The sequence below is a fragment of the Methylocella sp. genome (genome assembly GCF_044226135.1).
GTDB lineage: Bacteria > Pseudomonadota > Alphaproteobacteria > Rhizobiales > Beijerinckiaceae > Methylocapsa.
Genome location: NZ_JBGAHM010000007.1, coordinates 1 through 55,134, shown reverse-complemented (window position 1 = coordinate 55,134; position 55,134 = coordinate 1). Strand labels below are relative to the sequence as shown.

Genomic DNA, 55,134 nt, shown 5'->3' with positions numbered 1-55,134 from the left:
TCGGCGAGGGTGCGCATGTCGCCCTGGTCGTCGAGCAGCGAGAGGGCGCCCGGGTCCTGCGGCCAGAGCGGCCCCGGCTGCGGCGCGTCGAGCGGGACGCGCGCCTCGAACGCGCCGTCGGCCGGCGCGGCGCAGGCCGCGGAAAGGGCGGCGGGCTCGGCCGGCGGCACATGCGGCAGGCGGCCGACGCGCGCGGCGATCGCCGGAAAGTCGGCGGCGCCGATCTGCGCGCCTTCGGCCAAAGCCGCCGCGCGATGCGTCGCCGCCTCAAGTTCGCGCACATTGCCGGGGAAGTCATAGGACTGGAGCAAATTCAGCGCTTCGGCCGAAAGCCCGCGCGAAAACCGGCCGTGCTCGGCGCTGAAGCGGACGCAGAAGCCCTGCGCCAGCGGCGCGATCTCGTCGAGGCGCCGGCGCAGCGGCGGCAGCAGGATCGGCGCGACGGCGAGACGGTAATAGAGATCCTCGCGCAGGCGGCCTTCCCTGACGCGCTCGATCAGATTGCGGCGCGTCGCGGCGACGACGCGCACGTCGACGCGCAGCGTCCGTCCGCCATGAGCGAGCTCGCCCTCGGCGACGAGGCGCAGAAGCCGCGTCTGGGCGGCGTGCGGCAGTTCGCAGACGTCGCCGAGGAACAGGGTGCCGCCCTGCGCCTCGCCGATCCGGCCCATGCGCCGCGGCTCGTCCGGCGCGCCAAACAGCAGGCCCTCGATCGCCTCGGGGGCGAGGCCCGAGCAGCGCAGGCTGACGAACGGCCGCCCGCGGCGCTCCGAGGCGTTGTGGACGGCGCGCGCCAGCGTCTCCTTGCCGACGCCGGTCTCGCCTTCGATCAGCGCCGGCAGGTCGGCGCGGGCGGCGCGCTCGGCGAGGCGCAGCGCGCGCTCCATTTCGGGCGCGGCGCCGAAGAAATCGGCGAAGGAGACGCCCTCCTGGGCGTGGCGCGCGAGACGGCGCACCTCGGTTTCGAGCAGGGCGGCGTTGAGCCCGTTGGCGAGCGCGATCTTGAGCCGTTCGGGCGAGGGCGGCCGCGTCGCGACGTCGAAGGCGCCGGCCTCGAGCGCCGCCGTCGGCGGCTCGCCCTTCGGCGCGAGCGCGACGACGGGCGGCGCGAAGCCCGTGGCGCGCAGGGCGGCGAGCGTCTCGAAGCCCTGCGCGGCGAGGTCGAGAATGACGAGGTCGATCCGGCCTTCGCGCGTCGAGCGCAGCCGCGCGAGGGCGGCGGCGCCCGAATCGAGCGTCTCGGCCGAAAAGCCGAAGCGCCGCACGCATTGCTCGACATGGAGCCGTTCGACGGGATCGGCGTCGACGATGAGAATCTTGGGGGGCATGCGGCCTCGCGCCGGCGCCGCGCCGCCGCGACGGGCGGCGCCGGCTCTTCGATGATCGGGAGACGCGGGGCGAAGCGCCCCGCCTGTGAAGATGCTCGCCGATCAGGGTAAACGCGCGCTTAACGCTGCGGCGGCGCGTAGGTCGGCAGGCTCACGCGGTAGACGAGCATCATGGAGTCGACGTCGAGCCCCGAGGCGTCGGCGTAGTCGACGCCGTTCATGCGGCCGTGCTGCGTGATGAAGTCGTTGTCGGAGGCGACGAACAGAAAATAATCGTTCGGCGCGGCGGGATCCATGACCGGGGCGAGGGCGAGGCTCTCCCATTTTTCGTAAAGGTCGTTGCGGTCGTTGGGCAGGCCGTTGTGCAGGTTGAATTTGGCCAGCTCGGCGGCCTCGTTGACGTCGAGGAATTTCTGATAGGCCGCCGGGGTGATCGCCGGGTCGAGCACGCCCTTCGGCGCGATCGAGCCGCCTTCGGCGTCATATTTCGAGCCGGCGATGTTGGTCGCGCCCGAAATGTCGACGAGGTCGACGCTGCGATAGGTCGAGGCGGGCAGGGCCGCGCCATAGCCCACGCCGCTGTCGCGCGCGAGCACCAGGAACTGATGGTCGTTCAGCGCGAACAGCTCGCTCTGGGCGGCGACGAGCAGCTTCGCCTTGGTCGAGGTCGGGTCCTGATACTGCGGCAGCTGCACCACATATTCGCCCTTGAGCTTGGGCGTGACGCCGGTCATGTCATAGGCGAGCAGGCGGGTGTTGCGCCGCGTCGTCGAGCGCTTGTCGGCGTCAAGATCCTGCATCAGCGCGCTTTGCAGCAGCGCGAACATGGTCTTGCCGTCGGGGCTGAGCGAAAGCCCTTCGAGCCCCTGGTTGTTCTGGCGCCCGACGACGGGCTGGCCCATCGCCGGATTATAGGTCTCGCCGACCGGGGGGCTGTCGGCCGAGAAGCTGTCGACGAGGGCGCCGGCCTTGTTTTTCCGCTTCGGCGCGAAGGCCTCGGGCGGGCGGATCGCCTCGATCAGCATGCCGGTGCCCGAGAAATGATAGACATAGGGGCCATATTCGTCGCTGACCCAGAAGCTGCGGTCCTTCATCAGCACGAGGCCCTCGGCGTCGACCGCGAGCCGGTCGGTCTCGCCGAGCGGGATATGCGGCAGGACGACGCCGGCCGGGTCCTTCTGGCGCGGATAATAGGCGCGCGAGGCGTCAAGCCCGGTCGTCCAGCCATAGGCCCAGAGCAGCGACTTGCGATAGGTCAGCGCGATCTGGTCCTGATTCAGCGTCGGCGCGCCCACGTGCGGCGTCAGGCGGAACTCGAAGCGCTGCGCGCGCGAGCGGTAATTGGTCGTGCCCTGCGTGTTCCAGCCGCGGTCGGGCTGCATCCACACGACGCCCGTATAGGCGCCGTCGGCGCCTTTCTTCCAGGCCGAAAGGTCGAGCGCCATGGACGAGCCGAAGCCGCCGAGCGTCTCGTTATACTGGTCGAGCGCGTTCGAGGCGACGCGGCCGACGCCGACGAGGCCCTTGTTGACGAACGTCTGGCCCTGAAAGACGACCGAGCTTCCGGCGCTGGCCGCGCCCTGAAGGGCGAGAAACAGGAAAGCCGCGCCGGCGCAGGCGCCTGCTTTCCGCTTGAACGAAGACATGGATGATTCCCCCGGGATCGCCGCCCCCCGGCGGCGAAGGGGGAGGGGTTAGCGCAAGGATATGTCGCGCGTGTTACGGGAGGCCTCGCGCCGGTTGATATCTGCGCCCATGCTCCGATATGAAACCCTGACCCCTCCCTCCGCCTCGCGCCGCAGGACGTCCATGCCCAAATCCCTTTCCGCCCCGCCCCGCAGCGCCGCCGAGCCGGCCCGGGCGTCCGGCGACGCCCTCGGCGCCCTGCCGCAATGGGATCTTCGCAGCCTCTATCCCGCGCCGGACTCCGAAGAATTCGCCGCCGACCTCGCGCGCGCCGGAACCGAGGCCAAAGCCTTCGCCGAGCTTTACCGGGGCAAGGTCGAACAGCTCGCCGAGGACCGCACGGGCGCCTCGCTCGCCGCCGCCGTGCGCCATTACGAGGCGCTCGAAGAGCTGCTCGGCCGCGTCATGTCCTACGCCGGCCTCATCTACGCGGGCGACGCCGCCGACCCGAAGAACGCCAAATTCTACGGCGACGCGCAGGAGGCGGTCACCAACGCCTCCGCCGATCTCCTGTTCTTCGAGCTGGAGCTCAACCGCCTCGACGACGGCGCGCTCGAACAGGCGCTGAAGGACGGGCCGCTGTCGCGCTACCGCCCCTGGATCGAGGACGTGCGCAAGGGCCGGCCGCACCAGCTCTCCGACGAGCTCGAAAAGCTGTTCCACGAGAAATCGACCACCTCCTATTCCGCCTGGAACCGGCTGTTCGACGAAACGATCACCGCGCTGCGCTTTGACGTCGACGGCGAGACGCTGACCATCGAACCCACGCTGAACCTGCTGCAGGACCGCGACGAGGCGACGCGCGAAAAGGCCGCGAAGGCCGTCGGCGCGACGCTTGACGAAAATCTGCGCGTCTTCACGCTCGTCACCAACACGCTCGCCAAGGACAAGGAGATCTCCGACCGCTGGCGCGGCTTCAAGGACGTCGCCGACGCGCGGCACCTGTCGAACCGGGTCGAGCGCGAAGTGGTCGACGCGCTCGTCGCCGCCGTGCGCGACGCCTATCCGCGCCTCTCGCACCGCTATTACCGGCTGAAGGCGAAATGGTTCGGCAAGCCGGCGCTGATGTTCTGGGACCGCAACGCGCCCCTGCCCGACGCGCCGCAGCAGCTCTACCGCTGGGACGAGGCGCGCGAGGCGGTGCTTTCGGCCTATGGCGATTTCTCGCCGAAAATGGCCGAGATCGCGCGGCGCTTCTTCGACGAAGGCTGGATCGACGCGCCCGTGCGCCCCGGCAAGAGCCCCGGCGCCTTCGCCCATCCGACCGTGCCCTCGGCGCACCCTTACGTGCTGCTCAATTTCCAGGGCAAGCCGCGCGACGTGATGACGCTGGCCCATGAGCTTGGCCATGGCGTGCATCAGGTGCTCGCCGCCCCGAACGGCGCGCTGATGGCGCCGACGCCGCTGACGCTCGCCGAGACGGCTTCAGTGTTCGGCGAGATGCTGACCTTCAGGGCGCTGCTCGCGCGCGCCAACACCCCGGCCGAGCGGCGCGCCATGCTCGCCGCCAAGGTCGAGGACATGCTGAACACGGTGGTGCGCCAGATCGCCTTCTACAGTTTCGAGCGGCGCGTCCACCTGGAGCGGCGCAAGGGCGAACTCACCGCCGAGCAGATCTGCGGTTTCTGGATGGACGTGCAGGGCGAAAGCCTCGGCCCGGCGATCGAGTTCACGCCGGATTACAGGCCCTACTGGGCCTATATCCCGCATTTCGTCCATTCGCCTTTCTATGTCTACGCCTACGCCTTCGGCGACTGCCTCGTGAATTCGCTCTACGGCGTCTACCAGAACGCCAGCGAGGGGTTCGCCGAGCGTTATTTCGCGCTTCTGTCGGCCGGCGGCTCAAAACCCTATGGCGCGCTTTTGAAGCCGTTCGGCCTCGACGCGCGCGATCCCGCGTTCTGGAACATCGGGCTGTCGATGATCGAGGGCATGATCGACGAGCTCGAGGCGCTCGAAGCGCAGGCCTGAAAGAGACGCGCCGCCGCAGTTGGGGGCTGCGGCGGCGCGTTCTTCAGGCGAGGCGGCGCGAATCCCGCCGCTCCGCCATGAAACTCGCCCGGGCTTGGCCCGCAGGCGTCCGCCGGTTCAGCTCCGGTCGCCCGGATATTTGAACTCGGGCGCGGCCTTGAGCTGCGCCTTGTCGGCGTCCATCACGCCTTTCGAGATCTTGCCGCCGTCATAGCTCAGCGTGATGGCCGAGGGGTCGACCGCCACATAATGCTCGCCCATGCCGAGGAAGCCGCCGACGCCGACGACGAAGGCCTCAAGCCCGTTCTTGCCGAAGACGACGTCCTTGATCTCGCCGATGTCCTCGTTCGACCGGTTGTAGATGTTCGTGCCGATGAGCCGCGAGCTCATCTCGCCGCCCGCCGGAATCGACAGGAAGGCGCCATGGGTCGCGCTGCGGCCCTCGGCCTTGTCGCCGAAAGTATAGCTCGAAACCTTGGTCATATGGTTCGGGCTGACGGCGAGCGTGACCATCGAGCCGGTCTTGTCCTTGGCCTTCACGAGCACGGCGTCATTGATGACCGTGACGTCGGAATAGCCCGCGTCATGCAGGGTCCGCGTGATGTCGGCGTGCGCGGCGGCCGGCGTCTCGGCGAAGGCGAGCGTGGGCGCGAGAAGGGCGGCGGAAGCGAGAAGCGCGAGTTTCATCAAAGCTCTCCTGATTTCATCAATCAGACGCGGGAATGCCCGCGCGCGCCTCTCGTTCCGAACCCTTCCGTAAAATTCGCCGGCGCTCCGGGAGCGGGCCCGATCAGGCCGCGGCGTGGGCCTGCGCATATTCCTCATAGGCCGCGAGCGCGTTCGCCGCATACATCAGCGACGGGCCGCCGCCCATGTAGACCGCCATGCCGAGCATCTCCTCGACCTCGATCTTGGTCGCGCCGAGCTTGACCAGCGCCTCGGCGTGGAAGCCGATGCAGGCGTCGCAGCGGGCGGCGACGCCGAGCGCGAGCGCGATCAGCTCCTTGGTCTTCTTGTCGAGCGCGCCGTCTTTGGTCGCCGCCTGGGCGAGGGCGGAGAAGCCCTTGGCGACGTCGGGCAGGTCGGCGCGGAAGGTCGCGAGGTTCTTCGAGACGCCCTGCGTCAGTTCGCGATAGGAGGAGGAATTGAGGCTCATGACGTCACCGCTTGCAGGTTGAGAAGCCGAAAATGGCGTAGGCCGGGCAATAGCGCAGGAGTCCCGTCGCGAGCGGGACCAGCCCGATCCAGCCCCAATGGCCGATTGCGCCGAAAAGAGTCGCGCCGATCAGTCCGGCGCCGACGGCGATGCGGGCCGCCCGGTCAGGCGCGCCGATATTCGGAGTCATGGCTGAAATCCCTGCTTTGCCTTGGCTTTAGGCGCCCCGCCCGATTGCATTTTGCGCGTGACGCCGCCGCCTTATGGGTATTACACTATCTGAAGACATAATATCTGTAAACATAATATCTGATGGTGAAATGAGTTTGGACGCGGAGTTTTCCGAAGGGCGCGCCCCGCGCGACGGCGCCACGCAGGACGGCGCCATACAGGACGGCGCCGTGCAGGACGGCGCCATCAACGTCGCGGCCATCAACGTCGCGGCCATGAACGTCGCGGCCATGGACATCGCGACGATGCGCGCCGCCGCGGGGCAGGCGGCGACGCTCCTGCGCGCGCTCTCGAACGAGGACCGGCTGCTGCTCATCTGCCAGCTTGTGGAAGGCGAGAAATCGGTCGGCGAGCTCGAAGCCCTGCTCGACATCCGCCAGCCGACGCTGAGCCAGCAGCTCGGCGTGCTGCGCGCGGAAGGGCTCGTCGCCACGCGGCGCGACGGCAAGCGGATTTTCTATTCCGTCGCCGATGAAAAGGCGCGGGCCGTGCTCGGCACGCTCTACGGCCTGTTCTGCCCGGCGCCCGGGACCCGGCCCTGACGCCGCAGCGCGGGCGCCGCGGCGCGCCGCCTCAGCGCACGAAGCCGAGCACGTCCTTGACCGCCTTCATGTTTTCGTCGGCGATCATGCGCGCGCGCGCCGCCCCGTCCGCCAGCACGCCGTCGATATAGCCGGGGTCCGCCGTCAGCCGCTTCATCTCGGCGCCGATCGGGCCGAGCTTGGCCACCGCCAGATCGACCAGCGCCGATTTGAACGCCGAGAACTGGCCGCCGCCAAACGTCTTCAGCACGTCGGCCTTCGTCGAGCCGGTCAGCGCCGCATAGACGCCGACGAGATTGTCGGCTTCGGGCCGCCCTTCGAGCCCGGCCGTCTCGCCGGGCAGCGGCTCGGGGTCGGTCTTGGCTTTGCGCACCTTCTGGGCGATGGCGTCGGCGTCGTCCGACAGATTGATGCGCGAATAGTCGGAAGGGTCCGACTTCGACATTTTCTTCGAGCCGTCGCGCAGGCTCATGACGCGCGTCGCCGGCCCCTGGATCAGCGGCTCGGGCAGCGGAAAGAAGGCGTCGCCGAAGCCGTTCGCCGCGATCGAGGCGGAGAAGTCGAGATTGAACTTCTGCGCCACGTCGCGGGCGAGTTCGAGATGCTGCTTCTGGTCCTCGCCGACCGGAACATGGGTGGCCTTGTAAAGCAGGATGTCGGCGGCCATCAGGCAGGGATAGGCGTAGAGCCCGACCGAGGCGTTCTCGCGGTCCTTGCCGGCTTTCTCCTTGAACTGGGTCATGCGGTTCAGCCAGCCGATGCGGGCGACGCAGTTGAACACCCAGGCGAGTTCGGCGTGGCCCGAGACCTGGCTCTGGTTGAAGATGGCGTGCGCGGCGGGATCGACGCCGCAGGCGATGAAGGCCGCCGTCACCTCGCGGATCGAGGCTTTGAGCTCCTCGGGCTTCTGCGGCACGGTGATCGCGTGCAGGTCGACGACGCAGTAAAGACATTCATGCGAGCGCTGCAGCTCGACAAATTTCACGATCGCGCCGAGATAATTGCCAAGATGCAGGTTTCCCGTCGGCTGGACGCCGGAAAAGACGCGCTCCGGGAATGTCGCCATAACGCTCGGGCTCCTGGCCGGTTGGAAGGCGTGCGCTATCGCAAGCTTTCGCGGCCAAGGCAAGGGGCGACGCGCGTCCGGCGCCGGCCGCAGCCCGCCGCCGGCCGGTCAGGGCCTTCGCTCCAGACGCCGTTTCGCCGCCCGCGCCCCGACGCCCGGGGAGCAGGCCGCGCTCGTCGCCGCCCATGGGATCGACGTCATCGGCGCGCCGCTGACGGATTGACCGCTCAACCGCCCGGCGCGCGCGGGTCGGGCTGAAGCAGCGTCTCGACCAGAAGGGCGAGCGCGTCGAGGTCGCGCGCGTCGTCCCAGCCGGCCCCCGGCGCAAGGGCGAAGCGCGCGGCGAAATAGGAAAAATGCAGGCCGAAGAACGCGCAGGCCAGCGCCTCGGGCGAGGCGGCGGCGTCGATCTCGCCCGAATCCCGCATCCGCGCCAGATGGGCGGCGAGGGGCCGCAAGGCCTGCTCCATCCATTGCGCGGCGTAGCGCGACGCGAAGTCGGGATCGCGGAACAGCTCCCGGAACAGGACGCGACAGCCGTCCGGCGCGGCCTGCGCCGCAGCAAGGCTCTCCTGCGCGAAGTCCCTGCGCCAGCGCGCGAATTCGGCGCGGGTGAACGGCGTCTCGCTGCGGACGCGGCGAAACGCCGACCCGCGCGGCGTCATGTCGGCCGAAACCGCGTCCATCACTTCCCGGAGGAGCCCGTCCTTCGAGCCGAAATGCTTGAACAGCGTGCGTTCGGTCGCGCCGGCGCGCACGGCGATCTCGCGCGTCGTCGCGGCGTCGACGCCAAGCTCGGCGAACAGCCGCGCCGCCGCCGCGATCAGCGCCCGCCGCTTTTCGGGCGAGGGCCTGCGGCCCTTGCGCCCGTTTGACACCGAGCCCGCGTCGCTCATCGAAGCGCCATATCGTCGCACCAGGCCTCGCCGCCGCCATTTTGCTTGCGTAAGGACGGCCGCTCCTTCATGCGCGACCCATCTTCGCGCGAAGTCAAGAGCCGGCGGCCGGCCGCGCGCGGCGGAGGCCTGGATGCGTTTCATCGAGACTTTCGAGATCATGCCGACGCTCGACAGCGTCGTCAGCCTCGCCGCCGCCTTCGTCTTTGGCGCGCTCATCGGCGTCGAGCGGCAATACCGCCAGCGCACGGCGGGGCTGCGCACCAATGTGCTGGTGGCGCTCGGCGCCGCCGCCTTCGTCGACCTCGCCGACCGCGTCGCGGGAGCGCAGGAGTCGGTGCGCGTGATCTCCTATGTCGTCTCCGGCATCGGCTTTCTCGGCGCCGGCGTGATCATGAAGGAGGGGGCGAACATCCACGGCCTCAACACGGCGGCGACGCTGTGGTGCTCGGCCGCGGTGGGGGCCTGCGCCGGGGCCGACATGATCTCCGAAGGCGCGCTGGTCACGGGCTTCGTCGTGGCCGCGAACACGCTGCTGCGCCCGCTCGCCGACCGCATCAACCGCATCCCGCTCGACGATCAGGCGGCCGAAGCGACCTATGAGGTGCGCGTGTCGGCAGGCGTCGACGCCGCGCCCGCCCTGCGCGACCGCGTCGTGGAGCTGCTCGAGGCGGCGAATTATCCGGTCGGGGACGTCGAGAGCGAGGAGCAGGGCGAGGATCATGTGGAGATCGTCGCGACGCTGGTCTCGACCGCGGTCGATCCGCAGGAGATCGACGCCGTGGTCGCCGAGCTCGAACAGGAGAAGGGCGTCCGCCACGCCTCCTGGGAGAGCAGCACGGCGGCCTGAGGACGCCGGGCGCGGGGATCGGGCTGGAGCGCGTTCGGACGTCGTCGAATCGCGAACGCGCTCTAACAGTTTGTTCTTACGCGTTTTCGTAACGTAAAACTCTGCGACTTTTACTGAAAACGACCTAGAGGATGAAGCGCGACAGGTCGGCGTCGCGGGCGAGGCCGCCGACATGTTTCTCGACATAGGCCGCGTCGATCTCGACCCTCTCGCCCGAGCGGTCGGTCGCGGTGAAGCTGATCTCGTCGAGCACGCGCTCCATCACCGTCTGGAGGCGGCGCGCGCCGATGTTCTCGACGCTGGCGTTGACCTCGACGGCGATGCGCGCCAGCGCCGCGACGGCGTCCTGCGTGAAGGCCAGTTCGAGCCCTTCGGTCTAGAGCATTTTCACGACTGGCGGAATCGCGTTGGGGGTTCCGGTTCAGCTTTGTTTGTGATTCGCTTTCCTCATTGATTCGATAGGGGATTGCGATGGGCAGAGCTTACTCTCAGGATCTGCGTGAGCGGGTCATGGCGGCGGTTGAATCAGGGATTGGCGCATATGCGGCGGCGTCCCTCTTCAAGGTCAGCGTGTCGTATATCTACAAGGCTTTGGGGCGGCGGCGGACCACTGGCGAGACGAGCGCGCGGGCCTGGGCGGGCGGCCCCAAGCCGAAGCTCGCCGCACATGACGGGGCTCTTTGCGCCCGCGTGATGGGCGAACCCGACGCGACGCTCGCCGAACTGCAGGCCTGGCTCATGGCCGAGCACGACATGAAGGTCAGCGTCGGCTGCCTCTGGAAACGGCTGCGGCGTCTCGGGCTGACGCTCAAAAAAAGTCGTTGCGCGCCGCCGAACAAGATCGCGCCGATGTCGCCAGGGCGCGCGAGGAATGGCGCGTCAGCCAGGCTGATCTAAACCCGGAACAGCTTGTCTTTATTGACGAAACGGGAGCCAAGACGAATATGGTCAGGCTGTATGGCCGCGCCCCGCGCGGACGCCGCCTCAAAGCCTGTGCGCCGTTTGGCCATTGGATGACGACGACCTTCGTCGGCGCCTTGCGCAACGATCAGATCACAGCCCCTTGCGTTTTCGACGGGCCGATGAACGGCCCGTGTTTCCTCGCCTATGTCGAACATTTTCTCGCGCCGACCTTGCGCGAGGGCGACGTCGTCGTCATGGACAATCTGTCATCCCACAAAGTCGCCGGCGTCAGGGAGGCGATTGAGCGGGCCGGCGCAAGCCTGCGCTATCTGCCGCCTTACAGCCCTGACCTGAACCCGATCGAGCAGGCGTTCGCAAAACTGAAAGCCTTGCTGCGAAAGGCCGCGGCGCGAACCTTCGAGGCGCTCATCAAAGCCATCGCCGACGCCCTCGCCGCGTTCAAACCACAAGAATGCGCAAACTACATAGCAAATTCAGGCTATCGCCATGAATCGTGAAAATGCTCTAAATTGCCTCTACAGCCGTGTTGCGAGTTTTGAAAATCTTTCCGCCATGACAAAAAAGCAACAGGAAAAGCCTTGGAATATTTGGGCGGTCGCCCATTTCTTTGTTCAGCAAGCCTCTGAAACGGCCGCCGGGCTGACGGGGCGCTTGCGACGGCGCCCATTCTGTCCCTAAGTTTGGCGCAGGCCCGGGCCTCGCCGCTCAAAAGCCCGCGTCGCGCCCTCTAAACCCGAAAGAAACGACCGCATGCGCTCAAACAAGACCCGTCTGTTCGCCCTGCTTCTTGCGTCCTGCGCCTTCGCCGGCCCGGCCGCCGCCGCCCATCAGGGAACGCCCCACCACACGTCGGAGCACAGGGCCTATTGCCAGACGAGGTACAAATCCTGCCAGCGCGGCTGCAAGACCTCGGAGGGCGGGCAACACTGCACGAGATGCCGCATCAACTACAAGCAATGCATTTCGCACTGAAGCCTGGTCCGGCCGAAGCCTGGAGCGCGTTCGGCGGTGACCGAGTCGCGAACGCGCTCTGACGTCTTGTTTTTGCGCATATTCTTTACACGAAAGTCTGCAACTTTCGCTGAAAAGGCTCCGGCTCACTCGGCCGCGTCGGCGGGCGGCGCGAGATAGCGCCGCCACAGCGCCTTGTCGCCGAGCGAGGCGACGAAGTCGTCATGCGCCGCAAGCTCCTGCGGCGTCAGCCTCGGGGCCGCCGGCTCGGGCCGCGCGCGCAAAAGCTCGTCCGCGCCCGCGCCCGCGCGCCCGGCCTGCGCCGCGCCGAACACGAGCGCCGCCTGGCGTCCGCCGCGCAGCTCCGCATAGACGTCGGCGAGAATCTCGGCGTCGAGCAGGGCGCCGTGCCTGACGCGCCGCGAGGCGTCGATGCCGAAGCGCGCGCAAAGCGCGTCGAGGCTGTTCGAGGCGCCTGGAAATTTGCGCCGCGCCAGCGCCAGCGTGTCGACGACGCGCTCGGGCCCGATCGGCGGCGCGCCGGCGCGCGCGAATTCGGCGTTGAGGAAACGCATGTCGAATTCGGCGTTATGCGCGACGATCGTCGCCTCGCCCAGAAATTTCAGCAGATCGTCGAGGGCGGCGGCGAACACCGGCTTGCCCGCCAGAAATTCGCCTGACAGCCCATGGACGCGGAACGCCTCCTCGGGCATGTCGCGCTCGGGGTCGAGATAGACATGAAAAATCTGGCCGGTCGGGATCGCGTTCAGGATCTCGACCGCGCCGATCTCGACGACGCGATGCCCTTGAGCCGGATCGAGCCCGGTCGTCTCCGTGTCGAGGACGATCTCGCGCACGCCGTTTCGCCTTTCACGTCTTTTGTCCGCCGGGTCTGAAGCCCGGGGCGCAGTCCCGGCCCGCGGCCGCGCCGGAGACCGCGCGCAGCACGGCCGCCGCCTGGCGCTCGGCCTCGGCGAGGCCGCGGCTGGTGTCGATCACGAAATGCGCGCGGCGGCGTTTTTCGGCGTCGGGCATCTGCTTCGACATAATGACCTGAAGCCATTCCGGCGTCATGCCGGGCCGCGCGAACACCCGCAGCTTTTGCACAGCTTCGGGCGCGGACACGACGACGCAGGCGTCGCATTCGGCGTCGGCGCCGGTCTCGAACAGGAGCGGCACGTCGAGCACGGCGATGGTGTGGCCGGCGGCCTGCGCCTCGCGCAGGAAGTCCGCGCGCTTGGCCTGCACCAGAGGATGGACCAGCGCCTCGAGCCGGGCCATGGCGGCGGGATCGTCGCGCACCCGCGCGCCGAGCAGGGCGCGGTCAATCGCGCCCTCGCGCGCGACGCCCGGAAACATCGCCTCGACCGCCTCGACCGCCTCGCCGCGGTAGAGCGCATGGACCGCGGCGTCCGAATCATGCACCGGCGCGCCGAGCCGGCGGAACACGTCGGCCGTGGTGGTCTTGCCCATGCCGATCGATCCGGTGAGGCCGAGGACGAACATCTCAGGCGGCTTTTTCGACGTCGGCCTCGACGAGGCGGCGCAGCTCCGGCGTGACCTCGGGCGTCGCCCCGAAGAAGCGCGCGAAGGCCGGCGCCGCCTGTCGCAGCAGCATGCCAAGGCCGCCCGAGGCGCGCAGGCCGCGCGCCCGCGCCTGCGCGACGAGCCGGGTTTCGAGCGGCGTATAGATGATGTCGGCGACGACCGCGTCGGCGCGCAGCGGCGCGAGATCGACCTCGAGCGGCGGCTCGCCCTTCATGCCGAGCGTCGTGGCGTTGACGACGAGCCCGGCGCCGCGCAGCGCCGCGTCGAGCCCGCCCCAGTCGCGCGCGACGGGCAGGCCCCGGAACGAACTCGAAATCGACTGCGCGTTTTCGAGCGTGCGGTTGACGACCGTGACGTCGCGCCCGCGCGACAGCAGCGCCGCGACGACGGCGCGCGCCGCCCCGCCCGCGCCGATCACCACGGCGTCGCCGCCGACGTCGTCCCAGCCCGGAATCTCGTCGTCGAGGGCGGCGAGGAAGCCCGCCGCGTCGGTGTTGTCGGCGCAGAGGCGCCCGTTTTCGAGCCAGAGCGTGTTCGCCGCGCCGATCCGCCTCGCCATTTCGGTTTTCTCGTCGGCGTAGGCGTAGGCGCGCTCCTTGAGCGGCACGGTGACGTTGCCGCCGACAAAGCCCTGGTCGGCGAGGGCGCGCGCGAAGCGGGCGAAGTCGAGCGGGGCGACGGCGACGGATTCATAGCTTCCGGCGAGCCCCAGCGCGTCAAGCCAGTGGCGATGGATGAGCGGCGAGCGCGAATGCGCGATCGGCCAGCCGGCGACGAAGGCCCGCGGCGCGGGCGAAGAGACCACGCTCATGAGAGAATGAGGCCCTCGTCGCGCAGAAAGCCGAACAGCGGAAGAAGCGGCAGGCCGAGGATGGTCGAATGATCTCCCTCGATCCTCTCGAACAGATGCATCCCCGCTCCCTCGATCTGGTAGGCCCCGACGCTGCCGAGCACGGCCGGGCCCGCCGCGTCAAGATAGGCGTCGATGAATTTCGACGAAAGGGCGCGCATGTGGAGCCGCGCGACGGGCGCGGCGGCGAACAGGACCTGTCCGTCGCGGGCCGCGCACAGCGCCGAATGAAGCTCATGCGCGCGCCCCGACAGCGCGGCGAGCGCCGCGGCGGCCGCGGCGCGGCTCTCGGGCTTGACGAAAAGACGTCCGTCGCAGGCGAGCGTCTGGTCGGCGCCGACGACGAGGCGCCCGGGCGCCGCGGCCGAGACGGCGAGCGCCTTGGTCTTGGCGAGCGCGCGCGCGACGCCGGAGGCGCCGGCGCCGGCCGCGACAAGCGGCGCCTCGACCGCGCGCTCATCAATGTCGGCCGCCCGCGCCTCGAAGGGCAGGCCGGCGGCGGCGAGAAGCGCGGCGCGCGCGGCGCTGCGCGAGGCGAGGACGAGCGGATCGGCGCCAAGCCAGAGGGCGCTGCTCATGCGGCGGGCGCGACCCGGGCCTTGCGCGCCTTGTGCAGCGACAGGATCGCCGCCGCGGTCTCCTCGATGGAGCGGCGGGTGACGTCGATCATCGGCCAGCCGCGCGCGTCGAACAGCTTTTTCGACTGCGCCACCTCCTCGGCGACGAGGCGGCGGTCGACATAGGGCGAGGACGGGTCGGCGTCGATGGTCAAAAGCCGGTTGGTCCTGATCTGGACGATGCGCTCGGGCGAGGCGACGAGGCCGACGACGAGCGGATTGCGCAGGTTCTCGACCGCCTGCGGCAGCGGCGCGCCCGGCACGAAGGGAATGTTGGCGGTTTTGACGCCGCGATTGGCGAGATAGATGCTCGTCGGCGTCTTGGAGGTGCGCGAGACGCCCATCAGCACCACGTCGGCGGATTCATAGGTGTCGCACATCTGCCCGTCGTCATGGCTCAGCGTATAGTTCAGCGCGTCGATGCGGCGGAAATAATCGGCGTTGAGCGAATGCTGCGCGCCGGGCCGCGGCGCCGCCGCCGCGCCGATATAGGACTGGAACAGGTTCATGATCGGGGCGAGGATCGAAAGGCAGGGCGCGCCGATCGCCGCGCAGGCCGCAAGCAGGCGCTCGGCGTGGCGCGGATCGACGAGCGTGAACAGCACGATGCCCGGCTGCGCCTCGATCTCGCGCAGCACGGCGTCGAGCTCCGCGTCGGTGCGGGTCATCGGATGAAGCTGCTCGGCGACGCTCACGCCCTTGAACTGGGCCAGCACCGCCCGGCTCGCGGCGATGAGAGTCTCTCCCGTCGCGTCCGAGACGAGATGAAGGATGACGTGCTGACGCGCCATGGGTCTCTCCTCCCGGTCATTCATCCTGCGCCGGTCATTCATCCTGCGCCGGTCATTCATCCTGCGCCGGACGTTTGATCCTGCGCCGGTCATTGCGGCCTGCGCCGGACGTTTCGCCGTCTTCGGCGCGCGGCGCCTCTTTGGGCCGGCGCGCCGCAGCCTCGCCGCGCGCTATCCAGACCCCTGAGGATTGTGGTGGACAATCTAGCGCAAACGGCCCCGCTTCCCAAGCGCGGCCTCGGGTTTCGCCCAAAGCCTTGAAAAGGAGTCACAAAAGGAGTCACAGCCGCGGCGCGGGGGACGCGGAATTCACAGCTCTGTGAGTTGGCGGCGCGGGGCGCCTGCGTCGTTTTCGCCGCAAAAGCTTAAAGCTCCGTTAACCCGGCCCGATCCTTAATGAAATCTTAACGCGGGGGCCGCGCGGAACTGCGGGGAAAAGGCGGCCCCGGCGACAAAGCGATTGTGGAAAGCGCTGCGCCGGACTAAGCGAGGCCCCAATATGAAGAAAAAGAAATCCTTCTTTAAGACTCTCTCTTTGTTAAGGACCGCCTTGTGAAGGATGTGAGCCCTGCGAAACGGCCGGCCGGAAAGAGCCTCCTGCGCGTCCTTGCGGGCGAGCCCGTCTTTCCGCCGCCCATCTGGATCATGCGTCAGGCCGGGCGCTATCTGCCCGAATATCGCGCGCTGCGGGCGCAGACCCCGAGCTTCCTCGACTTCTGCTATGCGCCGAAAATCGCCGCCGAGGCGACGATGCAGCCGATCCGCCGCTATGGCTTTGACGCCGCGATCCTGTTTTCCGACATTCTCGTCGTCCCCGACGCGCTCGGCCAGAACGTGCGCTTCGAAGCCGGCGAAGGCCCGCGCCTCGACCCGGTCGAGGACGAAGCCGGGTTCGGCCGTCTGCATGAGGCGATCGACCTCGGCCGCCTCGCTCCGGTGTTCGAGACCATCGGGCGCCTGCGCGGCCTCCTGCCCACGGAAACCACGCTGATCGGCTTCTGCGGCGCGCCCTTCACCGTCGCGAGCTATATGGTCGCCGGCCGCGGCACGCCGGATCAGGGCCCGGCGCGGCTCATGGCCTATCGCGACCCGACGCTGTTCCAGCGCCTGATCGACCGGTTGACCGAAGCCTCGATCGCCTATCTCCACGCCCAGATCGACGCCGGCGTCGAGGCGATCCAGATCTTCGACACCTGGGCCGGCGCGCTCGCGCCCGGCGAATATGAGCGCTGGTGCCTTGAGCCGATCCGGGCTGTCGCCGCCGCCGTCAGCCCGCGCGCGCCGGTGATCGGCTTTCCCAAGGGGATCGGCGCGCGGCTCGCGCATTTCGGCGAGAAGGCCGGGGTTCAGGGCGTCGGCCTCGACAGCGGCGTCGATCCCGTCTGGGCGGCCGCCGCCCTGCCGCGCGGCCAGGCGACGCAGGGCAATCTCGACCCGCTCGCGCTGATCGCCGGCGGCGACGCGCTGGAGCGGGCGGCGCGGCGCATCCTTGAGGCCTTTCACGGGCGCCCGCATATCTTCAACCTCGGCCATGGCGTGACGCCGCAGACGCCGCCCGAACATGTCGGCGCGCTGGTCGAACTGGTGCGGCGGGGCGGCGCGTGACCTACGGGCTCGTCAAGACGCTGCATGTGCTCGCCGTCATCTCGTGGATGGCCGGGCTGCTCTATCTGCCGCGGCTGTTCGTCTATCACGCCGGCCGGCCCGAGGGCGAAGAGCCGGCGAAGACCTTCGCCGTCATGGAGCGCCGGCTGATGAAGGCGATCATGACCCCGGCCGCGCTCGTCGCCTGGGTCTCGGGGCTTTGGCTCGCGGCCTCGGCCGGCTTTTTCGCCGCGCCCTGGCTTCACGCCAAGCTCGCGCTCGTGATCGCCATGAGCGCGGTCCATGTGGTCCTGGAGCGCGAGCGGCGCGCCTTCGCCGAAGGGGCGAATCGCCGCTCCCCCCGTTTCTTCCGCGTCTTGAACGAAGTCCCGACCCTGCTCATGATCTTCATCGTGGCGCTCGTGGTGCTGAAGCCGTTCTAGCCTCGCACGCGAAACCGGCGCGAAGCTTGCTTGCTCATGCGCAGGGCTTGCTTGTCAAAGCGGGCGGGATGGTCTATTTTCCGGGCTCCCCCCTGCAAGATCATTCGGCTGAGACGCAGGCGCGAAACGCGCTTCGTCCGTCGGGCTTCCGGACTTAACGGCTGGTTTCTTCACCCGCGATCGGCCGGGGCCGGGCGAATGTTCGGTCCAGATTCTCTCCCCGCCTTGCGCCGAGCGGAGCGCGCATTCTCCAAGGACGTCATCCCGATGCGGGAAATCAAACTGCAAGACTTGAAGCTCAAGTCTCCGACCGAACTGCTCGCCTTCGCCGAGGAGCATGAAGTCGAGAACGCCTCGATCATGCGCAAGCAGGAGCTGATGTTCGCGATCCTGAAGCAGCTCGCGAGCCGTGAGGTCGAGATCGTCGGCGAAGGCGTGATCGAGGTGCTTCAGGACGGCTTCGGCTTCCTGCGCTCGCCCGACGCCAATTATCTCGCCGGCCCCGACGATATTTACGTCTCGCCCTCGCAGATCCGCCGCTTCGGGCTTCGCACCGGCGACACGGTCGAGGGGCTGATTCGCTCCCCCAAGGAGGGCGAGCGCTATTTCGCCCTGCTGAAGGTCAACACGATCAATTTCGAGGACCCCGAAAAGGTCCGCCACAAGGTCCATTTCGACAATCTGACGCCGCTCTACCCCGACGAGCGCCTGAAGCTCGAAATCGAGGACCCGACGCGCAAGGATTTTTCGTCCCGCGTGATCGACATCGTGGCCCCGATCGGCAAGGGCCAGCGCGCGCTGATCGTCGCCCCGCCGCGCACCGGCAAGACGGTTCTGCTGCAGAACATCGCCCAGTCGGTGACCGCCAATCACCCCGAATGCTATCTGATCGTGCTCCTGATCGACGAACGGCCCGAGGAAGTCACCGACATGCAGCGCTCGGTGCATGGCGAAGTGGTTTCTTCCACCTTCGACGAGCCGGCCGTGCGCCATGTGCAGGTCGCCGAAATGGTGATCGAAAAGGCCAAGCGCCTCGTCGAGCATGGCCGCGACGTGGTCATCCTGCTCGACTCCATCACCCGCCTCGGGCGCGCCTACAACACGGTGGTGCCGTCGTCCGGCAAGGTGCTGACCGGCGGCGTCGACGCCAATGCGCTGCAGCGGCCAAAACGCTTCTTCGGCGCGGCGCGCAATATCGAAGAAGGCGGCTCGCTGACCATCATCGCCACCGCGCTGATCGACACCGGCTCGCGCATGGACGAAGTGATCTTTGAGGAGTTCAAGGGCACCGGCAACAGCGAGATCATCCTCGACCGCAAGGTGGCCGACAAGCGCGTCTTCCCGGCGATCGACATCACCCGCTCCGGCACCCGCAAGGAGGAGCTGCTGGTGCCGCCCGACATTTTGAAGAAGATGTACGTGCTGCGCCGCATCCTGAACCCGATGGGCACGATCGACGCGATCGAATTTTTGATGGGCAAGCTGCGCGAGACGCCGAAGGGGAATTCCACCTTCTTCGACGCGATGAACACGTAAAGAGCGGGCCTGCCTACACGTCCTTGAACGGGAACGGCGAGACGTTGCGCGTCAGCTCGTCGACCACCAGCGCGCGCAGGGCCGGGGGGGCGGCGCGCTGGGGGCAGTTCTGGCGGTCGCAGAGGCGGCAGTGGACCCCGATCGGCGCCGCCTCCGGATTGTCGAAATCGAGCCGCTTGGCGTAGATCAGCCTTCGCGCGAACTTCAGTTCGCAGCCGAGCGCGACCGCAAAACGCGGCTCGACCGCCCCCCAGGGGGCCATCGAGCGGCGCACCGTGCGGGCGATCGAAAACCATTGCGAGCCGTCGGTCAGCTCGATCGCCTGCGTCAAGATCCGGCCCGGATTGGCGAAGGTCGCGTGGATGTTCCACAGCGGGCAGGTGCCGCCCGAATTGGCGAAGGGAAAACGCCCCGACGAAAAGCGCTTCGAGACGTTGCCGGCGATGTCGACGCGCAGCATGAAGAAGGGGATGCCGCGCGCGCTCTGGCGCGACAGCGTGGTGAGCCGATGCGCCACCTGCTCGAAGCTCGCGCCGAACCGCGCGGCGAGCACCTCGACGTCATAGCCCGTCAGCTCCGCCGATTCGTGGAACTGGGCGTAGGGCATCATCACCGCGGCGGCGAAATAATTGGCGAGCGTCACGCGCAACAGCTTGCGGGCGACGTCGTCCGCCGGGGCAAGGCGATGCGCGGCGTCGGTCAGAAGCCCGCCGAATTCGGCGAGGCCGAGCTGATAGGCGGCCTGGAAGGCGCGGCCCGGCTGGTCCATGATCTCCGAAATCATGAGCTGCTTGCGGTGGTGGTCGTACCAGCGCAGCCGGTCGCCCATCACTTCGAGCGGAAGCGCGCGCACGCGCACCCCGTGCCGGGCGCGCAGATGCTCGACGAGCGCGGCGTAGAGCCCATGCGTCTCGACCGGCAGGCCCGCCGCGAAGCTTTCGGCCGCCCCGTCGATGTCGGGAAAATGATTGCGCTGGTCGTGCAGGATGCCGCGCACTTTGTCTATCGGGTTTTCGCCAAGCGGCGAATCGGCGCGGTCGCGCTCCGAGCCCGAGAACACGCCGGCCTCGGTCGCCTCGCGCGCGTCGGAATAGGCGCGATAGAGCTTGACCATGGCGGCGACGAGGGCCGGCGAATTCTCGGCCGCGTCGCGCACCTCGGCGCGGGGCACGGTCGTGTCGCGAAACAGCGGATCGGCCAGAATCTGCTCGACGTCGCCGACCGACTGCTCGCCCTCGATCTCCATGAAGTCGCGCGGGTCGACGCCATAGACGTCGGCGAGGCGGATCAGCACCTGCACCGTGATCGGCCGCTGGTTGCTCTCCATCAGGTTGAGATAGCTTGGCGAGACGTCGAGCTCGTCGGCCATGCGCGCCTGGGTCAGGCGGCGTTCGCGGCGCAGGCGCTTGAGGCGGGGTCCGGCAAAGATTTTTCTTGGCGCCGTGTCGCCCATGCTGGCGGCCTTTGTAAAACTCGTTGACAAAATCAGGTTGAGGATTTTCCGAAAAGAAGTCCTGGACCCGCGGCCAAAAGTCTGGCGCGGAAGGAAATTCCTTCTGAATTTCTGGACTCATCCTCGGCTCGGTTAACGCGGGATGTCAATCTTCAGCAGCTTTATGCATGTGGACGACTTGACAAAAGCGCCTGTCCGGCCGCCGCGGGCCGCCCCTGTCGAAGCGCCCTGTCGAAGCGCCTTGTCGATGATTTGTTAAGCATGTTCGGCTAGGCTCGCCCTTCCGCGAGCGGGCGTCAGGGCGTCCGCCGCTCCTGAACCGGTTGAAGGCCCATGACCGCATTTGCTCTCGATCCGCTCGACCTCGCGGCGCTGCTCTGCTCGCGCGTGTGCCATGACGTCATCAGCCCCGTGGGCGCCGTGGTGAACGGGCTCGAAATGCTCGAAGAGGAAAAAGACCCGGCGATGCGCGAGGAGGTTTTGGGCCTCATTCGCGCGAGCGCCGAGAACGCCTCGGCGCGGCTGCAGTTTTCGCGTCTCGCCTTCGGCGCGGCGGGCTCGGCCGGGGCCTCGATCGACACGGGCGACGCCGAAAAGGTGCTGCGCGGCCTGTTGAGCGACCCGAAGCTCAGGATCGACTGGCGCGTGCCGCGCGCGCTCGCGCCGAAGAACCGGGTCAAGCTGACGCTCAACCTGTGCCTCGTCGCGGCGGCGGCGATCCCGCGCGGCGGCGAGATTCTGGTCGAAAGCGAAGGCGACATGAGCGCCGACGGCCTGGTGCTCAGGGTGGGCGCGCGGGGCCCCAACGCCAAGCTCGCGCCGCATGTGGCGGCGATCCTTTCGGGCGCGCCGCGCGAGGCGATCGACGCCCATGCGATCCAGCCGCATTACGCGGCGCTCGTCGCCGCCTCGGCCGGGCTCGCGCTCGCGGTCGAAACGGCGCAGGACGCCGTGACGATCGAGGCGCGTCGCGCCGCGGGCGAAAATCCGGCGACCGCCGCGGCCTGAGGCGTTCGCGTCAGGCCGGGAGTTTCAAGGCCGGGCGGCGCCTGTTCGCGTCACGACCTGGCGGGCATTCCGTGGAAAAGAAAAAACGGCGGCCCTGCGGCCGCCGCGTGCAGGCGCGGGGGAAAGCCTTAAGCGGTGATCCGCTCGTCGTCGTCGGTGGGCTCGCGCAGCACATAGCCGCGGCCCCAGACGGTCTCGATATAATTGCGGCCCTGGCTCGCGTTGGCGAGCTTCTTGCGCAGCTTGCAGATGAACACGTCGATGATCTTGAGCTCGGGCTCGTCCATGCCGCCATAGAGATGGTTGAGGAACATCTCCTTGGTCAGCGTCGTGCCCTTGCGCAGGGAGAGCAGCTCGAGCATCTGATATTCCTTGCCGGTCAGATGCACGCGCGCGCCGTCGACCTCGACCGTCTTCTGGTCGAGATTGACGATGAGGTCGCCGGTCGCGATCACCGACTGGGCGTGGCCCTTCGAGCGGCGCACGATGGCGTGGATGCGGGCGACGAGCTCGTCCTTGTGGAAGGGCTTGGTCAGATAGTCGTCGGCGCCGATGCCGAGGCCCTTCACCTTGTCCTCGATGGCGGCGAAGCCCGACAGGATCAGGATCGGCGTCTTGACCTTGGCGTTGCGGAGCTGGCGCAGCACCTCATAGCCCGACATGTCGGGCAGGTTCAGGTCGAGCAGGATGATGTCGTAGTCATAGAGCTTGCCGAGGTCGGCGCCCTCTTCGCCGAGGTCGGTCGTGTAGATGTTGAAGTTTTCCGACTTCAGCATCAGTTCGATGCTCTGCGCGGTGGCGCTGTCGTCTTCGATCAATAGAACGCGCATCTGAGGTCCCCCACCTTGCCCGTCGGTCGCCTGCCGGCGCGCAGTTCGCCCCGGCCGCGTCTCTTGGGCGCCCGCCGATCGCGGCCCGCCGCCGGAGCGCGCGGCTCCTGAAACCGCGGACCCGCCGAACGCGCGGAGCCGCCCCGAAATCGCCCGTCTCGCCCGGATGCGAGGCCTCTGGACAGAAGCCCGGAGCGCAAGCCGCGGAGCGGCTGGACCGGGCGCCTGGCCGAAGGCCCGGCGCGGCTTTCCGCGCATCCTTCGAGTTTCGTAACGTTAACGTCCATTGGTTAATAAAAACATTAACGGCTCGCCTCAATGCCCGCCGAACGGCGTTTCGCCCGCGCCGCAAAAGCCGTCCCGGACGCCGAATGTCCGGCCCGAAAGCGGCGAATTTCCGCCTGGTCCGGCCGGCCCGCGTGAACGACGCCGGCGCGTGAGTAACGAATGGGCAAGTTTCATCCTGCATCCTTGCGTGAAGCCGAAGCCGCCGGACGTTCGGACGGTTTTGGCCGGGCGGGCGAAAGCGCGCGATTCGCATGCGTAGGGTTTCATGGCTGACGATCTCATGGCGTCTCATCCGATCGCGCGCCGTGGATTCGTCGCCCGAACCGCCGCGCCGGCTGCGGAACGAAGACTTCGGGGACTGACGCGGCGAGGACTGACGCGGTCGAAACGCCCGACGCCGCCGCGTCGCGGCCCGCCCCGCCTTGAGAGGTGAGAACCAAGATGAAGCTGCAGGAGTCCGTCCTTCGCCTCAAGAGATTCCATGTCGAGGAAAAACGCCGGCGCGTCGCCCAGATCGAATCCATGGCGACGGAATTCACCCGGATCGCCCATGAGCTCGAGCAGGAGATCGCCGTCGAGGAGCAGCGCGCCGGAATTTTCGACGCGAGCCATTTCGCCTATCCGACCTACGCCCGCGCGGCGCGGGCGCGGCGCGACAATCTGGAGCGCTCGGCCCGCGACCTCATGGCCCAGCTCGACGACGCCCGCGACCGCCTCGGCGAGGCCGTCGCCGATCTCGAAAGGGCCGAGGGCGACGGCCGCGCCGCCACGGACGCCGGCGCCGAAGACGCGCCGGGGCGGCTGCGCGCCGCCCACGGCTGAACCATAAGCCTGAGCCGCGCCCCTGAAGCGAACGCCGGCTTTCTCGACGGCCGAGGTTTCCTTCGCGGGCGAAACGGGGCTAGAACTTCCGCCGGGATCTTTGGGGCCGCGGCGGGAGATCATGAAACGACTTCTCGATTTCGTCTGGCCCGTCGTCGGCGTCGCCGCCGTCGTCGTTTCGCTGGTCATGCTCTATCAGGAGTTCCGCGGACAGAACCTCTGGCCGGGGCTGTGGCGCGCCTTCTCGTCCATCTCGCCGGCGCACTGGGCGCTCGCCATCGCCTCCACGCTCGTCGCCTACGCCGCGCTCGCCTGGTACGACAAGATCGCGCTGCGTCATCTTGGCGTCTCCAACGTCTCCTGGCTGTTCGCGGGCCTGTGCTCGTTCACGACCTATGCGCTCGCCCACAACATCGGCGCGACGGTGTTTTCGGGCGCCATGGTGCGCTACCGGGCCTATAGCGCCAAGGGCCTCAGCGCGGCGCAGGTCGCGGTGCTGGTCGCGCTCTGCTCCTTCACCTTCGCGCTCGGCTCGATGTTTCTCGGCGGGCTTCTTTTGGTCTATGAGCCGCAGCTGCTGTCGCGCTTTTCGGGCTTTTTGCCGGGGCTCCTCACCAATCCGACCACGGCCTTCGTCGTCGGCCTCGGGCTTCTGGCCTTCGTGGCGCTCTACAACGTCGGCTCCGTGCTGCGCCTGAAGCCGCTGGTGCTGCGCGGCTTCAGGCTCGAATATCCGCGCCCCGACATCGCCCTGCGCCAGATGATCGCCGCGCCGCTCGAGCTTCTGGGCGCGGCCGGCATCATCTATTTCGCCCTGCCCGAGGCCGCGAACCCCGGCTTCTTCGTGGTCCTTGGCGTGTTCCTCGCCTCTTTCTCGGCGGCGCTCGTCTCCAACGCGCCGGGCGGGCTCGGGGTGTTCGAGATCCTGTTCATCAAGGCCATGCCGGCGACGCCGCAGGTCGAGGTGCTGACCGCCCTGCTCGTGTTCCGGCTGCTCTATCTCATCATCCCGCTCATGATCTCGCTCGTGATCGTCGTCGCCTTCGAGAAATCGAGGCTGCGCGAGACGCTCGCCCATGAAAGGCCTGAGCTGGCGCAGGAGACGCGCGGCGACGCCGGCGCCTCTGCCGCGGCGCGCGAAAAGATCGAAGGCCGCGGCGCCGACGCCGTTTGAGGGGCCAAAACGGCGAAAACCCCGGGCGGGAACCCCGGGGTTTTGGCTCGGGAAAACCCGGACGCGCCTAGTTGCAGACACGGACGCGGCGGAAGCCGACCACCTCGCCATAGGCGTCGACGACGGGCTGGCGGCTGAAATAGCAGGCCGGCGCGTAATAATAAGGAGTCGCGGCGGCGGCGGCCGCGCCGATCGCGATGCCCGCGGCGGCGGCGCCGACGCCCCAGCCCCAGGGATGATAGGCGCGCCACGGGCCGGCGGCGGCGGGGGAGGACGCCGAAACGGCGCCGGCGAGGGCGAGGGCCGCGAGGCCGGCGGCGAAAGTCTTGCGAGCTGCGGTCATTGTCGTCTCTCCGTCGGGGCGGCTCCATCCGCCGCCGATGCAGAAAGACTAGTTTTATGCCGCGCGGCTCTCTGTGCGGGCGCGCACCGGGCCGGCGCGCCCGGCCGTCAGCTGAGCCCGAGGTCGAGCTGGCGCGGCGCGGGCCGAAGGTCAGGCCCGCTCAGCGCGCCGAGCGTGACGCCGAGCAGCCTGACGCCGCGACGCAGGGGCGACGCGGCCTCCGTCAGGAGCGGCCGCAGCAGGGCGAGGCTTTCGGCCTCGAGCGCGGCGCGCTCCGGCACCGGCTCGGACCGCGAGCGGCTGCGCGAAAAAATCCTGAAATCCGCCGTCTTGGCCTTGAGCGTCACCGTGCGGCCCGAGACGCCCAGCGCCTGCGCCTGGCGCCAGAGCTTGTCGAGAATCGGCAGAAGCGCGAGCCGCATCGCCTCGAAGCCATGCAGATCCTCGAAGAAGGTGCTCTCGGTCCCGAGCGATTTGCGGATCCGGTCCGGCCGCACCGGCCGCTCGTCGATGGCGCGGGCGATCCCGTAATAATAGGCGCCGGCCTTGCCGAAGCGCTCCTGCAGCAGGCCGAGCGGCAGCGCCTTCAGGTCGGCGACGGTCTCGATTCCGAGCCTCTTCATGCGCGCCTCGGTCGCGGGGCCGACGCCATGCAGACGCGCGACGGGCAGCGGCTCGACGAAGGCCTCGCCCCGGGCCGGCGGCACCACGAAAAGCCCGTCGGGCTTTTTATGGTCCGAGGCGAGCTTGGCCAGAAACTTGTTGTAGGAGACCCCGGCCGAAGCGGTGAGGCCCGTGCGGGCGAAGATCTTTGCGCGAATCTCCTCGGCGATCCGGGTGGCCGACGGCGCGCCGGTCAGGTTTTCGGTCACGTCGAGATAGGCCTCGTCGAGCGAAAGCGGCTCGACGAGGGAGGCGTGTTCGGAAAAGATCGCCCGGATCTCGCGCGAGACGGATTTGTAGACGTCGAAGCGCGGCTTGACGAACACGAGGTCGGGGCATTTGCGCAGCGCCGTGACGGAAGGCATGGCGCTGCGCACGCCGAAGGCGCGCGCCTCATAGCTCGCCGCCGCGACGACGCCGCGCGCCCGCGCCCCGCCGACGGCGACGGGCCTGCCGCGCAGCGACGGGTCGTCGCGCTGCTCGACCGAGGCGAAGAAGGCGTCCATGTCGACGTGAATGATTTTTCGCACACGCCGGGCCGGCGTTTCGGGCGCGGCCTCGGCCTCAAGGGGCGGGCGGGCCGGCTGCGCCTGACGGCGAAAGGGCGTCGCGTCGAGCATGAGGGGTTCGGGGCTGGCGCTTCGGGACGGCGCGCCGCGAATCGCCGCGCCGCCCGAATTTTCGTCTATTCATGTTTTGTTCGCAAGCCCGCATCCTGCCCGCAGGCTTTCGCCGCGCCGGCGGGCGGCGGGCCTCAGGGTTTTTGACCGGGCTTTCGCGCCGCGCCCCAGTCCATCGAGGCGAGCAGCACGAGCACGGAGATCGTGCCGAAGCCGGCCATGGCGCTCATCATGCCCTGCGCGCCGAAGCGCAGCGCGAGAAGGGCGCCCGCCGCCGCGCCGGCGAGCGTGAAGGCGAGATTGACGACGCCGTAGGGCACCGCCCGGCGCGCCCCGATGTAGAGCGGCGCGAGCAGCGAGACGAGCGCATAGGAGAAGGCGAAATAGGCGCAGGCGAGCACGAAGGCCGCCGAAACCTCGCCGACCTCCTTCGGCAGGGCGAGGGCGAGCAGGTCGCGGTTGACGACGAACGGCAGCGTGGCGGCGACGGCGGCGCCGAGCCCCGCGGCCGCAAACAGCGCCCGGCGCAGGCCGTTGAGCCAGAGCGCGTCGCGCCGCTGCAGCGCGTCGATGAAGGCCGGCATCAGCGGCCGGGTGACGAGCGTCAGCGGGTTGACGAGCCGCGCGATGAACAGGACGCTGGTCGAGAACACGATATAGTCATGGGCGCCGGCGACGGCGAGCGCGATCATCGCCGAGGCGTAGATCTTCACATAGTCGGCGAACGGCGAAAGAAAGAGCGGCAGGCTTTCCGGCGCGCGCGCCCAGAGCGCCGCGAAGGCGTTTTTGCCGATTTTCGGCGAAAGGCCGCGCGTCGCCGCGACCTGGAGAAAGACGCAGAGATCGGCGAGGGCGGGCGCGCCGAAATAGACGAGGCAGACGGTCATGTCGTTGAGCCGCCCGAAATGGGCGAGCGCGAGCAGGCCCCCGACGAGCGCGAGATTGGCGGCGGTCTGAACGAGGCTCGTCACATGGTCGGTGCGCTCCGCGATGCGGTAGATCTGGCCGAAGCCCGCCGCAATCTGAAGGAAATTCAGCGCGACGCCGACGACGATGGCGGGCTTGAGTCCGTAGAGCGCGGCCCATAGGGCGCCGGCGAGCGCGAACAGCGCCGCGACGACGAGCGACAGCGCCGCATGGGCGCTGAAGCAGCGCCGCGTCGCCTCCATCGGCGCCTTCGGGTCGTCGCTGGCGAAAGCGTGGGCGATGTCGCGGATGAACAGCACGCCGAAGGGCGCGAAGACGAGGCCGATCGCCGCCGCGACGTTCATGGCCGTGAGAAAGGCCGTATAGTCCTGCGCCGAGACCCCGCGCGCGACGAGCGGCAGCGCGACGAACACCGTCGCCGCGCCGCTGAGCTTCGTGAATAGGGCGAAGCCGACGGAGCGGATCATCAGAAAAGTGCGGCCCATCGGCTCCCTGTCGCAAGGTTGAACGGCGCGGCTCCGCCGGCGCCCGGGCGGCCCGGCCGGCCGCGGCGCATAATGGCGACGGCGCGGCGCGACGGCGAGGCCCTTTTGCGGAAAACGCCTTCGCTTTCGCTTGAGCGCGCCGGCCCCGCCCGCAGGCGCTTCGAATTGCGCGGGCTTGATGGATGATTTCCACAGGCGCGGCGTATAGGAAAAGGCGTGGCGCCCGCCCTCGCGGCGGGCGGATTTCTCTTCGGCGGTCGCATATGACGGATTTCTCCCCCCAGCTTGTCCACGACGCCCTCGACCGCCTGCAGTTTCAGCAGGCCGACCGCTTTCTCCTGATCGAGCAGATTCCGATCGGCTATGGCGGCCAGATCGCGCATCGCGTCATGGGGCTTGAGCTCGCGCTGGCGACGGGGCGGCGCGCGGTGTTCTCGCGTGACGACGATCCGCCCTATGGCCAGACTTTTGCGCCGCAAAGCGCGCCGCCGCCGCCGCAGGCGCTGGCCGCCGAAACCCTCTACGATCCGACGCGCGCGCAGGACGAGCCTTTCCTGCGCTTCGCCAACGACGCGGCCGACGCGGCGCTCGCCGCCGAGGGCGGCGTCGTCGCCTTCGCGCCGCGGGTCGCCGACGAGATCGAGGCGGCGCGGGCGCGGCTCGGCGTCGGCGAGACGACGCTCGGCGTCCATTTCCGCCGCGGCGACAAGACCGTCGAGACGGCCTATGTGCCGTCGCGCCATTTCAACGCGGCGATCGCGAAGGTTTACGGGCGCTGGCGCTTCGAGTCGCTCTTTCTCGCGAGCGACAGCCCGAAGGCGCTCGACGAGATCGAGCCGCCGCCGGGCGTGCGCGTGATCTTCGACCATGAGGAGCGCCGCTACGACAACGCCAACCACAAGATGCTCTTTCGCAGCCCCGAGCTTTCGGCGCAGGAGACGTTCACGGCGGCGAAGAACGTGGGGCTGCTCTCGGCCTGCGGCGGGATCGTCGGGCAGGACAACGCCCATTTCGCGACCATCGCCGCGGCGCGGATCGGCCTGCGCCACCCGGAGGGCGGGCGGGTGCTGCTGCTGCCGGGCCGCATCGCCGAGATCGAGGCGCCGGCGCTCGGGCGCTATTTCGACATGAAGCGCCGCGCCCGCGCCTTCGCGCGCGCGCTCGTGCCGGCCGAACTGCGCCAGAAAATCCTGCGCTTCAAGCCGTTTTGCCGCGCGACGTTCTGGCCCGCGCGGGCCAGCCATGTTGCTGGCGCGGGAGGGCGGGGGGCGCGCTCCCGCGCCGTTTTGCGCCTTGCGCCGGGCGTCGTTTTCCTGGCTCCCTTTTTGGCGCCCTGCTCCCGGCTCCCCGTCGCGCGCCCCGTGTTTTGGCGCGCTCCATTGTTGGCGCGCTCCATTGTTGGCGCGCTCCATGTGTTGGCGCGCTTCATGTGTTGGTGTTGGCGCGATGTCCTGACGCGCGGGTCCGTGTGCGCCTCAATGCTTGAGCGGCGGCGCGAAGCGCTGGTCCGCCTTGGCGTTGGCTTCGAGCAGCGGGCGGATCTTGCTCGCCGGAATGGGCGGGCTGAAATAATAGCCCTGCATTTCGGTGCAGCCTTCCGCGCGCAGAAAGGCGAGCTGCTCGCCGGTCTCGACGCCTTCCGCCGTGGTCGAGACGCCGAGACTGACGCCAAGCCCCGCGACCGCGCGCACGATCGCCGTCGAGCCGTCGCTGAGCCCGAGATCCTTCACGAAGGAGCGGTCGATCTTGATCTTGTCGAAGGGGAAGGCGCGCAGATAGGAGAGGCTCGAATAGCCCGTGCCGAAATCGTCCATCGAGACGCTGACGCCGAGCGCGCGCAGGCTGTGCAGCGTGGCGAGATTGGCCTCGCTCTCGGCGAGCAGGATCGATTCGGTGATTTCGAGCTCAAGCCGGGAGGCGGGCAGCCCCGAGGCCGCGAGCGCCGTCAGCACGGCGTGGACGAGATTGCCGCTGCGAAACTGCACCGGCGAGAGATTGACCGCGACCTTGAGCGCGCCGGGCCAGCTCGCGGCCTCGGCGCAGGCCTGCCGCAGCGCCCATTCGCCGAGCGGGACGATGAGGCCGATCTCTTCGGCGATGCCGATGAACTCCGTCGGCGGCACCATGCCGCGCTCGGGATGGCGCCAGCGCATCAGCGCCTCGAAGCCGGTGACGGCGCCGCTCTTGAGCGCCACCAGCGGCTGGTAATAGAGCTCGAACTCGCCGGCGGCGAGGCCGCGGCGCAGGTCGATCTCGATCTGGCGGCGCGCCCGCGCCCGCGCGTCCATGCCGGGCTCGAAGAAGCGCGTCGCGCGCCGTCCGTCCTCCTTGGCGCGGTAGAGGGCGAGATCGGCGTTCTTCAACATGAGATCGGGCTCGCGCCCGTCCTCGGGGGCCATGGCGACGCCGATCGAGGTGGCGATTTCGATGGCCTGGCCGTCGATCGCGAAAGGGCGGCCGACCGTGTCCGACACCAGCGCTGCGAGCGCCGCCGCCTCCTCGGGGCCGGCCACGTGGCGCATCAGGGCGAATTCGTCGCCGCCGAAGCGCGCAAGGGCGTCGGAGGGGCGCAGCCGCGCGCGCAGCCGTTCGGCGACGGCGCGCAGCAGCGCGTCTCCGACCGGGTGGCCATAGGCCTCGTTGACGTTCTTGAAATGGTCGAGGTCGAGATAGAACAGGGCGATCCGCCCGCCCGCGGCGTCGAGCCGGGACAGCGCCTCGCCGAGCTTTTCGCGAAACAGCGCCCGGTTCGGCAGGTCGGTCAGCGCGTCATGCAGCTGCATATGGGCGAGCCGCGCGTCGGCGCGCCGGCGCTCGGTCACGTCGGTCAGGGAGACGAGATGCGCGATCCTGCCCCGGAAGAGGATCGCGCGGCGATGCGTCGCGACGTCGATCGCGCCGCCGTCGGCGCGCCGGTGGCGAAAGACGTCGTGCGGCGCCTCGGCCGGGGGGCGCGCGGCGAAACATTCGAGCCGGGCGAAATCTTCGGGCGCGACGAGGTCGTAGAGGCTCTTGCCGGCGAGCTCGTCGGCGCTCGCATAGCCCCACAGCGCGGCGGCGGCCGCGTTGAGCGTGACGAAGGCGAGCGCGCCGGGCTCGCACAGCGCGGTCGGCGTCGGGCTTTCCTCGAACAGGAGGCGGAAGGACGACAGCTCCTCGGGGTCGGCCGCCGGCGCGAGCGTGACGACGACGAGCCCGCCCGAGGCGTAAGCGCAGACCGAGAGCCGCCCGTTCGCGCCCGCGGCCTCGAATTTTTCGGCGCCGCCCGCCTCGGCGAGCTTCAACAGGCGCGCGGCCGCCTCGCGCCAGCCGGGCAGGGCGTGGAACTCCGACAGGCGGCGCCCCTGCAGCTCGGTCGGGCCGCGGCGCAGCAGGCGGGCGGCGGCGTGATTGGCGGCGGCGATCTCGAAATCGACCGGACGCCCGTCCGCCCCCTCGATCGCGGCGAGCGCCGCGAGCCCGGCCTCGGTCGCGCCGAGCAGGGCTTCGGCGAGGGCGTATTTCTCGCCGCGCTCGGCCATGTAGAGGAGGCACAGCGGCGGCCCGGCCGGATTGGCGAGCGGCAGGGCGAGAAGGTCGTAGCCGCCGACGGCGCCGCCCGCGACGAACGGCGCCGTCGCCTCCGCCGGCCGCTCCGCGGCCAGCGCCCGCCGGCAGGTCTCGTCGATGGTGCGCACGAAGCTGTTCGCGTCCGAAAGGGGAAGCCGGCTCGCCCCGCCGAGCGCCGCCGCGGCGAGCGGCCCGGCCGACAGAATGTCGAGGCTCGCGGCGCCCGGCCGCGCCAGGGCCGACGCCTCGGCGAAGCGGCCCGAACGGAACAGGGCGATGGCGTCGCGCCCGGGCAGGCGCGCCGGCGGCGCGACCGCCGCGCGCCAGGCGAGACGGGCGAGCTCGAACTCGGGCTTCGCGCTCCCGCGCCGGGCGACCCCCGCCGGAGCCGCGGCGGCGGCGACGCCGCCCGCGTTGGCGGAGGGGGCGAGATCGTGCGACGTATTGACGCCCGGGCCGCGGCCGCCGGCGACGAGGCGCGGCGCCGGAGCCGGCGCCGCCTCGGCCCCGCGCGGCTCTTCGGCGGGACGCGGGAAGTCCGGCTCCGGCCGCGGCTGCGCCGCGGGCGCGCGGGCCCGAATCCCCTTTCGCTTGATCATGCGCCCCGTCATAAGTTCGCTCCGGATGGCGCTCCACGGCCAGGTTCGAGCCCGCGCCGCGCCCTGGGGCGACGGGAGCCGGAACGCGCTGGAACGCGCCTCAAACCAAGGGCGTGGAGCGCGGCGAAACGGGCGCTCCAGACCCGACCGCGCCGAAGCTGACAGAAGAAGCTTGCCTGCGCCTGTCGGCGACCGTTCGAATTTTCGGCGCGTCGCCTTGCGCCGTCCCGTTTCCGGGGCCCCCGCGCCCGCGCCCGACGCCCCGAAAATAGCGCTTGCGCGCAGATGGCCCGCAGGCTTATTTAGAAAGGATCTAATCAAAACTCGCCCCCCGAATCCGAAACCGTCTCCGGCTCTGGATGCGGCCGGGGAGATGCGGGCGAACATCAGGAGAGCGCCGATGAAGGGCGACGAAAAAGTCATCGACTACCTCAACCGCAGCCTGCGCAGCGAGCTGACGGCGATCAACCAGTACTGGCTGCATTTCCGCATCCTCGACAACTGGGGCTTCAAGGATCTCGCCAAGCAGTGGCGCGAGGAGTCGATCGAGGAGATGCGCCACGCCGACAAGATCACGGCGCGCATCCTGTTCCTTGAGGGCTTCCCCAACATGCAGGTGCTCGACCCGCTGCGCATCGGCCAGTCGGTCGAGGAGATTCTCTCCTGCGACCTCGCCGCAGAACTGGGCGCGCGCGAGCTCTACACCGAGGCGGCCGAATATTGCATCACGGTGCATGACCGCGTCACCAAGGAGCTCTATGACGACCTTCTGAAGGACGAGGAGCACCACATCGACTTCCTCGAGACGCAGCAGGAGCTGATCCGCCAGGTCGGCGTGCAGCTCTACAGCCAGAAGCACATCGGCAAGCTGTCCGAAGACCTCTAGGCCGAAGTTTTCGCCCTTCCGTCCTGAAAGCGCGGCCCGGCTCGCTCCGGCCGCGCTTTTTTTGCGCGGGCGCGCCGCCTTCCGCGCCGCGGCTCCGCTGGCGCGCAAGCCTTGAGCGCGCGAAGTTTTGCGGCGGCGCGGGAGCGCCTTATACAGGAGCCATGAAACAGGAGCCGCGCGAAACGGGAGCCATGCGGGCGCCTCGCCCCTGCGAGCGGGCCGCCCCGGCGGCGCCCGAAGGAGGCGACGCGCGGTGAGCCTGATCCTTGGCGCCCCCTTCGATCGCCCGCGCGCCGTCTGGCGCGGGCTTTCCCGCAAGGTCGGCCAGCTTCTGCCGCAGGGGCTTTACGCCCGCGCCGCGCTCATCGTCATCCTGCCGATGATCGTGCTGCAATGCGTCCTGACCTATGTGTTCATGGAGCGCCACTGGCAGCTCGTCACCACCAGGCTGTCGACCGCGCTGACCCAGGACGTCGCGGCGCTGATCGAGCTGCACAAGGCCTTTCCGGGGGCGGACGCCAAGCTCTCCCAGATCGCCCAGGACCGGCTCAGGATCGAGGCCGAGTTCCTGCCGCCGGGACCCCTGCCGCCGGCGCTGCCGAAGCCGTTCTTCAACATCGTCGACGCGGCGCTCTCGAACGAGATCCGCAAGCAGATCTCGCGCCCGTTCTGGCTCGACACGGTGGGACGCTCGAACCTGATCGAGATCCGCATCCAGCTCGACGACGCGATCCTGCGCGTGCTCGCCTACCGCAGCGCCGCCTACGCCTCGAACTCCTATATCTTCCTGCTGTGGATGGTCGGCACCTCCTTCGTGCTGATCGTGGCGGCGAGCTTCGTGCTGCGCAACCAGATCAAGCCGATTCTGGCGCTCGCCGGCGCGGCCGAGGAGTTCGGCAAGGGCCGCGACCCCGACTTCCGGCCGCGCGGCGCGCGCGAGGTGCGCCGCGCCGGCTTCGCCTTCATCGAGATGAAGCGCCGCATCGAGCGCGCCATCGAGCAGCGCACCACCATGCTGTCAGGCGTCAGCCACGACCTGCGCACGGTGCTGACCCGCTTCAAGCTCTCGCTCGCGCTGATGCCCGAAAGCGAGGAGACGGCCGACCTGCAGAAGGACGTCGCCGAGATGCAGCGCATGCTCGAAGCCTATCTGGCCTTCGCCCGCGGGGCCGCCGGCGAGCGGGCGGTGCGCGTCGACATGATCGAGTTTCTGGAGGAGCTGCGCTTCGACGCCGAGCGCGAGGGGCATGACGTCGCCATCGCCTATAGCGGCGACCCCGTGGCGACGCTGCGGCCCGACGCCTTCAAGCGGCTGCTGTCGAATCTGATCGGCAACGCCCAGAACTATGCGAAGACGGTCGCGGTCGAGGCGGTGCGCGACAAGCGCTTCCTTTATATTCACGTCGACGACGACGGGCCGGGCGTGCCGCCCGAACTGCGCGAGGAGGTGTTCCGCCCCTTCTACCGCATCGACGAGGCGCGCAACCAGGACGTCGGCGGCACGGGTCTCGGCCTCGCCATCGCGCTCGACATCGCCCGCTCGCATGGCGGCGACATCCAGCTCTCCGATTCGCCGCTCGGCGGCCTGCGCGCCACGGTGCGCGTGCCGGTGTGAGGCGGGGCCGGGCCGGCCCTCAATAGGCCCGGTCGATCAGCGCCTCGATCCATTCGGCCTGCGTCTCGCCGATCGAGCGGGCGACCTCGACCTTTCCCCTGAACACGATCAGCGTGCTCTGCATCGCCGCCCTGAATCGGCGCGTCAGCTCCTTCTGCGTGTCGAACTCGATCGTGAACACGCGCAGGTCCGCAAAGCGCCCGTCGGCCGCGGCGAGCCGGTCGATGATCGGCCGCTGCGCCGCGCAGGCGGGGCACCAGGGGGCCGTGATCTCGACCAGGACCGGCGCGCCCTCGGCCTGCGCCTCGGCGAAGGCCGCGTCGTCGAAGGGTTCTGGCGGCGCCGCCCGCGCGGGGCCCCGCCCGAGCGCGGCGAACAGGCCGAGGGCGGCGAACAGGCCGAGCGCCGCGCGCCGGCGGGGGCGAAACGGCGGGCGGGGCGTCATTGCGGCTGCGCCCCGGGCGCGGCCTTGGCCCATTCCGCGTCGGCGGGCGCGGCCGCGAGCGCATGATCCTCCTGCCAGCCCTCGACGCCGTCCGGCAGCCAGTAGACGTTCTTGTAGCCAAGCATGACCAGCCTCCTTGCGGCGTTCCAGCCGCCCCAGCATTCGGGATGGCAGAAAGCGACGACGGGCCGCGAAAGATCGCCGCCGGTCAACGCCGCGGCGCGCCGCGCGAAGGCGTCGGCGAAGGCCGGGTCCGGCGTCCCCTCGCCGGCGCCGGGCATCCAGACCGCGCCGGGAATCGTGCGATGCGCCGGCATCCAGACGGCGTCCGGGCCGAGCGCGGGCGGGCGCCGGTCGGCCGGGCCGACGTCGATCAGCACGGGCGCGCCGCTCTCCGCCAGCCGGGCGAGCCCCGCGGCGTCGATCACGCGCGCGCCCTTCAACGTCTTCGGCGTATAGCCGCGCAGCGGCCCGCGCCAAAACCCTTCGGGCTCGGGAACGTCGATCGGCGAGACGGGCGCCTGCGGCGCGGCCGGCGTTTCGGCCTGCGCCCGGCTCGCGCCGCCGAGCGTCCAGATTGCGGCGCCGAGCGTCCAGGTCGCGCCGGGCGTCAATGTCGCGCCGAGCGTCAATGTCGCGGCCAGCAGGGGCGGCGTCGAGAGGCGGAAGGCGGAGCGCAAAATCATGGCGGGGCGCATGTTCGTCGCTTTTCCCAAAGCCTCCTCCAGAGCGGCGCGCAAGGCAAGCGCGTCGCGCGGGATTCAGACGGCGGTCGTCAGCGCGATCAGCCAGCGCGGCGAGGCCCTGAGCGCCGCGGCCTCGATCTCGCGGTCGAAGCCGGTCAGCACCGACGCGCCGAGACCGACGAGCAGCAGGGCGAAGGCGGTCCGCCCCGCGCCCGCGAGCGCCTGGAGCCGCAGGCGGCGCGCGGCGGCGAGCCGGCGCAGCCCGTAGCCCGCGGCCAGCAGCGCCAGCGCCGCGCCGAGCGCGAAGGCCGTCATGACGGCGCCCGCCGCCGCCAGCGAGCCGCCCGAGGCCGCGAGCGCGAAGGCCGCGCCAAGAGTCGGACCGACGCAGGGCGCCCATAAAAAGGCGAGCGCGGCGCCGGCCGCGGCGAAGCCGAGGAGCCCGGCGGGCCGGCGGGCGTCGAGCGTTTCGCCCCAGCGCGCGAAGCGGCCGAAAAACGCCTCGGCGCGCCGGCGCAGCGGCGAAACCAGCATGACGAGCCCGGCGATGAGCGCCAGCGCGGCGGCGGCCGGCCGCGCAAGATCGCCGCCGAGCGAAAGGCCCGCGCCGGCGAACAGCGCGCCGGCGGTCCCGAACGTCAGCGCGAGGCCGAGCGCGAGGGCGAGCGGGCCGCGCGGATCCTGCGCCGCCGCCCCCGCGACGACGACCGGCGCGAGCGGCAGCACGCAGGGGCTCAGAATGGTCAGAAGGCCGGCGGCGAAGGCGAGAAGCAGCGTCATGGGTCCGCGTCCGTCGCCGCGCCGGGCCGCGCGGCCTTGACGGGCGGCAGCATAGGCCGGCCGCAGGGCGCCGGCCAGAGCGCGTTTTTTCGGACGCGGGCCAGGCGCGCGCTTCGGCCTATCCCGGCTTGCGGGCGGGCCTGCCGTGCTTGTCCGTGAAGGGGAACACGCCGGCGACGAAGGAGCGCGCCATGTGCCTTGCGCGGGCGATCGCCTGCCCGGCGTAGTCGCCCGGCAGGATTTCCGCCGCGCTTTCCTCGAACAGGGCGAGCCAGCGCGGGAAATGCTCGGGCTTCAGCGTCGGCAGCTGGGTGTGGACCGGAAAGGGAAAGCCGGTGTAGCGCTGCGTCTTCAAAAGCGCGTGCGACCAGAAGTCGGCGACGGTCTTCAGATGCCCGTCCCAGTCCGCGACGGCGGCGGCGAAGACCGGGCCGAGCAGGTCGTCCTGCCGCGCCTTGCCGTAAAAATCCTCGACCAGCGCCGTGATCGCGGCCTCGACCTTCGCGCGCTCGGCGTCGGAGATCGCCGGCCCGTCGAAGGCGCAGCCGTCGTCGCCGACGCTTTTCGAGAGCGGCCGCGCCGCCTGTTCGCTGGACGGGCTTGCGTCCGGCTGACGTCCATCCATGAAAAAACTCCTCGCAGTTAGAGCGTCTTCAGTAAAAGGTGCAGACTTTTACGTTAAGAAAATTCGCAAAAACAACATGTTAAAGCGCATTCGCGGCTCGATGAACGCCGAACGCGCGCCAGGGTCTGCGCCCGGATGGCGAGACATGAATTTGACGATACGGCGGCCTGCGCCGCGCCGCCTTGCGCCCACTCAAGCCGACGGCGCGCCTCAGCTCAAGTCGCGCAAATGCCGCAGCACGATGAAGCGCGACACGATTCCGGTGGCGAGCGCGGCGCCGAAGGCGATCGCCAGAATCGCCACATAGACTTCGGAGCCGAGCGAAAATCCGCCAAACAGCGCCTCCATCTGGTCGCCGCCCGGCGTCGCGCGCAGGAATTCGACGAGCGTCGAGGTCAGATAGAACGCCACAATCGCCGACACGCCGCCGATCAGCCCGCCGCGCAGGCCGAGCCGGAAGAAATGGCGCTGGAACTGGCGCGCGACATATTCGTCGGCCGCGCCCACGAAATGCAGCACCTCGATGATCTCGCGGTTGCCGGCCATCGCGCCGCGCGTCGCGAAGGCGACGGCGAGGATCATCGCCGCGAGCACCAGCGCGAAGATCAGCGCCGCCGCCACGACGACGCTGTTCGCCATCAGCGCCAGCCGGCGCATCCAGCGGTGATGGTCGTCGAGCGTCGCGCCCGGAACCGCGTCGGCGACGGCGCGCGCCAGCGCGGTCGCGTCGAGATGGGCGCCGGGCCTGAGGGTCAGCGCGACGAGGCGCGGCACCGGAAGCTCGGACAGGTCGAGATTGGAGCCGAGCCAGGGTTCGAGCAGCTCTTCGGATTCGTCGCGCGAGAACGGCCGCGCCGAGGCGATCCCCGGCGTCCTGCGGGCCAGCTCGGCGGTCTTGCGCAGGTCGGCCTCGATGTCGCGCCCCTGCGTCGGGCGGATCTGGATCGTCATCTCGCGCGCGACTTCGCTGCGCCAGGACGACGAGGCGTCGGCGATCAGCATCGCCGCCCCGGCGGTCAGCGCCGCGAGGAAGGTCATGATGGCGATGACGGTCACGAGCGCCCGTCCGGCGATCGAGGCCGCCGGCACCAGCGCCTTTTCGCGCCGCGTCTGGCGCGCCCGCCGGCGCCGCTCGCCGACGCGGCGCGCAAAGTCGCGCAGCCGGCCGAAGCCGCGCTTCACGGGCGAGCGCGGCCGCGCTTCGGCGGCGAAGCTCTGGTCTTCGAGATCGACCGGATCGAAGCCCGCGGGATCGAAGTCGTGATCCGCCGCCGGCGCGCCGAAAAGCTCCTCGCGCCGCGGCGTCTGGCGGTTCGGCTCGGCGAGGGGGAGGTCGCGTGGGTCCAAATCGCGTCAGTCCAAATCCGCGCGGGTCCGTGGCGCCTGTCCTGCGCGGAGGCCTCATGCGCCGCCCCCAAGTCGTAGCGCGCCCGCCGCCGCGCGCCAAGCTTTTGCGGCGTCGGCCCTCGGGGCGCGCGCGGCGGGCTCAGTCGAAGATGTGCAGGCGCCCGTCGCCGAGCACGAGGCGGCGCGCGCCGTCGAACTGGTCCATGAGGCCGAGGTCGTGGGTGGCGATGACCACCGAGGTGCCGGATTTGTGCAGCTCGGTGAACAGCCGTAGCAGGCGGCGGGCGAGGCTCGGGTCGACGTTGCCGGTCGGCTCGTCGGCGAGCAGAAGCTCGGGCCGCACGATCAGCGCGCGGGCGATCACGGCGCGCTGCTTCTCGCCGCCCGACAGCACGGCGGGGGGAATGTTCATGCGCTCGCCGAGCCCGACCCAGCGCAAAAGCTCGGTCACTTCGGCGCGATAGGCCGATTCGTCCATGCCGCGCACGCGCAGCGGCAAGGCGACGTTCTCATAAGTGGTCAGATGGTCGAGCAGGCGGAAATCCTGGAACACGACGCCGATGCGCCGGCGCAGGTCCGTGACGCCCGCCTTGTCGATCGTCAGCGCGTCGCGGCCAAACAGGCGGATCATGCCGCGCGTCGGCCTGAGCGACATGAGGATGAGGCGCAAAAGCGTGGTCTTGCCGGCGCCGGACGGCCCGGTGAGGAACTGGAAGGACTGCGGCTCGATCGCGAAGCTGATGTCCTTCAGCACCTCCGGGCCCATGCCGTAGCGCAGGCCGACGTTCTCGAAACGCACCAAGGCGGAGCCTCCTCACGCGCGGGACCGCCGCGCCGCGGCACAGTAGAGCATCGCCGCGCAGGCTTGCAGGTTTTTCCGGCAGGGCCTTGACGCCGCGGGTCGACGCTTATTTTGACTGAAAATGGCCCCGGCGCCCCGGTCGGGCCTTGACCGCGGCGCCGGCCGGAGAAATTTTGCGCGCGCGCCCAAATTCCCGGGCGAAGGAGGTTTTCATGCGCGCTCTGGCCGCCGGTTTCGGTCTTCTCGGCTTCAGCCTTGTTCTGGCCACCGCTCCGGCGCGCGCGGAGGACGGTTCGGAGGCGCAGCAGCGCTGCGTCTCGAGCTGCCTCTATCACGCCAGGGGAACGTCGGACCCGGCCTATGAGCGCTGCATCGCCAAATATTGCGCCCATATCGGCGAGGATGAGGACAAGGACGAGGCGCAGGGCAAGCAGAAATAGCGCCCGCAGCTTGGCGGCTTACCCCAGAAGCTCGATCAGCGGCGGAATCAGCGGCGCGTCGGCCGGCGGCATCGGATAGTCGCGCAGGTTTTTCGGGAAAACCCATTTCAGCGCCTGGCCCTCGCGCGGCGCGGCGAAGCCCTCCCAGCGCCGGCAGACGTAGAGCGGCATCAACAGATGAAAGCTCTCATAGGCGTGGCTGGCGAAGGTCAGCGGCGCGAGGCAGGCGGGCTTCACCGCAACGCCAAGCTCCTCGGCGAGCTCGCGGACCAGCGCGTCTTCGGGCCGCTCGCCGGCGTCGAGCTTGCCGCCGGGGAATTCCCACAGCCCGGCGAGCTCCTTGCCTTCGGGGCGCCGCGCGATCAGCACCCGCCCGTCGGCGTCAATCAGCGCGCAGGCGACGACGAGCAGAAGCCTCACGAGCGATAGTCGCCGTTGATCTCGACATATTCCCTGGTGAGGTCGCAGGTCCACACCGTGGCCGATCCGGCGCCGACGCCGACGTCGACGCGGATCCTGATCTCTTTTTCTTTCATGAGCTTCGAGACCTCGGCCTCGTCATAGGCCGGGTCGCGCCGGCCTTTGGCGGCGACGCGGACGTCGCCGAACCAGATTTCGAGGCGGTCGCGCTCGGCCTTTTCGCCGGCCTTGCCGACGGCGGCGACGACGCGGCCCCAGTTCGCGTCCTCGCCCGCGACCGCCGTCTTGACCAGCGGCGAATTGGCGATCGACAGCGCGATGCGCTTCGCCGCGGCTTTTGACGCCGCGCCCGAAACCGTGATCTCGACGAAATGGCGCGCGCCCTCGCCGTCCTTCACCACCTGATGCGCGAGGTCGAGCAGGATCTCGTCGAGCGCCGCCCTGAACGGCGCGAGGCGGCGGTCGCGCGCGTCCTCGATGCGGGGGGCGCCGCGCTTTTCGGCGGCGCCGGTGGCGAACAGCATCAGCGTGTCGGAGGTCGAGGTGTCGCTGTCGACCGTGATCGCGTTGAAGGAGGCCTCGACGCCCTTCGACAGCATCGCCTGCAGCGCCGGCGCCGTGATCGGCGCGTCGGTGAAGATGAAGGAGAGCATCGTCGCCATGTCCGGGGCGATCATGCCGGCGCCCTTGGCCATGCCGGCGATGACCACCTCGACGCCGCCGAGCTCGACCGTGCGGGTCGAGACCTTCGGATAGGTGTCGGTGGTCATGATCGCCTTGGCCGCCTCGAACATGTCGCCGGGCTTCGCCTTCTCCGCGAGCTTCGGCAGCGCGGGCTCGAATTTCGTCGCGTCGAGCGGCTCGCCGATGACGCCGGTCGAGGCGAGGAAGATTTCGCCGCGCGGGACGCCGAACGCCCTGGCGGCGACGGCGGCGGTGAGCTTGACGGCGTCGGCCCCGGCCTTGCCGGTGAAGGCGTTGGCGTTGCCCGAATTGACGACGAGCGCGCGCGCCTTGCCGCCGGCGAGCTTTTCGCGGCACCAGTCGACCGGGGCCGAGGGGCATTTCGATTTGGTGAAGACGCCCGCGACCTGCGTCCCCCTGTCGAGGAGCGCGATCATCACGTCGGTGCGGCCCTTGTAGCGGATCCCCGCGGCGCCGGCGCAAAAGCGCGCGCCCGGCACCGGCGGCAGGTCGGGGTAGGTTTGCGGCGCGAGCGGCGAAAGGGCGGCCATGGAGTCCTCGGGAATGGCGTCCTCGGGAGGAGGCCCGCCGGGCCACAGGGGTCACGAAGCTTCGCCGCGCCCGCCGCGAACGGGCCGCGCGCCGGCGCGCCGAAGCTCACGCTCCCGTTTGCGGCCAAGCGGCGGCGCCGTCAAGGGCGGCGCGCCCCGTCCCTGTCAGGCGCGTCTTATTTCTTTTCGGCCTCGGGCGCCTTGTCGTCGTTCGGCTCCGCCGCCGGGGCGGGGACCGTCGGCGCGCCCGGGGCGCGTTCGATCTTGGCGTCCTTGCGCAGGCCGACGACGAGATCGCTCTGCGCCTTCTGGGCGACGTAGCGGCTCACCTGGTCGCGCACCTCGTCGAGCGTCGGCAGCGGCTTCTCGCGCTTGCCCTCGAGCTTGATCACATGCCAGCCGAAGGACGACTTGACCGGCTCCGAAAGATCGCCGGGTTTTTGCAGCTTGAAGGCGGCGTCGGCGAATTCGGGCACCATCTTGTCCTTCGAGAACCAGCCGAGGTCGCCGCCCTCGGCGCCGGGGTCCTTCGAGACCTCCTTGGCGACCTTGGCGAAATCCTCGCCGCCCTTGAGGCGCTTCAGCACGGCCTTCGCCTCCTCCTCGGTCGGGACCAGGATATGGCGGGCGTGGACCTCCTCTTCGGGCTTTTGCGCCTTGATCGCCTCGTCATAGGTTTTCTTGATCGCCGCCTCGGTCACGGCGGCGCGGGTGACCTGGCCGAGCATGGTCTCCATCAGCAGTTTCTCGTGCTGATAGGCGAGGCGGTCGGCGAAATCCTGCGTCTTGTCGAGCCCTTCGGCCTTGGCCTTCTGCGCGACGAGGGCGCCGTCGATCAAAAAGTCGAGCAGATAGGCGTCGCGCGCCTTGCCCTGGAGCTGCTGCGGCAGGCTCGGGCCGAGGTCGTCGGCGGCGATGCGCAGGTCCTTTTCGGTGATCGCCTCGCCATTGACCGTGGCGAGGACCGTGGCGTCGGAAACGGGCTTGGCCGTCTCGGATTTGGCGGCGTCCGATTTGGCGGCGTCCGATTTGGCCGCCTCGGGCTTCGGCGCGGCGCTCTCGGCGCGGGCGAGGCCGGGCGCGGCGGCGAGCAGCGCGACGAGGCTCGCGGCGCGCGCGAAAGACGACAGCGAGAAAGAGGAACGAAGGCGCGAAAGGTCAGGCGTCATGGCGTGCTCCCGGACGTCGCGCATGTGAGGGGCCCGGGCCGCCGGGATGCTGCGAGGTCGTTGTTCTTGGCGTTGCGTTGGGGTGGCGTCGGAGTCGGCTTTGTGAAAAAGCGGGGCGAAGAGGGCGGTCCCGAGCGGGCGGTGCCGGGGGCGAAACCGGCGCCTCTCCGGCGCGGCTGCGAAAGATGCATGGCCGCGCGGCTTTGACAAGGCCCGCGCGCCGCGGTCCGGCCCCGGCGGGTCTGATCGACCGCTCCGCGCCAGGCCTGTTCGGCAAGCCCCCGGCAGGCCTGTTCGGCAAGCCCCCGGCGGGCGGGTTCGGCAAGCGCCCTGCGGGCGGGTTTGACAAGCGTCCGGCCGGCCTGTTTGACAAGCCGCCGGCCCGCCCCTATGTGTCCGGCGGACCATCAGATTTGCCGGCGCGGCTTGCGGGTTTGCTGGCGAAGCCGGGCCGCCGGCGTCAGGGACGCATGACCTTCTGGGCATGGTCTTTTCGCGGGCCGGCGGCGCTGCGGGCCGGACGGCGCTTGGCCGGGGCGCGGCGGCGCGCCTTCGTCCGCGCGCGGGGTCGCCGTTCGCTTCGGGCCTTCGCACAGCCAAGCTCTCTCCCTATATGAACGGCGGGAGCCCGCTTCGCGCGAAGCGGACGGGCGGGCCGTTCGCGCGTCATGATCTCGTCCGGCGCGTGACTGCAGGAGTTGACTGACCATGCTTGCTTCTTTCGCGAAGAAGATTTTCGGCTCGGCGAACGACCGCCGGCTGAAGAGCTACAAGCCGAAAGTCGCGGCGATCAACGCGCTCGAGCCGGAGATGCTGAAACTCTCCGACGCCGAGCTTGCGGGCCGGACGGCCCAGTTCCGGGCCGAGCTCGCGGCCGGCCGGACGCTCGACGACCTGCTCGTGCCGGCCTTCGCCGTGGTGCGCGAGGCGGCGCGGCGCGTGCTCGGCCAGCGCCATTTCGACGTGCAGCTGATCGGCGGCATGGTGCTGCACGAGGGCGCCATCGCCGAGATGCGCACCGGCGAGGGCAAGACGCTCGTCGCGACGCTCGCGACCTATCTCAACGCGCTCGCCGGCAAGGGCGTGCATGTCGTCACCGTCAACGACTATCTGGCGCGCCGCGACGCCGAATGGATGGGCCGCGTCTACGGCTTCCTCGGCCTCTCGACCGGCATCATCGTGCATGGCGTCGACGACGAGGAGCGCCGGCGCTCCTACGCCGCCGACGTCACCTATGGCACGAACAACGAGTTCGGCTTCGACTATCTGCGCGACAACATGAAATATGAGCTGTCGCAGATGGTCCAGCGCGGCCACGCCTTCGCCATCGTCGACGAGGTCGACTCGATCCTGATCGACGAGGCGCGCACGCCGCTGATCATCTCGGGGCCGTCCGACGACAAGTCCGAGCTTTACAATCTCATCGACAAGGTGATGCCGAAGCTCGACCCGGAGGATTACGAGGTCGACGAGAAGCAGCGCGCGACGAGCCTGACCGAGCGCGGCAACGAACATATCGAGGAGCTTCTGCGCGAAGCCGGGGTCGAGATCGAGGGCTCGCTCTACGAGGCGGCCAACGTCACCATCGTGCATCACGTCAACCAGGCGCTGCGCGCGCACAGGCTGTTCCAGCGCGACAAGGATTACATCGTCCGCAACGGCGAAGTGGTCATCATCGACGAGTTCACCGGCCGCATGATGCCGGGCCGGCGCTATTCCGAAGGCCTGCATCAGGCGCTCGAGGCCAAGGAGCACGTTCAGGTCCAGCCCGAGAACGTGACGCTGGCCTCGATCACCTTCCAGAACTATTTCAGGCTTTACGGCAAGCTCGCCGGCATGACCGGCACGGCCTCGACCGAGGCCGACGAATTCGCCGAGATCTACAAGCTCGACGTGGTCGACATCCCGACCAACCTGCCGGTGCGCCGACTCGACGAGGACGACGAGGTCTATCGCTCGGCCGAGGAGAAGCTGCGCGCCATCGTGCGCGAGATCGAGGCGGCGAACGCCAAGATGCAGCCGCTGCTCGTCGGCACCACCTCCATCGAAAAGTCGGAGCAGCTCGCCGAGGCGATGAAGGCGCAGGGCTACCGGCAGATCGACTTTTCCGCGCATGACGCGCTGCTGCCGCTCTATGAGGCGGCGCGCGCCGGAAAGCCGTCGAAGCTGTTCGCCGTGCTGAACGCCCGCTTCCACGAACAGGAAGCCTATATCGTGGCCGAGGCCGGCGTGCCGGGCGCGATCACCATCGCCACCAACATGGCCGGCCGCGGCACCGACATCAAGCTCGGCGGCAATGTCGACATGCGCGTGACGCAGGAGTGCGACGGGCTGCCCGAAGGCCCCGGGCGCGACGCCCGCGAGGCGCAGATCCGGGCCGAGGTCGAAGGCTTCAAGGCGCAGGCGATCGAGGCCGGCGGGCTCTATATCATCGGCACCGAACGCCACGAGAGCCGGCGCATCGACAACCAGCTGCGCGGCCGCTCGGGCCGCCAGGGCGATCCGGGGCGGTCAAAATTCTTCCTGTCGCTGAAGGACGACCTGATGCGCATCTTCGGCTCCGACCGCATGGAGTCGATGCTGGTCAAGCTCGGCCTCAAGGAGGACGAGGCGATCGTCCACCCGTGGATCAACAAGGCGCTCGAAAAGGCGCAGCAGAAGGTCGAGGCGCGCAATTTCGACACGCGCAAGAACATCCTGAAATACGACAACGTCATGAACGACCAGCGCAAGGTCGTGTTCGAGCAGCGCCGCGAGATGATGGCGACGGATTCGCTCGAAGAGATGATTCACGAGATGCGCGAGGGCGTGGTCGACGACCTCGTCGTCCGTCATGTCCCGCGCGACGCCTATCCCGAGGCCTGGGACGCGGCCGGCCTCACGGAGGGCGCGCGGGCGAGCTTCAACCTCGACCTGCCCGTCGCCGACTGGGCGAGGGAGGAGGGCATCGACGAGGAGGCGCTGCGCGAACGGCTGCAGAAGGCGGCCGACGAGGCCTACGCCGCCCGCGTCGAGCGCAACGGGCCGGAGCTCACGCGCTACATCGAGAAGCAGGTCGTGCTGCAGGCGCTCGACCATCTGTGGCGCGAACATCTCGTGACGCTCGACCATCTGCGCCAGGTCGTCGGCTGGCGCGGCATGGCGCAGCGCGACCCGCTCAACGAATACAAGTCGGAGGCCTTCGAGCTGTTCGACGAGCTCATCGCCCAGTTGCGCCAGATCGTGACGCAGCAGCTTTCGCGCGTCGAGGTGGCGTTCGAGCCGGCGGGGCAGGAGCTTGAGCCGCAGGGCGGCGCGCCGTTCGACGAGACCTTCGCGACCTTCGCGGGCGCCTCCGCGACGACGCTCCCGCCGCAGGAGACGGCGAGCGCCGCGGCCGCGCCCGCGCCGCTCGCCGTCGCTGGCGCGACGGCCGTGCTGCCGCGCCCCGGCGAAGAAGACGGCGACGTTCCCAAGGTCGGGCGCAACCAGCCCTGCCCCTGCGGCTCCGGCAAGAAATACAAGCATTGCCACGGCGCGCTGAGCTGAGGCGGGCTGTTTCCGGGCGCTGCGGGCCGAAGCTTTCCCCGGCGCGCCGCGCGGCCTGACGGGCCGGCTCGCGGCTCCCGCGGCGGCTCTCCGCGCCGGCTTCGGCGCGGGGCCGCGGCAATGCAGAACCGGCCCGACCCCGGGGCCCGGGCGCGCTTGGCGCAAACGCCCTCCGCGCCGCGCAAACGTTCTGGAAATTTTTTTTACACGCGCGCCGGAGGCGGCGGGGCGCGGGGCGATATGCCTTTGATTTCAATGAAATGCCTATATTTTTGCCACACGCAAAAATTGTGTCCTAAAAAAGGCGATGTATAGTCAAAAACAAGCAAGCGTGATTTAAATAGACGCGCAAATTCCAGTATTGCACGGAATGCGCAGCCAAAGCGTGGCGATTATCGAGGTGATAAATACGTAAATTCATCAGGACTTTATTTTGCGATGCAAGATCATTTCAGCGCCCTGTCGAGCACAAGAAAAAACTTGGAATTCAAATAACGAAAGTCAATTTTTATCAGATTTACTTGACGGGGCCAATAAAACGCCAGAGATATGAGAATGATCTCCGTAGATTGAAGAAAATGTGAATGGACGTGACTTTGCTTCCTTGCTATTCGGCTCAGGTCGCGTTTGCTTAAAATAGACGATGTGCCGCTGATTGCTCGTTCAGATTATTACGCGAACATGTCGCTGTGCGATCAATCGTTTCGGAGCCGGCTTCTATGAATCAACTGCCCTGGCCGCTGAAGACTTTGAAGCGCGAGGCGACTCCGGCTCCCGCGGACTTCATTCCGGCCGAGCCCGTGACGGGCTCGGTCTTCTTCTCCGTCTGCCTGCCCCCGCCGGTTCACGGACAGGCGCTCGTCAACGCGTCGGTCGTGCGCGCGGCGCAGGCCTATGCGCCGGCCGAAAAGATCGTCGTCGAAGACATCGGCCCCGGCGGCAACAAGTTCGGGCTGAAGTATCATCTGACGCGCCTGCGGCGCGTGCTGCACGCGGGCGCCGGCCTGCTGCGCGGCGGCGTCGCGCCCGGGCGGCGCCTCTACACGGTGTTCGAGTCGGGCTACGGCGTCGTCTACAATTTCCTGCTCATCGGCCTCGCCCGCCTGCTGGGCTATGACGTCGTGCTGCATCATCACACCTCGGAGCACAGCTTCGTGCGGCAGGGGCGTTTCGCGCTGCTGCAGCGGCTCGCCGGCCCGCGCTGCCTCAACGTCGCGCTCTCCGACGACATGGCTGAGAACCTGCGCCTGCTCTACCCGGAGCTGCGGCCGGTCATGGTCAGCCACAACGCCTGCCACATTCCGGCCCCGGCGCTGTCCGCCGCGGACCGCCGCGCCGCGCCGCGACAGGGGCGGCTGCGCATCGGCTTCCTCAGCAATCTGTGCCGCGAAAAAGGGCTCGACGTGGTGCTCGACGTCGCCCGCCAGTGCCGCGCGCGCGATCTTGACGTCACTTTCGTGCTCGCCGGCCCGACCGTCGGCGAAGACGCCGCCGCCCTGCTGAAGGAAGGCCAGGACAGCCTCGGCGACATGATCGAGGCGATCGGCCCGGTCGGCCCGCAGGCCAAGGCCGAGTTCTTCGACTCCATCGACGTGTTTCTGTTCCCGACGCGCTATCGCTACGAGGCTCAGCCGCTGGTGCTGCTCGAAGCGATGAGCTATGGGCTGCGCATCGTCACCACCAATTGCGGCTTCATCTCCGAACTCGTCGGAGATCATGGCGCCGTGTTCGACCCCGACGAGCATCTCGTCGAGGACATCGTCGACGAGGTCGAGCGCATGGTCCGCGCCCCGGATCTCGTCCGCCGCGGCGCCGAGGGCGTCGAGGCGCATTTCCTCAAGCTGCGCGCCATGGCCTTCGACCAGCTTCGCCAGCTCACCCAGCGCATGTTCGCGCCGGCCAGCCGCTCGCTGCCCAAGCCGCCGCCGCTTGCCTCGCTGCCTCTGCATCCCCCGGCCGCGCGGATTTTCTGACGCCCCTTTCGCCAGGCGCCCCTTTCGCCAAAACGAAAGGCTGCGGCCGAACTGGCTCCGGCGCCGCCTGACGCTGCCGCAAGCGCCCGCTCATGCGGGCGCTTTTCATTGTCGCCGGCCGTCGTCGCCGGCCATGACGTCGTCGCCGGTCATGACGCCGGTCACGTCGTCCTTGACCCTGTCTTCTCCGCCGGCCGCAGCCCTCCCCAAGCCGCGCCCGTTCGCGGCCCTTTCCCCGCCGGCCTGCGCCTGAAGCGACGCGGCGACTCTTTCCGCCATCGCGTTGTAACGCCCGGGGCTTGCGCGAACCTTTTCGCGCCGGCGCTGTTTGGCGCGAGCGCCGGCAAGGCGCAATGAAGATGAAAGGGAGACGCTCATGAAAACCGCCGCCGCCTTCGCCGTTTTCGCTCTTGCGTTCGCGCCCGCCGCAAGCTTCGCGCAGGGCTCGCCCCCCAACATGCCCGGGCCCGCAGCGGGCGCCGAGCCGTCCGCGCCGGCCGCGACCGGCATGACGCCGCCGCCGGTCGGCGGGCTGGTCGATCCGGCGACCGGCCGTTCGGTCACGCGCGACGGAACCCCCGGCGCGGCGCCGTCGAGCGGCGAGACGCCTTCGGGCGCGCCGCCCGTCGGCATGGGCCGGGGCGAGAAATAGGCCGCGAGAAGCCGCCTTTCCTGACAGAGGGCGGCCTTTTCGGCGGGCCGCGCCGGCTGGGCGACTGACCGAAGACGATCCTGAGCAGGCTTTTCAACGTTCTGCCGTCGGCCGCGCTCATCGCGGGTTTTGCGCCGGGCGACGCGCTCGCGCGGTCGAAATCCAGAGCGCATGGAGACCCCGAGCGCGCCCGCGCGCAGAATCGCGCCGCCGATGGGCCTTCGGGAACGCGCCAAAGCCCCGGCGCTCCCGCGACGCGCTCGAGCCTTCGGTCGGCCCTGGCTTCAGGCGTCGACGGCGGACGAGCGTTCCTGCGCCTCGATCGCCGCCGCGCCCTGCGGCGGCGGCGCCGAAAAGGCGGTCTCGGCGTAATAGGGCGAATGGATCGCCCGGCTCGCCTCGGCCGTCACGTCGCCGTCGAACAGTTTCACGCTGAGCGCGCCGCCAAGGGCGTGCGCTGCGCCGGCGAGCGCGCCGCGCGCATAGGCGAGCGCGTTGGCCGCCGAATCGAATTCATAAAAGCCGCCGACGGTGTTCGCGCCGATCCCCGCGAGCCAGGTCTTGCTCCTGAGGCCGGGGATTGTCTTCAGGTCGGCGTCGATCGGCCGCCAGTCGAGGCTCGAAAACGGGATCGAGACCTGGATCTCGGCGTAGAGGAACACTTTGCTCAGGCTCATGGTCTTTCCTGTCGAGAACGCGTCCTGTGTGGAGCCGGCGCCGGCCGTCGAAGAGGCGCGCCGGGCGCGCCGTGGGCGGCGCTCCCGTTGAACGCGCCCGGCGCGCGCGCGTCGCGGGGGCGCGCTCAAAAAGGTTCGGCGAAGGGCCGAAGGTCGATCTCATGGCTCCAGGCGCTGCGTTTCTGGCGCCAGAGGGCGACATAGGCGTCGGCGACGTCGTCGGGCTTCAGCAGCCCGTCCTCGCCCTTGGCGGCGACGAACTGCGGAAAGCGCTCGCGGGCGAAATCGCCGTTGATCACGCCGTCGACGATCACATGGGCGACATGCACGCCCTTCGGCCCGAATTCGCGCGCAAGCCCCTGCGCCACGGCGCGCAGGGCGGATTTGGCCGCGGCGAAGCCGAGGAACGGCGGGCGCGCGCGCAGCGAGGCGGTGGCGCCGGTGAAGATCAGCGTGCCGCGCCCCTGCGCCGACAGCCGGCGCGCCGCCTCCCGCCCCACCAGAAAGCCGCCATAGGCGTTGACGCGCCACAGCGCCTCGAACGCCTCGGGCTCAAGCTCGAGCGCGGGGCGCGCATAATTCGCGCCCGCGTTGAAGACGACGAGATCGAGCGCGCCGTCCGCCGCCGCCTCGGAAAACAGCGCCTCGACGTCCTGTTCGCGCGTCGCGTCGGCGACGCGGGCGCGCGCCGTCCCGCCGCGCGCCGCGATCTCCGCGGCGACCGCCGCGAGCCTTTCGCCGCTGCGCGCGGCGAGCGTCACCTTGAGCCCCTCCCGCGCGAAGCGCCGCGCGAGCGCCGCCCCGAGCCCCGAGGAGGGGCCGACGCCGAAGATCACCGCCGTCTTCGCCTGGTCCTGCGTCATCGCTTCGTCTCCCTCGCGCCGGGCCGCGCCCGCGGCGGTCAGATCGGCGCGGCGAGCAGCTTGTCGATGCGCCGCCCGTCGAGGTCGACGACCTCGATGCGCCAGTTCTCGTAGATGAAGGATTCGCCGGCTTCCGGCAGATGGCCGAGCTCGGTCAGCACGAAGCCCGCCGCCGTGTGGAAATGGCGGTCCTTCGGCGGCCTGACGCCGAGCCGCTGGAACGTCTCCTCGGCCGGGGTCATGCCGTCGATGAGCAGCGAGCCGTCGTCGCGCTCGACGATGTCGGGGTCGTCGCCCTCGGCGTCGGGCAGGTCGCCGGCCATCGCCTGCAGCAGGTCGGACTGGGTGACGATGCCTTCGAGCACGCCATATTCGTCGAGAATGATGGCGAGCCGCACCGGCGCGGCCTTGAACTGCTCCAGCACCTTGAAGATCGACATGGTCTCATGCACCACGAGCGGCTCGCGCACCGCGGCGATGGGGTCGGGCGCGCGCCCGTCAAGGATCTGGTGCAGCAGGTCCTTCTTCAGCACCATGCCGAGCGGCTCGTCGATGCCGCCGCGCCCGACGAGCAATTGCTCATGGGCGCAGTCGCGGATCGTCTTCAGCATTTCGTCGAGGCTGTCGTCGGCGTCGATCCATTCGACCTCGGTGCGCGGCGTCATGATGTCGCCGATGCGGCGCTCGCCGATGTTGAAGACGCGCTCCACCACCTCCTGCTGCGAGAGGTCGAGCAGGCCGGCCTCCTGGCTGGCGGCGACCAGCAGCTTCAGCTCCTGCGGCGAGTGCAGCGATTCCTCGCCGGTGCCGGGTTCCAGCCCGCAGCGGCGCAGCACCCAGTTGCCGACGCCGTTGAGGCCGACGATGAACGGCCGCAGCAGGAACAGGAACACGCCGAGCGGGCGGACGACGGCAAGCGCGGTGGCCTCGCTGCGCTGGAGGGCGAGGCTTTTCGGGGCGAGCTCGCCGAGCACGATGTGCAGCGCGGTGATCAGGACGAAGGCGATCGCCACCGCGATGGCATGCGATCCGGCCGCCGCGGCCTGGCTGGGCAGGAAGGACAGCAGCGGCTGGATCAGATGCGCCAGCGCCGGCTCGCCCACCCAGCCGAGGGCCAGCGACGAGATGGTGATGCCGAGCTGGGTGGCGGCGAGATAGGCATCCAGCTTTTCCACCGCGCGCTGCAGCGGCAGGGCATTGCGCCGGCCCTGGGCGACGAGCTCGGTCACCCGGCTGCGCCGGACGGCCACGAGGGAGAACTCGGCCGCGACGAAGAATCCGTTGGCGGCGACGAGAAGCAGGACAGTCAGTATTCCCAGGAGGTCGAATACGCGACTGCCATCGGCGCTGGGCATGGTCTCCTCACGGGCGGCGGGAGCCACCCCGGTCTGTTGAACGAAACATCCTCATATCACGACCCGGAGGATGGCGCAGCGCGGGATCAGGTGCCGATGAAGCCGGCCCAGGCGCTGATCAGGAGGCCACCGACCAGGAAGCCGAAGATGGCGAGCAGCCCGAACACCACGCGGAGCAGCCCGGTCGGCCTGACCGGCGGGCTCGCAAGCCAGTCTCTCAATGCCGTGTCGATGTTGATGACGGGCAGGATGTGCTGCAGCGTCGCGGCAAAGCAGCGGCAGGCCTCTCCCGGGTCACGCAACATGTAACGCAGGACCAGCCGGCGGGGCGGCGGATTTGCGTCGATGGCAAGCCGGCGTCCGACAATAGTCCCGTGCAGCCAGAGCCCGGCCACTGCGGCGAGCGCGACCGCCCAAACCAGGCCGCGGAACCGGTGATAGCCGATGCCGAAGCCGACGAAGGCGAACAGCGTCCAGTCCCAGAGGCGGTCGGCACCGCTGGAAGTGGTCATTTCATGGTAGCGCCCGTCATAGCGCATATCGTCCGACGTCACCGGCTGACCAACGGACGCGAGCGCCGCCGCCAGCTGGCGATATGTCTGTAAGCTGCGGTCCGGATCTCGTGCGAGCCAACCGGTCCACCATGCGCGGGAGCGCGGCTCGATGGCCTGCTCGCCGCATGCCGCCGCCGGCATGCCTTGCGGCGTGTAGACCGGCGGCCGGTTGTAGGTGAATCCTTCAAGGCGCAGCCGCTCCGGCCAGGCGCAGGGCGCATCGCGGATCACCGGCACGCTGGCATCGAGCAGGCTCAGTTCGCTCGGCCCATCGCCAGGTGCGACCCATCGGGCAGGCGCGCCCTGCCGTTCGAGCCGCAGCTCCTTGGCGATCCGCGCACCGTCGATGGCGACCCGCCGCAGCTCGCTTCCGCCCAGGAGCAGGCTGTCGCCGACAGCGGCTCGCTCGAGCCGCAGCCTGCGGTGGAACTGCGTTTCGACCCCGCAGCCTCCCTCGCCATGCACGGTCGCGGTTATATTGGCGCCGCGGAGGTCGATGTCGTCCAGGAACACACCGCCCGACAGGCTGAGCTGGCCGCCAACGCGCGCGGTGCGAAGGTTGACGGGTGCCTTGAACACCGTGCTCGCCATCGGCGGGCATGCGCGCGGCGACAATTCGCTGATGTTCCGTATATAGGCCTCGGGCTGGACCAGCAGGTCCCGATCGACCCGCAGGCCGCTTGCCGCGACGCGCTGATGGAAGGTCGCCCTGGCCATCACGAGCGTCCTGTCGATATGGGCATTGACCAGGTCGAGCGTGCAGTCCTTGTGGCAGTCGCCACCGAAATTCCCGTCGTCGAAGCGCAGCGAGCCTCCGACATGGCTGGCATTCAGGCTCACGCCTCCACTCACCCGCGCCGAACGCAGGGTCAGGCTCTCACCGAAATGCCCCAGCGTCGCCTCCACACCGCCGTCGATCCGCGCACTGTCGAGGACGACGGCCGACTTTGTGCCAATGCCCGACATGTTGACGTTGCCGCGGATGCGCGAATTCCTGAGGCTCAGCGTGCTGGCGAGGCGTGCGCCCGCCAGGCAGACCCCGCCACGCAGATCGCTGTCCGCGATCTCGACCGGCAGTTCGATGTCAGCGAAAGGAAGCGCGACAGCGACCACGGAATCGGGACAGTCGGGATCCGGGACATCCGGCGAGACGATCACACGCTGCAAACGCATCCCGCGCGGCAGGTCTTTCAGCTTCTGGGTGGTGAGCAGCGAGCGCACGAACCGGCCGGTGATGTTGCGGCAGGCGGCCTGGCCTTCGACCGGGAGGTTCACGCAACCGGGCGACTGCGCCAGATCGGCAACTTCGCCCTGCTTCAGCTGTGTCAGGACCCAATCCTCTGTCGCCGACCAGGCTCCTGCCGCTCGCGGCATGGCGGCGCAGGCCAGGGCCAGCAAGGCCAGCAGCACGGCGCGTGCCATTGCCACCTCCATCCCCGTGACGTTCCGGTCTCAACCTAATCGCGCGAAGTCCAGCGCGGCAAGCCCGGCGGCGCGGCCGGTGGCGAGGCAGGCCTGGAGGAGGTAGCCGCCGGTCGGCGCCTCCCAGTCCAGCATCTCGCCGGCGAGGAAGGTGCCGGGGTGGCGCCGCAGCATCAGATCGGGGCCAAGCTCGCTCCAGGCCACGCCGCCGGCGGTGGAGATGGCGCGGTCGAGGCCGAACGGGGCTTCGAGGCGCAGGGGCAGCGCCTTGACCAGGGCGGCGAGGTCGCCCGGCGCGCCGGCGTGCAGCGCTTCCTGCACCAGGCCGGCCTGGACACCTTCCAGGCCGAGCGCCTTGCGCAGGAAATTGCCCAGCGACTGGCCGCGGCGCGGGGCGGCGAGGCGCCGGGCCACGGCCTCCGCGGCCAGATCGGGGCGCAGGTCGAGCGTGAGCGTCGCCGGGCCGTGCGCCGCGATCGCCTCGCGCAGGGGGGCCGCGAGGGCGTAGACGGCGCCACCCTCGATGCCGGCGGCGGTGACCACCGCCTCGCCCAGCACGCGCCGGCCGGCGAAGGCGAGCGCGATGCGCTTGAGCGGGGCGCCGGCGAAGCGGCTGCGGAACACCGCGGACCAGGCGACGGCGAAGCCGCAATTGGCCGGGCGCAGGGGGGTGACCGCCACGCCCGGCAGCAGCGCCGGCCAGGCCCCGTCGCTGCCGAGGCGCGGCCAGGAGGCGCCGCCCAGCGCCAGCACCGTGGCGTCGGCCGGGGGCGTGGCCGCCAGCCCCGGCCACGGGCTGCGCAGATGCAGGCGCACGCCGAGGCCGTCGAGCCGCCGCAGCCAGGCGCGCAGCAGCGGCGAGGCCTTCATCGACCGGGGGAAGACCCGGCCGGACGAGCCGGTGAAGGTCGGCTCGCCCAGGCCCTCGCACCAGGCGACCAGCGCGGCCGGCGGGAAGGCGCGGATGGCCGGCTCCAGGAACGGGCGGGCCGCGCCGTAGCGGTCGAGGAAGGCTTCGAGGTCCTCGCCGTGGGTGAGGTTGAGGCCGCCGCGGCCGGCCATGAGGAACTTGCGCGCCGGGGCGGCCATGCGGTCATGGACGGCGACCCGGGCGCCGCCGGAGGCGGCGGCCTCCGCCGCCATCAGGCCGGCGGGGCCGGCGCCGAAGACGGCGATGCGGGGGATGGGGCGGGGCACATCGCGTCATACCCCATCCCCCCGGTGCCGACTATGCGGGCACGAAGCGCCGCACCAGCATCGTCGCCTCCGCCCGGTAGGCGAACAGGATGTAGGCCGCGCTGGCCCAGACCGCGCAGGCCTGCTTGAACAGCACGCCGCCGTCATTGTACGGGTCGATGCCGAGCGGGCTGGCCACATGGAAGAAGATCGCGCCCGACATGATGGCGAGCGCGAAGGCGGCGCCGGCCACCCGCGTGGCGGGGATGACCACGAGCACCGAGGCGATGATCTCCGCGATCGCGACGCCGAGGCGGAACGGCTTCTCGTAGGACGGGATGAACAGCCAGTCGGCGAGGGTCTGGAACAGGTCCACCGAGCCCTGGTTGCCGGTGAGCTTGAACTGCTCGTACCAGAGCAGGATGCCGGCGATGAACAGCGCCGCCGGCCAGGTCAGCAGCTTGAGTGCGCGATCCATGATGAACCCTCCTTTGTTGCGCTCTGCGGAGGGGACGCGGCAGGCGGTTCCGCGTTACGCTGGCCCCTGCCCCCGCCCCGGATCGCGCATGCACGCCCCGCCCATCCCCGTCCTCGACCTGATCGCGCTGGCGCTGTTTCTCGCCATGTGGCTCGGCTACGGGTTGGCGCAGCGGCATCTCGGGGCGGGGGCGATCAACAACCGGCTGCATGCGGTGCGGGTGCTGTGGATGCGCGCGATGCTGCTGCGCGACAACCGGATCGCCGATTCCTCGC

The 55,134-nt window shown here is 69.4% G+C and carries 51 protein-coding genes and 2 pseudogenes (1 of these 53 only partly in view); 18 read left to right on the top strand and 35 right to left on the bottom strand.

What is annotated here, in order from left to right; genetic code table 11:
- Together ACILRB_RS05320 and ACILRB_RS05315 are read right to left on the bottom strand one after the other, a co-directional pair.
- A protein-coding gene (locus ACILRB_RS05320; protein WP_395665263.1) for a sigma-54-dependent transcriptional regulator crosses the window boundary here: on the bottom strand, positions 1-1,328 show its 5' portion. The gene continues 199 nt to the left of window position 1, outside the view; only the first 1,328 of its 1,527 coding nucleotides appear in the window; the start codon lies at positions 1,326-1,328; the stop codon falls past the left edge of the window.
- A 119-nt stretch (positions 1,329-1,447) separates the two neighbouring features.
- Entirely contained in the window at positions 1,448-2,974 is a 1,527-nt protein-coding gene (locus tag ACILRB_RS05315) for an esterase-like activity of phytase family protein (RefSeq protein ID WP_395665262.1), read from the bottom strand.
- A gap of 163 nt (positions 2,975-3,137) precedes the next feature.
- On the opposite strand from ACILRB_RS05315, the gene ACILRB_RS05310 reads away from it, so the two are divergent.
- Positions 3,138-4,985: a M3 family oligoendopeptidase gene (locus ACILRB_RS05310; protein ID WP_395665261.1), complete on the top strand. Its 1,848-nt coding sequence runs from the start codon at positions 3,138-3,140 to the stop codon at positions 4,983-4,985.
- 117 nt (positions 4,986-5,102) lie between these two features.
- Here ACILRB_RS05310 and ACILRB_RS05305 read toward each other — a convergent pair whose 3' ends face one another.
- The 3 genes from ACILRB_RS05305 to ACILRB_RS05295 form a co-directional block, all read right to left on the bottom strand.
- Positions 5,103-5,672: a PRC-barrel domain-containing protein gene (locus ACILRB_RS05305; RefSeq protein WP_395665260.1), complete on the bottom strand. Its 570-nt coding sequence runs from the start codon at positions 5,670-5,672 to the stop codon at positions 5,103-5,105.
- Between the two features lie 103 nt (positions 5,673-5,775).
- The gene (locus ACILRB_RS05300; RefSeq protein WP_395665259.1) at positions 5,776-6,141 is read right to left on the bottom strand and encodes a carboxymuconolactone decarboxylase family protein; all 366 of its coding nucleotides are present in this window, start codon (positions 6,139-6,141) and stop codon (positions 5,776-5,778) included.
- Positions 6,142-6,145: 4 nt separating this feature from the next.
- Positions 6,146-6,331, bottom strand: a complete 186-nt coding sequence (locus tag ACILRB_RS05295; protein WP_395665258.1) for a DUF2892 domain-containing protein — start codon at positions 6,329-6,331, stop codon at positions 6,146-6,148.
- A gap of 286 nt (positions 6,332-6,617) precedes the next feature.
- On the opposite strand from ACILRB_RS05295, the gene ACILRB_RS05290 reads away from it, so the two are divergent.
- A complete protein-coding gene (locus tag ACILRB_RS05290; protein WP_395665312.1) occupies positions 6,618-6,914 on the top strand; it encodes a metalloregulator ArsR/SmtB family transcription factor in 297 nt (98 codons plus the stop codon).
- 31 nt (positions 6,915-6,945) lie between these two features.
- Here the strand turns inward: ACILRB_RS05290 and trpS are convergent, their stop codons facing one another.
- The gene (gene trpS / locus ACILRB_RS05285; protein WP_395665257.1) at positions 6,946-7,980 is read right to left on the bottom strand and encodes a tryptophan--tRNA ligase; all 1,035 of its coding nucleotides are present in this window, start codon (positions 7,978-7,980) and stop codon (positions 6,946-6,948) included.
- 227 nt (positions 7,981-8,207) lie between these two features.
- Positions 8,208-8,876: a TetR/AcrR family transcriptional regulator gene (locus ACILRB_RS05280; protein WP_395665256.1), complete on the bottom strand. Its 669-nt coding sequence runs from the start codon at positions 8,874-8,876 to the stop codon at positions 8,208-8,210.
- Positions 8,877-9,009: 133 nt separating this feature from the next.
- Between ACILRB_RS05280 and ACILRB_RS05275 the strand changes: the two genes are divergently transcribed.
- Positions 9,010-9,726, top strand: a complete 717-nt coding sequence (locus ACILRB_RS05275; RefSeq protein ID WP_395665255.1) for an MgtC/SapB family protein — start codon at positions 9,010-9,012, stop codon at positions 9,724-9,726.
- A gap of 124 nt (positions 9,727-9,850) precedes the next feature.
- Here ACILRB_RS05275 and ACILRB_RS05270 read toward each other — a convergent pair.
- Positions 9,851-10,102 (bottom strand): annotated as a pseudogene (locus ACILRB_RS05270) (HslU--HslV peptidase ATPase subunit); the annotation flags it as partial.
- 95 nt (positions 10,103-10,197) lie between these two features.
- Here ACILRB_RS05270 and ACILRB_RS05265 point away from each other — a divergent pair.
- A protein-coding gene (locus tag ACILRB_RS05265) for an IS630 family transposase (RefSeq protein ID WP_407070197.1) occupies positions 10,198-11,147 on the top strand; the annotation gives its coding sequence in 2 pieces (ribosomal slippage) (positions 10,198-10,536 and positions 10,539-11,147; 948 coding nt in all).
- A gap of 253 nt (positions 11,148-11,400) precedes the next feature.
- On the top strand, positions 11,401-11,622 hold the full coding sequence (locus ACILRB_RS05260) for a hypothetical protein (protein WP_395665253.1): 222 nt from the start codon (positions 11,401-11,403) through the stop codon (positions 11,620-11,622).
- A gap of 125 nt (positions 11,623-11,747) precedes the next feature.
- On the opposite strand, the gene dnaQ is transcribed toward ACILRB_RS05260, so the two are convergent.
- Genes dnaQ through ACILRB_RS05235 form a run of 5 tightly spaced genes read right to left on the bottom strand, consistent with a single transcriptional unit; the run spans position 11,748 to position 15,407 of the window.
- Positions 11,748-12,458 carry a DNA polymerase III subunit epsilon gene (gene dnaQ, locus ACILRB_RS05255; protein ID WP_395665252.1) on the bottom strand — a complete coding sequence of 237 codons (711 nt, stop codon included), beginning with the start codon at positions 12,456-12,458 and terminating at the stop codon, positions 11,748-11,750.
- 13 nt (positions 12,459-12,471) lie between these two features.
- Positions 12,472-13,107, bottom strand: a complete 636-nt coding sequence (coaE, locus tag ACILRB_RS05250; protein ID WP_395665251.1) for a dephospho-CoA kinase — start codon at positions 13,105-13,107, stop codon at positions 12,472-12,474.
- Between the two features lies 1 nt (position 13,108).
- Positions 13,109-13,960 (bottom strand): shikimate dehydrogenase, encoded by an 852-nt coding sequence (locus ACILRB_RS05245; RefSeq protein WP_395665250.1) that lies wholly within the window; start codon positions 13,958-13,960, stop codon positions 13,109-13,111.
- A complete protein-coding gene (locus ACILRB_RS05240) occupies positions 13,957-14,577 on the bottom strand; it encodes a Maf family protein (protein ID WP_395665249.1) in 621 nt (206 codons plus the stop codon). Before ACILRB_RS05240 ends, ACILRB_RS05245 begins: the two co-directional genes overlap by 4 nt.
- Positions 14,574-15,407: a pyruvate, water dikinase regulatory protein gene (locus ACILRB_RS05235; RefSeq protein ID WP_395665248.1), complete on the bottom strand. Its 834-nt coding sequence runs from the start codon at positions 15,405-15,407 to the stop codon at positions 14,574-14,576. The genes ACILRB_RS05240 and ACILRB_RS05235 overlap by 4 nt, the downstream gene beginning before the upstream one ends.
- A 552-nt stretch (positions 15,408-15,959) precedes the next feature.
- Here ACILRB_RS05235 and hemE point away from each other — a divergent pair.
- The 3 genes from hemE to rho all read left to right on the top strand — a co-directional run bounded on the left by hemE (position 15,960) and on the right by rho (position 18,970).
- The gene (gene hemE, locus ACILRB_RS05230; RefSeq protein ID WP_395665247.1) at positions 15,960-17,012 is read left to right on the top strand and encodes a uroporphyrinogen decarboxylase; all 1,053 of its coding nucleotides are present in this window, start codon (positions 15,960-15,962) and stop codon (positions 17,010-17,012) included.
- Complete coding sequence (gene hemJ / locus ACILRB_RS05225; RefSeq protein WP_395665246.1) at positions 17,009-17,434, top strand: protoporphyrinogen oxidase HemJ; 426 nt, start codon at positions 17,009-17,011, stop codon at positions 17,432-17,434. The genes hemE and hemJ overlap by 4 nt, the downstream gene beginning before the upstream one ends.
- Positions 17,435-17,701: 267 nt before the next feature.
- Positions 17,702-18,970 carry a transcription termination factor Rho gene (rho, locus tag ACILRB_RS05220; RefSeq protein WP_395665245.1) on the top strand — a complete coding sequence of 423 codons (1,269 nt, stop codon included), beginning with the start codon at positions 17,702-17,704 and terminating at the stop codon, positions 18,968-18,970.
- A gap of 13 nt (positions 18,971-18,983) precedes the next feature.
- Here the strand turns inward: rho and ACILRB_RS05215 are convergent, their stop codons facing one another.
- Entirely contained in the window at positions 18,984-20,423 is a 1,440-nt protein-coding gene (locus ACILRB_RS05215; RefSeq protein ID WP_395665244.1) for a short-chain fatty acyl-CoA regulator family protein, read from the bottom strand.
- A 333-nt stretch (positions 20,424-20,756) separates the two neighbouring features.
- Here ACILRB_RS05215 and chpT point away from each other — a divergent pair, with 333 nt between their 5' ends.
- Entirely contained in the window at positions 20,757-21,431 is a 675-nt protein-coding gene (gene chpT, locus ACILRB_RS05210) for a histidine phosphotransferase ChpT (protein ID WP_395665243.1), read from the top strand.
- 128 nt (positions 21,432-21,559) lie between these two features.
- Here the strand turns inward: chpT and ctrA are convergent, their stop codons facing one another.
- Positions 21,560-22,261, bottom strand: coding sequence for a response regulator transcription factor CtrA (gene ctrA / locus ACILRB_RS05205; RefSeq protein WP_395665242.1), 702 nt, complete (start codon positions 22,259-22,261; stop codon positions 21,560-21,562).
- A 729-nt stretch (positions 22,262-22,990) separates the two neighbouring features.
- On the opposite strand from ctrA, the gene ACILRB_RS05200 reads away from it, so the two are divergent.
- Together ACILRB_RS05200 and ACILRB_RS05195 are read left to right on the top strand one after the other, a co-directional pair.
- Positions 22,991-23,371 carry a flagellar export protein FliJ gene (locus tag ACILRB_RS05200; RefSeq protein ID WP_395665241.1) on the top strand — a complete coding sequence of 127 codons (381 nt, stop codon included), beginning with the start codon at positions 22,991-22,993 and terminating at the stop codon, positions 23,369-23,371.
- Positions 23,372-23,492: 121 nt separating this feature from the next.
- Positions 23,493-24,545, top strand: coding sequence for a UPF0104 family protein (locus tag ACILRB_RS05195; RefSeq protein ID WP_395665240.1), 1,053 nt, complete (start codon positions 23,493-23,495; stop codon positions 24,543-24,545).
- A gap of 67 nt (positions 24,546-24,612) precedes the next feature.
- Here ACILRB_RS05195 and ACILRB_RS05190 read toward each other — a convergent pair whose 3' ends face one another.
- From ACILRB_RS05190 to ACILRB_RS05170, 5 genes are all read right to left on the bottom strand, one after another.
- Positions 24,613-24,888: a hypothetical protein gene (locus ACILRB_RS05190; protein WP_395665239.1), complete on the bottom strand. Its 276-nt coding sequence runs from the start codon at positions 24,886-24,888 to the stop codon at positions 24,613-24,615.
- Between the two features lie 107 nt (positions 24,889-24,995).
- Entirely contained in the window at positions 24,996-26,171 is a 1,176-nt protein-coding gene (gene dinB / locus ACILRB_RS05185) for a DNA polymerase IV (RefSeq protein ID WP_395665238.1), read from the bottom strand.
- A 134-nt stretch (positions 26,172-26,305) separates the two neighbouring features.
- Positions 26,306-27,583 carry a hypothetical protein gene (locus tag ACILRB_RS05180; protein ID WP_395665237.1) on the bottom strand — a complete coding sequence of 426 codons (1,278 nt, stop codon included), beginning with the start codon at positions 27,581-27,583 and terminating at the stop codon, positions 26,306-26,308.
- On the bottom strand, positions 27,565-28,995 hold the full coding sequence (locus ACILRB_RS05175) for a hypothetical protein (RefSeq protein WP_395665236.1): 1,431 nt from the start codon (positions 28,993-28,995) through the stop codon (positions 27,565-27,567). Before ACILRB_RS05175 ends, ACILRB_RS05180 begins: the two co-directional genes overlap by 19 nt.
- 63 nt (positions 28,996-29,058) lie before the next feature.
- A complete protein-coding gene (locus ACILRB_RS05170) occupies positions 29,059-31,731 on the bottom strand; it encodes a putative bifunctional diguanylate cyclase/phosphodiesterase (RefSeq protein WP_395665235.1) in 2,673 nt (890 codons plus the stop codon).
- Between the two features lie 400 nt (positions 31,732-32,131).
- Between ACILRB_RS05170 and bfr the strand changes: the two genes are divergently transcribed.
- Both bfr and ACILRB_RS05160 read left to right on the top strand, forming a co-directional pair.
- Positions 32,132-32,617 carry a bacterioferritin gene (gene bfr, locus ACILRB_RS05165; protein WP_395665234.1) on the top strand — a complete coding sequence of 162 codons (486 nt, stop codon included), beginning with the start codon at positions 32,132-32,134 and terminating at the stop codon, positions 32,615-32,617.
- A 253-nt stretch (positions 32,618-32,870) separates the two neighbouring features.
- Entirely contained in the window at positions 32,871-34,232 is a 1,362-nt protein-coding gene (locus tag ACILRB_RS05160; RefSeq protein WP_395665233.1) for an ATP-binding protein, read from the top strand.
- Positions 34,233-34,251: 19 nt separating this feature from the next.
- Here the strand turns inward: ACILRB_RS05160 and ACILRB_RS05155 are convergent, their stop codons facing one another.
- From ACILRB_RS05155 to ftsE, 6 genes are all read right to left on the bottom strand, one after another.
- Positions 34,252-34,677: a thioredoxin domain-containing protein gene (locus ACILRB_RS05155; RefSeq protein WP_395665232.1), complete on the bottom strand. Its 426-nt coding sequence runs from the start codon at positions 34,675-34,677 to the stop codon at positions 34,252-34,254.
- Positions 34,674-35,375: a rhodanese-like domain-containing protein gene (locus ACILRB_RS05150; protein ID WP_395665231.1), complete on the bottom strand. Its 702-nt coding sequence runs from the start codon at positions 35,373-35,375 to the stop codon at positions 34,674-34,676. The genes ACILRB_RS05155 and ACILRB_RS05150 overlap by 4 nt, the downstream gene beginning before the upstream one ends.
- Positions 35,376-35,438: 63 nt before the next feature.
- Positions 35,439-36,143, bottom strand: a complete 705-nt coding sequence (locus ACILRB_RS05145; RefSeq protein WP_395665230.1) for a cytochrome c biogenesis protein CcdA — start codon at positions 36,141-36,143, stop codon at positions 35,439-35,441.
- Positions 36,144-36,261: 118 nt separating this feature from the next.
- The gene (locus tag ACILRB_RS05140; protein ID WP_395665229.1) at positions 36,262-36,768 is read right to left on the bottom strand and encodes a group III truncated hemoglobin; all 507 of its coding nucleotides are present in this window, start codon (positions 36,766-36,768) and stop codon (positions 36,262-36,264) included.
- A 210-nt stretch (positions 36,769-36,978) separates the two neighbouring features.
- Positions 36,979-38,115, bottom strand: coding sequence for a cell division protein FtsX (locus tag ACILRB_RS05135; RefSeq protein WP_395665228.1), 1,137 nt, complete (start codon positions 38,113-38,115; stop codon positions 36,979-36,981).
- A 139-nt stretch (positions 38,116-38,254) separates the two neighbouring features.
- Positions 38,255-38,917: a cell division ATP-binding protein FtsE gene (gene ftsE, locus ACILRB_RS05130; RefSeq protein ID WP_395665227.1), complete on the bottom strand. Its 663-nt coding sequence runs from the start codon at positions 38,915-38,917 to the stop codon at positions 38,255-38,257.
- Between the two features lie 212 nt (positions 38,918-39,129).
- On the opposite strand from ftsE, the gene ACILRB_RS05125 reads away from it, so the two are divergent.
- The gene (locus ACILRB_RS05125) at positions 39,130-39,357 is read left to right on the top strand and encodes a hypothetical protein (RefSeq protein ID WP_395665226.1); all 228 of its coding nucleotides are present in this window, start codon (positions 39,130-39,132) and stop codon (positions 39,355-39,357) included.
- 18 nt (positions 39,358-39,375) lie between these two features.
- On the opposite strand, the gene ACILRB_RS05120 is transcribed toward ACILRB_RS05125, so the two are convergent.
- From ACILRB_RS05120 to ACILRB_RS05110, 3 genes are all read right to left on the bottom strand, one after another.
- Positions 39,376-39,777: a (deoxy)nucleoside triphosphate pyrophosphohydrolase gene (locus tag ACILRB_RS05120; protein WP_395665225.1), complete on the bottom strand. Its 402-nt coding sequence runs from the start codon at positions 39,775-39,777 to the stop codon at positions 39,376-39,378.
- Positions 39,774-41,012, bottom strand: a complete 1,239-nt coding sequence (gene argJ / locus ACILRB_RS05115; protein WP_395665224.1) for a bifunctional glutamate N-acetyltransferase/amino-acid acetyltransferase ArgJ — start codon at positions 41,010-41,012, stop codon at positions 39,774-39,776. The genes ACILRB_RS05120 and argJ overlap by 4 nt, the downstream gene beginning before the upstream one ends.
- A 176-nt stretch (positions 41,013-41,188) precedes the next feature.
- The gene (locus tag ACILRB_RS05110; RefSeq protein ID WP_395665223.1) at positions 41,189-42,181 is read right to left on the bottom strand and encodes a peptidylprolyl isomerase; all 993 of its coding nucleotides are present in this window, start codon (positions 42,179-42,181) and stop codon (positions 41,189-41,191) included.
- A gap of 708 nt (positions 42,182-42,889) precedes the next feature.
- On the opposite strand from ACILRB_RS05110, the gene secA reads away from it, so the two are divergent.
- From secA to ACILRB_RS05095, 3 genes are all read left to right on the top strand, one after another.
- Positions 42,890-45,709: a preprotein translocase subunit SecA gene (gene secA / locus ACILRB_RS05105; protein WP_395665222.1), complete on the top strand. Its 2,820-nt coding sequence runs from the start codon at positions 42,890-42,892 to the stop codon at positions 45,707-45,709.
- A 719-nt stretch (positions 45,710-46,428) separates the two neighbouring features.
- Positions 46,429-47,682, top strand: a complete 1,254-nt coding sequence (locus ACILRB_RS05100; RefSeq protein ID WP_395665221.1) for a glycosyltransferase family 4 protein — start codon at positions 46,429-46,431, stop codon at positions 47,680-47,682.
- A 376-nt stretch (positions 47,683-48,058) separates the two neighbouring features.
- Positions 48,059-48,334, top strand: coding sequence for a hypothetical protein (locus ACILRB_RS05095; RefSeq protein ID WP_395665220.1), 276 nt, complete (start codon positions 48,059-48,061; stop codon positions 48,332-48,334).
- Between the two features lie 284 nt (positions 48,335-48,618).
- Here the strand turns inward: ACILRB_RS05095 and ACILRB_RS05090 are convergent, their stop codons facing one another.
- The 6 genes from ACILRB_RS05090 to ACILRB_RS05065 all read right to left on the bottom strand — a co-directional run bounded on the left by ACILRB_RS05090 (position 48,619) and on the right by ACILRB_RS05065 (position 54,859).
- Positions 48,619-49,011, bottom strand: a complete 393-nt coding sequence (locus tag ACILRB_RS05090) for a hypothetical protein (RefSeq protein ID WP_395665219.1) — start codon at positions 49,009-49,011, stop codon at positions 48,619-48,621.
- Positions 49,012-49,136: 125 nt separating this feature from the next.
- Positions 49,137-49,874 carry an SDR family NAD(P)-dependent oxidoreductase gene (locus ACILRB_RS05085; protein ID WP_395665218.1) on the bottom strand — a complete coding sequence of 246 codons (738 nt, stop codon included), beginning with the start codon at positions 49,872-49,874 and terminating at the stop codon, positions 49,137-49,139.
- A 38-nt stretch (positions 49,875-49,912) separates the two neighbouring features.
- Positions 49,913-51,229, bottom strand: a complete 1,317-nt coding sequence (locus ACILRB_RS05080; protein WP_395665217.1) for a hemolysin family protein — start codon at positions 51,227-51,229, stop codon at positions 49,913-49,915.
- An 86-nt stretch (positions 51,230-51,315) separates the two neighbouring features.
- Positions 51,316-53,205: a hypothetical protein gene (locus tag ACILRB_RS05075; protein ID WP_395665216.1), complete on the bottom strand. Its 1,890-nt coding sequence runs from the start codon at positions 53,203-53,205 to the stop codon at positions 51,316-51,318.
- Between the two features lie 30 nt (positions 53,206-53,235).
- Entirely contained in the window at positions 53,236-54,402 is a 1,167-nt protein-coding gene (locus tag ACILRB_RS05070) for an NAD(P)/FAD-dependent oxidoreductase (protein ID WP_395665215.1), read from the bottom strand.
- A gap of 31 nt (positions 54,403-54,433) precedes the next feature.
- Positions 54,434-54,859, bottom strand: coding sequence for a hypothetical protein (locus ACILRB_RS05065; protein WP_395665214.1), 426 nt, complete (start codon positions 54,857-54,859; stop codon positions 54,434-54,436).
- A gap of 88 nt (positions 54,860-54,947) precedes the next feature.
- Between ACILRB_RS05065 and ACILRB_RS05060 the strand changes: the two are divergent.
- Positions 54,948-55,134, top strand: a pseudogene (locus ACILRB_RS05060) (hypothetical protein); the annotation flags it as partial.

Coding starts and splice junctions, on each gene's coding strand:
- ACILRB_RS05315 (WP_395665262.1), bottom strand. CDS start 2,974: ATGTCTTCGTTCAAGCGGAAAGCAGGCGCCTGCGCCGGCGCGGCTTTC.
- ACILRB_RS05310 (WP_395665261.1), top strand. CDS start 3,138: ATGCCCAAATCCCTTTCCGCCCCGCCCCGCAGCGCCGCCGAGCCGGCC.
- ACILRB_RS05305 (WP_395665260.1), bottom strand. CDS start 5,672: ATGAAACTCGCGCTTCTCGCTTCCGCCGCCCTTCTCGCGCCCACGCTC.
- ACILRB_RS05300 (WP_395665259.1), bottom strand. CDS start 6,141: ATGAGCCTCAATTCCTCCTCCTATCGCGAACTGACGCAGGGCGTCTCG.
- ACILRB_RS05295 (WP_395665258.1), bottom strand. CDS start 6,331: ATGACTCCGAATATCGGCGCGCCTGACCGGGCGGCCCGCATCGCCGTC.
- ACILRB_RS05290 (WP_395665312.1), top strand. CDS start 6,618: ATGCGCGCCGCCGCGGGGCAGGCGGCGACGCTCCTGCGCGCGCTCTCG.
- trpS (WP_395665257.1), bottom strand. CDS start 7,980: ATGGCGACATTCCCGGAGCGCGTCTTTTCCGGCGTCCAGCCGACGGGA.
- ACILRB_RS05280 (WP_395665256.1), bottom strand. CDS start 8,876: ATGAGCGACGCGGGCTCGGTGTCAAACGGGCGCAAGGGCCGCAGGCCC.
- ACILRB_RS05275 (WP_395665255.1), top strand. CDS start 9,010: ATGCGTTTCATCGAGACTTTCGAGATCATGCCGACGCTCGACAGCGTC.
- ACILRB_RS05260 (WP_395665253.1), top strand. CDS start 11,401: ATGCGCTCAAACAAGACCCGTCTGTTCGCCCTGCTTCTTGCGTCCTGC.
- coaE (WP_395665251.1), bottom strand. CDS start 13,107: ATGTTCGTCCTCGGCCTCACCGGATCGATCGGCATGGGCAAGACCACC.
- ACILRB_RS05245 (WP_395665250.1), bottom strand. CDS start 13,960: ATGAGCGTGGTCTCTTCGCCCGCGCCGCGGGCCTTCGTCGCCGGCTGG.
- ACILRB_RS05240 (WP_395665249.1), bottom strand. CDS start 14,577: ATGAGCAGCGCCCTCTGGCTTGGCGCCGATCCGCTCGTCCTCGCCTCG.
- ACILRB_RS05235 (WP_395665248.1), bottom strand. CDS start 15,407: ATGGCGCGTCAGCACGTCATCCTTCATCTCGTCTCGGACGCGACGGGA.
- rho (WP_395665245.1), top strand. CDS start 17,702: ATGCGGGAAATCAAACTGCAAGACTTGAAGCTCAAGTCTCCGACCGAA.
- ACILRB_RS05215 (WP_395665244.1), bottom strand. CDS start 20,423: ATGGGCGACACGGCGCCAAGAAAAATCTTTGCCGGACCCCGCCTCAAG.
- chpT (WP_395665243.1), top strand. CDS start 20,757: ATGACCGCATTTGCTCTCGATCCGCTCGACCTCGCGGCGCTGCTCTGC.
- ctrA (WP_395665242.1), bottom strand. CDS start 22,261: ATGCGCGTTCTATTGATCGAAGACGACAGCGCCACCGCGCAGAGCATC.
- ACILRB_RS05200 (WP_395665241.1), top strand. CDS start 22,991: ATGAAGCTGCAGGAGTCCGTCCTTCGCCTCAAGAGATTCCATGTCGAG.
- ACILRB_RS05195 (WP_395665240.1), top strand. CDS start 23,493: ATGAAACGACTTCTCGATTTCGTCTGGCCCGTCGTCGGCGTCGCCGCC.
- ACILRB_RS05190 (WP_395665239.1), bottom strand. CDS start 24,888: ATGACCGCAGCTCGCAAGACTTTCGCCGCCGGCCTCGCGGCCCTCGCC.
- dinB (WP_395665238.1), bottom strand. CDS start 26,171: ATGCTCGACGCGACGCCCTTTCGCCGTCAGGCGCAGCCGGCCCGCCCG.
- ACILRB_RS05180 (WP_395665237.1), bottom strand. CDS start 27,583: ATGGGCCGCACTTTTCTGATGATCCGCTCCGTCGGCTTCGCCCTATTC.
- ACILRB_RS05175 (WP_395665236.1), bottom strand. CDS start 28,995: ATGGAGCGCGCCAACAATGGAGCGCGCCAACAATGGAGCGCGCCAAAA.
- ACILRB_RS05170 (WP_395665235.1), bottom strand. CDS start 31,731: ATGATCAAGCGAAAGGGGATTCGGGCCCGCGCGCCCGCGGCGCAGCCG.
- bfr (WP_395665234.1), top strand. CDS start 32,132: ATGAAGGGCGACGAAAAAGTCATCGACTACCTCAACCGCAGCCTGCGC.
- ACILRB_RS05155 (WP_395665232.1), bottom strand. CDS start 34,677: ATGACGCCCCGCCCGCCGTTTCGCCCCCGCCGGCGCGCGGCGCTCGGC.
- ACILRB_RS05150 (WP_395665231.1), bottom strand. CDS start 35,375: ATGCGCCCCGCCATGATTTTGCGCTCCGCCTTCCGCCTCTCGACGCCG.
- ACILRB_RS05145 (WP_395665230.1), bottom strand. CDS start 36,143: ATGACGCTGCTTCTCGCCTTCGCCGCCGGCCTTCTGACCATTCTGAGC.
- ACILRB_RS05140 (WP_395665229.1), bottom strand. CDS start 36,768: ATGGATGGACGTCAGCCGGACGCAAGCCCGTCCAGCGAACAGGCGGCG.
- ACILRB_RS05125 (WP_395665226.1), top strand. CDS start 39,130: ATGCGCGCTCTGGCCGCCGGTTTCGGTCTTCTCGGCTTCAGCCTTGTT.
- argJ (WP_395665224.1), bottom strand. CDS start 41,012: ATGGCCGCCCTTTCGCCGCTCGCGCCGCAAACCTACCCCGACCTGCCG.
- ACILRB_RS05110 (WP_395665223.1), bottom strand. CDS start 42,181: ATGACGCCTGACCTTTCGCGCCTTCGTTCCTCTTTCTCGCTGTCGTCT.
- secA (WP_395665222.1), top strand. CDS start 42,890: ATGCTTGCTTCTTTCGCGAAGAAGATTTTCGGCTCGGCGAACGACCGC.
- ACILRB_RS05100 (WP_395665221.1), top strand. CDS start 46,429: ATGAATCAACTGCCCTGGCCGCTGAAGACTTTGAAGCGCGAGGCGACT.
- ACILRB_RS05095 (WP_395665220.1), top strand. CDS start 48,059: ATGAAAACCGCCGCCGCCTTCGCCGTTTTCGCTCTTGCGTTCGCGCCC.
- ACILRB_RS05090 (WP_395665219.1), bottom strand. CDS start 49,011: ATGAGCCTGAGCAAAGTGTTCCTCTACGCCGAGATCCAGGTCTCGATC.
- ACILRB_RS05085 (WP_395665218.1), bottom strand. CDS start 49,874: ATGACGCAGGACCAGGCGAAGACGGCGGTGATCTTCGGCGTCGGCCCC.
- ACILRB_RS05080 (WP_395665217.1), bottom strand. CDS start 51,229: ATGCCCAGCGCCGATGGCAGTCGCGTATTCGACCTCCTGGGAATACTG.
- ACILRB_RS05075 (WP_395665216.1), bottom strand. CDS start 53,205: ATGGCACGCGCCGTGCTGCTGGCCTTGCTGGCCCTGGCCTGCGCCGCC.
- ACILRB_RS05065 (WP_395665214.1), bottom strand. CDS start 54,859: ATGGATCGCGCACTCAAGCTGCTGACCTGGCCGGCGGCGCTGTTCATC.